At 50.2% G+C, this 57,671-nt stretch carries 52 protein-coding genes (1 of these 52 cut by a window edge); 29 read left to right on the top strand and 23 right to left on the bottom strand.

The window, feature by feature from the left end; translation table 11 throughout:
* The first annotated feature begins 280 nt into the window (after positions 1-280).
* Positions 281-436, top strand: a complete 156-nt coding sequence (locus Enr17x_RS18675) for a DUF3309 family protein (RefSeq protein WP_145311241.1) — start codon at positions 281-283, stop codon at positions 434-436.
* Positions 437-932: 496 nt separating this feature from the next.
* Here the strand turns inward: Enr17x_RS18675 and Enr17x_RS18670 are convergent, their stop codons facing one another.
* The 3 genes from Enr17x_RS18670 to Enr17x_RS18660 form a co-directional block, all read right to left on the bottom strand.
* On the bottom strand, positions 933-2,351 hold the full coding sequence (locus tag Enr17x_RS18670) for a sulfatase (protein ID WP_145311240.1): 1,419 nt from the start codon (positions 2,349-2,351) through the stop codon (positions 933-935).
* 26 nt (positions 2,352-2,377) lie between these two features.
* Positions 2,378-2,674 carry a hypothetical protein gene (locus Enr17x_RS18665; protein WP_145311239.1) on the bottom strand — a complete coding sequence of 99 codons (297 nt, stop codon included), beginning with the start codon at positions 2,672-2,674 and terminating at the stop codon, positions 2,378-2,380.
* A gap of 389 nt (positions 2,675-3,063) precedes the next feature.
* A complete protein-coding gene (locus tag Enr17x_RS18660; RefSeq protein WP_232100769.1) occupies positions 3,064-5,007 on the bottom strand; it encodes a PQQ-dependent sugar dehydrogenase in 1,944 nt (647 codons plus the stop codon).
* Positions 5,008-5,287: 280 nt separating this feature from the next.
* On the opposite strand from Enr17x_RS18660, the gene Enr17x_RS18655 reads away from it, so the two are divergent.
* The 3 genes from Enr17x_RS18655 to Enr17x_RS18645 all read left to right on the top strand — a co-directional run bounded on the left by Enr17x_RS18655 (position 5,288) and on the right by Enr17x_RS18645 (position 8,557).
* On the top strand, positions 5,288-5,776 hold the full coding sequence (locus Enr17x_RS18655; protein WP_145311238.1) for a hypothetical protein: 489 nt from the start codon (positions 5,288-5,290) through the stop codon (positions 5,774-5,776).
* 468 nt (positions 5,777-6,244) lie between these two features.
* Positions 6,245-6,628 carry a BlaI/MecI/CopY family transcriptional regulator gene (locus tag Enr17x_RS18650; RefSeq protein ID WP_145311237.1) on the top strand — a complete coding sequence of 128 codons (384 nt, stop codon included), beginning with the start codon at positions 6,245-6,247 and terminating at the stop codon, positions 6,626-6,628.
* Positions 6,629-6,631: 3 nt separating this feature from the next.
* Complete coding sequence (locus tag Enr17x_RS18645; RefSeq protein ID WP_145311236.1) at positions 6,632-8,557, top strand: M56 family metallopeptidase; 1,926 nt, start codon at positions 6,632-6,634, stop codon at positions 8,555-8,557.
* A 13-nt stretch (positions 8,558-8,570) separates the two neighbouring features.
* Here the strand turns inward: Enr17x_RS18645 and Enr17x_RS18640 are convergent, their stop codons facing one another.
* Together Enr17x_RS18640 and Enr17x_RS18635 are read right to left on the bottom strand one after the other, a co-directional pair.
* Positions 8,571-9,008, bottom strand: a complete 438-nt coding sequence (locus tag Enr17x_RS18640) for a hypothetical protein (RefSeq protein WP_145311235.1) — start codon at positions 9,006-9,008, stop codon at positions 8,571-8,573.
* Between the two features lie 90 nt (positions 9,009-9,098).
* Entirely contained in the window at positions 9,099-10,076 is a 978-nt protein-coding gene (locus Enr17x_RS18635; protein ID WP_145311234.1) for a DUF1559 family PulG-like putative transporter, read from the bottom strand.
* A gap of 520 nt (positions 10,077-10,596) precedes the next feature.
* Between Enr17x_RS18635 and Enr17x_RS18630 the strand changes: the two genes are divergently transcribed.
* Entirely contained in the window at positions 10,597-12,441 is a 1,845-nt protein-coding gene (locus tag Enr17x_RS18630) for a hypothetical protein (RefSeq protein WP_145311233.1), read from the top strand.
* A gap of 35 nt (positions 12,442-12,476) precedes the next feature.
* Here the strand turns inward: Enr17x_RS18630 and Enr17x_RS18625 are convergent, their stop codons facing one another.
* The gene (locus tag Enr17x_RS18625) at positions 12,477-12,728 is read right to left on the bottom strand and encodes a hypothetical protein (RefSeq protein ID WP_145311232.1); all 252 of its coding nucleotides are present in this window, start codon (positions 12,726-12,728) and stop codon (positions 12,477-12,479) included.
* Between the two features lie 146 nt (positions 12,729-12,874).
* On the opposite strand from Enr17x_RS18625, the gene Enr17x_RS18620 reads away from it, so the two are divergent.
* Positions 12,875-13,729 (top strand): hypothetical protein, encoded by an 855-nt coding sequence (locus Enr17x_RS18620; protein WP_145311231.1) that lies wholly within the window; start codon positions 12,875-12,877, stop codon positions 13,727-13,729.
* Between the two features lie 23 nt (positions 13,730-13,752).
* Here Enr17x_RS18620 and Enr17x_RS18615 read toward each other — a convergent pair whose 3' ends face one another.
* The 3 genes from Enr17x_RS18615 to Enr17x_RS18605 form a co-directional block, all read right to left on the bottom strand.
* A complete protein-coding gene (locus Enr17x_RS18615; protein WP_145311230.1) occupies positions 13,753-14,133 on the bottom strand; it encodes a hypothetical protein in 381 nt (126 codons plus the stop codon).
* A 30-nt stretch (positions 14,134-14,163) separates the two neighbouring features.
* Complete coding sequence (locus tag Enr17x_RS18610; protein WP_145311229.1) at positions 14,164-14,667, bottom strand: hypothetical protein; 504 nt, start codon at positions 14,665-14,667, stop codon at positions 14,164-14,166.
* A 126-nt stretch (positions 14,668-14,793) separates the two neighbouring features.
* The gene (locus Enr17x_RS18605) at positions 14,794-15,504 is read right to left on the bottom strand and encodes an HAD family hydrolase (RefSeq protein ID WP_198000667.1); all 711 of its coding nucleotides are present in this window, start codon (positions 15,502-15,504) and stop codon (positions 14,794-14,796) included.
* Positions 15,505-15,666: 162 nt separating this feature from the next.
* Here Enr17x_RS18605 and Enr17x_RS18600 point away from each other — a divergent pair, with 162 nt between their 5' ends.
* Both Enr17x_RS18600 and Enr17x_RS18595 read left to right on the top strand, forming a co-directional pair.
* Entirely contained in the window at positions 15,667-16,548 is an 882-nt protein-coding gene (locus Enr17x_RS18600; RefSeq protein WP_145311227.1) for a DUF1853 family protein, read from the top strand.
* Between the two features lie 66 nt (positions 16,549-16,614).
* The gene (locus Enr17x_RS18595; RefSeq protein ID WP_145311226.1) at positions 16,615-16,992 is read left to right on the top strand and encodes a hypothetical protein; all 378 of its coding nucleotides are present in this window, start codon (positions 16,615-16,617) and stop codon (positions 16,990-16,992) included.
* Positions 16,993-17,008: 16 nt separating this feature from the next.
* On the opposite strand, the gene Enr17x_RS18590 is transcribed toward Enr17x_RS18595, so the two are convergent.
* A complete protein-coding gene (locus Enr17x_RS18590) occupies positions 17,009-17,962 on the bottom strand; it encodes an IS110 family RNA-guided transposase (RefSeq protein WP_145306499.1) in 954 nt (317 codons plus the stop codon).
* 263 nt (positions 17,963-18,225) lie between these two features.
* Here Enr17x_RS18590 and Enr17x_RS18585 point away from each other — a divergent pair, with 263 nt between their 5' ends.
* Positions 18,226-18,924, top strand: a complete 699-nt coding sequence (locus Enr17x_RS18585) for a leucine-rich repeat domain-containing protein (protein WP_145311225.1) — start codon at positions 18,226-18,228, stop codon at positions 18,922-18,924.
* A gap of 19 nt (positions 18,925-18,943) precedes the next feature.
* Here the strand turns inward: Enr17x_RS18585 and Enr17x_RS18580 are convergent, their stop codons facing one another.
* Together Enr17x_RS18580 and Enr17x_RS18575 are read right to left on the bottom strand one after the other, a co-directional pair.
* Positions 18,944-21,898, bottom strand: a complete 2,955-nt coding sequence (locus Enr17x_RS18580) for a M56 family metallopeptidase (protein WP_145311224.1) — start codon at positions 21,896-21,898, stop codon at positions 18,944-18,946.
* A complete protein-coding gene (locus tag Enr17x_RS18575; protein ID WP_145311223.1) occupies positions 21,895-22,308 on the bottom strand; it encodes a BlaI/MecI/CopY family transcriptional regulator in 414 nt (137 codons plus the stop codon). Before Enr17x_RS18575 ends, Enr17x_RS18580 begins: the two co-directional genes overlap by 4 nt.
* A 192-nt stretch (positions 22,309-22,500) precedes the next feature.
* Between Enr17x_RS18575 and Enr17x_RS18570 the strand changes: the two genes are divergently transcribed.
* The 3 genes from Enr17x_RS18570 (at position 22,501) to Enr17x_RS18560 (ending at position 24,850) form a co-directional block, all read left to right on the top strand.
* Entirely contained in the window at positions 22,501-22,788 is a 288-nt protein-coding gene (locus Enr17x_RS18570) for a hypothetical protein (RefSeq protein WP_145311222.1), read from the top strand.
* Between the two features lie 492 nt (positions 22,789-23,280).
* Positions 23,281-24,294 carry a DUF1559 domain-containing protein gene (locus tag Enr17x_RS18565; RefSeq protein ID WP_145311221.1) on the top strand — a complete coding sequence of 338 codons (1,014 nt, stop codon included), beginning with the start codon at positions 23,281-23,283 and terminating at the stop codon, positions 24,292-24,294.
* 172 nt (positions 24,295-24,466) lie between these two features.
* A complete protein-coding gene (locus Enr17x_RS18560; RefSeq protein WP_232100768.1) occupies positions 24,467-24,850 on the top strand; it encodes an Ig-like domain-containing protein in 384 nt (127 codons plus the stop codon).
* 197 nt (positions 24,851-25,047) lie between these two features.
* On the opposite strand, the gene Enr17x_RS18555 is transcribed toward Enr17x_RS18560, so the two are convergent.
* Entirely contained in the window at positions 25,048-25,821 is a 774-nt protein-coding gene (locus Enr17x_RS18555; RefSeq protein ID WP_145311219.1) for a hypothetical protein, read from the bottom strand.
* A 351-nt stretch (positions 25,822-26,172) separates the two neighbouring features.
* Here Enr17x_RS18555 and Enr17x_RS18550 point away from each other — a divergent pair, with 351 nt between their 5' ends.
* Both Enr17x_RS18550 and Enr17x_RS18545 read left to right on the top strand, forming a co-directional pair.
* On the top strand, positions 26,173-26,877 hold the full coding sequence (locus tag Enr17x_RS18550; RefSeq protein WP_145311218.1) for a family 16 glycoside hydrolase: 705 nt from the start codon (positions 26,173-26,175) through the stop codon (positions 26,875-26,877).
* 27 nt (positions 26,878-26,904) lie between these two features.
* Positions 26,905-27,453 carry a putative signal transducing protein gene (locus Enr17x_RS18545; protein ID WP_145311217.1) on the top strand — a complete coding sequence of 183 codons (549 nt, stop codon included), beginning with the start codon at positions 26,905-26,907 and terminating at the stop codon, positions 27,451-27,453.
* A 56-nt stretch (positions 27,454-27,509) separates the two neighbouring features.
* Here Enr17x_RS18545 and Enr17x_RS18540 read toward each other — a convergent pair whose 3' ends face one another.
* Positions 27,510-28,190, bottom strand: a complete 681-nt coding sequence (locus Enr17x_RS18540; RefSeq protein WP_145311216.1) for a hypothetical protein — start codon at positions 28,188-28,190, stop codon at positions 27,510-27,512.
* 13 nt (positions 28,191-28,203) lie between these two features.
* On the opposite strand from Enr17x_RS18540, the gene Enr17x_RS18535 reads away from it, so the two are divergent.
* The 10 genes from Enr17x_RS18535 to Enr17x_RS18490 all read left to right on the top strand — a co-directional run bounded on the left by Enr17x_RS18535 (position 28,204) and on the right by Enr17x_RS18490 (position 37,954).
* Positions 28,204-28,551, top strand: coding sequence for a hypothetical protein (locus Enr17x_RS18535; RefSeq protein ID WP_145311215.1), 348 nt, complete (start codon positions 28,204-28,206; stop codon positions 28,549-28,551).
* 67 nt (positions 28,552-28,618) lie between these two features.
* The gene (locus tag Enr17x_RS18530; RefSeq protein WP_145311214.1) at positions 28,619-29,206 is read left to right on the top strand and encodes a DUF1990 family protein; all 588 of its coding nucleotides are present in this window, start codon (positions 28,619-28,621) and stop codon (positions 29,204-29,206) included.
* A 110-nt stretch (positions 29,207-29,316) separates the two neighbouring features.
* Positions 29,317-30,936, top strand: coding sequence for an FAD-dependent monooxygenase (locus tag Enr17x_RS18525; RefSeq protein WP_198000664.1), 1,620 nt, complete (start codon positions 29,317-29,319; stop codon positions 30,934-30,936).
* Between the two features lie 54 nt (positions 30,937-30,990).
* The gene (locus tag Enr17x_RS18520; protein ID WP_145311212.1) at positions 30,991-31,320 is read left to right on the top strand and encodes a hypothetical protein; all 330 of its coding nucleotides are present in this window, start codon (positions 30,991-30,993) and stop codon (positions 31,318-31,320) included.
* A 69-nt stretch (positions 31,321-31,389) separates the two neighbouring features.
* A complete protein-coding gene (locus Enr17x_RS18515) occupies positions 31,390-31,713 on the top strand; it encodes a hypothetical protein (RefSeq protein ID WP_145218607.1) in 324 nt (107 codons plus the stop codon).
* Between the two features lie 121 nt (positions 31,714-31,834).
* Positions 31,835-32,698, top strand: a complete 864-nt coding sequence (locus Enr17x_RS18510; RefSeq protein ID WP_145311211.1) for a metallophosphoesterase — start codon at positions 31,835-31,837, stop codon at positions 32,696-32,698.
* 56 nt (positions 32,699-32,754) lie between these two features.
* Positions 32,755-33,975 (top strand): sialidase family protein, encoded by a 1,221-nt coding sequence (locus Enr17x_RS18505; RefSeq protein ID WP_145311210.1) that lies wholly within the window; start codon positions 32,755-32,757, stop codon positions 33,973-33,975.
* A gap of 436 nt (positions 33,976-34,411) precedes the next feature.
* Positions 34,412-35,764, top strand: coding sequence for an NHL repeat-containing protein (locus Enr17x_RS18500; protein ID WP_145311209.1), 1,353 nt, complete (start codon positions 34,412-34,414; stop codon positions 35,762-35,764).
* 7 nt (positions 35,765-35,771) lie between these two features.
* Complete coding sequence (locus tag Enr17x_RS18495; protein WP_145311208.1) at positions 35,772-36,761, top strand: PhnD/SsuA/transferrin family substrate-binding protein; 990 nt, start codon at positions 35,772-35,774, stop codon at positions 36,759-36,761.
* 191 nt (positions 36,762-36,952) lie between these two features.
* Positions 36,953-37,954, top strand: a complete 1,002-nt coding sequence (locus Enr17x_RS18490; protein WP_198000663.1) for an outer membrane protein assembly factor BamB family protein — start codon at positions 36,953-36,955, stop codon at positions 37,952-37,954.
* A gap of 95 nt (positions 37,955-38,049) precedes the next feature.
* Here the strand turns inward: Enr17x_RS18490 and Enr17x_RS18485 are convergent, their stop codons facing one another.
* On the bottom strand, positions 38,050-38,526 hold the full coding sequence (locus Enr17x_RS18485; RefSeq protein ID WP_145311206.1) for a cytochrome c: 477 nt from the start codon (positions 38,524-38,526) through the stop codon (positions 38,050-38,052).
* Between the two features lie 645 nt (positions 38,527-39,171).
* Here Enr17x_RS18485 and Enr17x_RS18480 point away from each other — a divergent pair.
* Positions 39,172-39,693 carry an SMI1/KNR4 family protein gene (locus tag Enr17x_RS18480; protein WP_145311205.1) on the top strand — a complete coding sequence of 174 codons (522 nt, stop codon included), beginning with the start codon at positions 39,172-39,174 and terminating at the stop codon, positions 39,691-39,693.
* 13 nt (positions 39,694-39,706) lie between these two features.
* On the opposite strand, the gene Enr17x_RS18475 is transcribed toward Enr17x_RS18480, so the two are convergent.
* Positions 39,707-42,988 (bottom strand): DUF6797 domain-containing protein, encoded by a 3,282-nt coding sequence (locus Enr17x_RS18475; RefSeq protein ID WP_198000662.1) that lies wholly within the window; start codon positions 42,986-42,988, stop codon positions 39,707-39,709.
* Positions 42,989-43,398: 410 nt separating this feature from the next.
* Positions 43,399-44,070 (bottom strand): EF-hand domain-containing protein, encoded by a 672-nt coding sequence (locus Enr17x_RS30260; protein ID WP_198000661.1) that lies wholly within the window; start codon positions 44,068-44,070, stop codon positions 43,399-43,401.
* Positions 44,071-44,431: 361 nt separating this feature from the next.
* Here Enr17x_RS30260 and Enr17x_RS18465 point away from each other — a divergent pair, with 361 nt between their 5' ends.
* Positions 44,432-45,034, top strand: a complete 603-nt coding sequence (locus tag Enr17x_RS18465; protein WP_145311202.1) for a hypothetical protein — start codon at positions 44,432-44,434, stop codon at positions 45,032-45,034.
* A 38-nt stretch (positions 45,035-45,072) separates the two neighbouring features.
* Here the strand turns inward: Enr17x_RS18465 and Enr17x_RS18460 are convergent, their stop codons facing one another.
* Both Enr17x_RS18460 and Enr17x_RS18455 read right to left on the bottom strand, forming a co-directional pair.
* Positions 45,073-45,687, bottom strand: coding sequence for a hypothetical protein (locus Enr17x_RS18460; RefSeq protein WP_145311201.1), 615 nt, complete (start codon positions 45,685-45,687; stop codon positions 45,073-45,075).
* A gap of 8 nt (positions 45,688-45,695) precedes the next feature.
* Positions 45,696-47,021, bottom strand: a complete 1,326-nt coding sequence (locus Enr17x_RS18455) for an FG-GAP repeat domain-containing protein (RefSeq protein WP_145311200.1) — start codon at positions 47,019-47,021, stop codon at positions 45,696-45,698.
* A 313-nt stretch (positions 47,022-47,334) separates the two neighbouring features.
* On the opposite strand from Enr17x_RS18455, the gene Enr17x_RS18450 reads away from it, so the two are divergent.
* The 3 genes from Enr17x_RS18450 to Enr17x_RS18440 all read left to right on the top strand — a co-directional run bounded on the left by Enr17x_RS18450 (position 47,335) and on the right by Enr17x_RS18440 (position 51,520).
* Positions 47,335-48,267 (top strand): outer membrane protein assembly factor BamB family protein, encoded by a 933-nt coding sequence (locus Enr17x_RS18450; RefSeq protein ID WP_145311199.1) that lies wholly within the window; start codon positions 47,335-47,337, stop codon positions 48,265-48,267.
* Between the two features lie 188 nt (positions 48,268-48,455).
* Positions 48,456-48,839: a BlaI/MecI/CopY family transcriptional regulator gene (locus Enr17x_RS18445; RefSeq protein ID WP_145311198.1), complete on the top strand. Its 384-nt coding sequence runs from the start codon at positions 48,456-48,458 to the stop codon at positions 48,837-48,839.
* 5 nt (positions 48,840-48,844) lie between these two features.
* On the top strand, positions 48,845-51,520 hold the full coding sequence (locus tag Enr17x_RS18440; RefSeq protein ID WP_145311197.1) for a M56 family metallopeptidase: 2,676 nt from the start codon (positions 48,845-48,847) through the stop codon (positions 51,518-51,520).
* 38 nt (positions 51,521-51,558) lie between these two features.
* Here the strand turns inward: Enr17x_RS18440 and Enr17x_RS18435 are convergent, their stop codons facing one another.
* The 4 genes from Enr17x_RS18435 to Enr17x_RS18420 all read right to left on the bottom strand — a co-directional run.
* Positions 51,559-52,377 carry a class II glutamine amidotransferase gene (locus tag Enr17x_RS18435; protein WP_145311196.1) on the bottom strand — a complete coding sequence of 273 codons (819 nt, stop codon included), beginning with the start codon at positions 52,375-52,377 and terminating at the stop codon, positions 51,559-51,561.
* Positions 52,378-52,536: 159 nt separating this feature from the next.
* Entirely contained in the window at positions 52,537-53,745 is a 1,209-nt protein-coding gene (locus Enr17x_RS18430; RefSeq protein WP_145311195.1) for a DUF1501 domain-containing protein, read from the bottom strand.
* Between the two features lie 11 nt (positions 53,746-53,756).
* Positions 53,757-55,157 (bottom strand): DUF1800 domain-containing protein, encoded by a 1,401-nt coding sequence (locus Enr17x_RS18425; RefSeq protein WP_145311194.1) that lies wholly within the window; start codon positions 55,155-55,157, stop codon positions 53,757-53,759.
* Positions 55,157-57,671 carry the 3' portion of a M56 family metallopeptidase gene (locus tag Enr17x_RS18420; RefSeq protein WP_145311193.1) on the bottom strand. Its footprint extends 887 nt past the window's final position, so the window shows 2,515 of its 3,402 coding nt (coding positions 888-3,402); its start codon lies beyond the right edge, outside the window; the stop codon is at positions 55,157-55,159. Before Enr17x_RS18420 ends, Enr17x_RS18425 begins: the two co-directional genes overlap by 1 nt.

Below are 57,671 nucleotides of genomic sequence, written 5' to 3'. Positions count from 1 at the left end.
AAGACTGCTTGCCACCCACTCTGACGGCTGACCGCTCGAACGGACTTGGTTTCGGTGCGCACCGACATGTGTCTCATACAAAAATTGAGTTCGCAAAAAAGAAATAAAGCCATTTAAAACAGAGCGAATCCAGCCAGTCACTAAAATGCTCCCTCACGATGAGAGTCGCTGGCACGCAAACTGCATTCTCTTACCCAGATAAGAGACCAACGCTCATCGCTGTTTCGTTGCAGTGAAGTCAATACAGCGTCAAAGAAGAATACATCGAAGGAGTTTTGTTATGCTGGGTACCATTTTACTGATCATCCTGATTTTGTTTCTGCTCGGGGCGTTACCGAACTGGGGTCACAGTCGTAACTGGGGCTACGGACCGAGTGGCGGGATCGGCCTGATTTTAGTTATCGTCCTGATCCTGGTATTGCTGGGACACATTTAAGGCGTCCCGGCTTCAGCGATACTGATCCGTTGAAAATAGAACAGGCAGCCGGCTGCGATTCATGCAGTCCGCTGCCGATTTTTCTGAGTTATTTCGTTTTCGACGGGTTCTACTGATGGCTTGCCAACTGTCATTAGTGAGTCTACTCGATCATCAGAAAACACATGGTGTGCCTAAAGTGTCTCTCCGCTTTTCAACATCATTTGTGTGGTATTACTTGTGAGAGGATAATCTGGTTCCCTCAAATAACTAATCCCAGAACCAAACTCACCAGGCGGGCAGACACATGGATCTGCCCCTACGTCTCGATGGGTGATGTTACTCTGAAATCGGTCGCATGATCTGCGACATCCTGCTCCTACTGATATTCTTTTCGTGTGCTTTCGTGGTAGAAATATTCCAGTTCCGCCTGCACTGTTGGCAAGCCAACACGATCGTGACTTGAATCTAAGGTGCCCGATCCGTTGTGCTGCTCCAGACACCTCTTTCAATCCCATCACTGTTTCCCTGGTTTCCGGTCGCGGCCTTTGATTTTGTTTAGCTTCTGTGACAGAACACGGCTTTCGTCGGTTCGTGCTTCCACTACATTTGTGTTTTCGGCGGGGTCCATTTTGTGATCGTACAGCATCTTTGAAATCAGTTTTCCTTTGGGATAGGTGTATTCGGTATAACGAAGTGTATCGGTGCGGATGGTGTCGCCGTTGCGGAAACGGCTGACCGCGGCCTGCTTCCATTGAGTATCGGGATCGCGCATCAATCCGACAAAGCTCTGTCCCGCGAGGTGTTCAGGCTGGGGAATTCCGGTCAGATTACAGAGAGAGGGATAGAGGTCAATCGTCTCAATCAGCGCTGACCTGCGTCCGCCTCCTTTGATGCCTGGCGCCCGAACGATGAGTGGGATGTGCAGGGAACTTTCGTAGCAGCTGTGTTTGCACCAGAGGGTGTGATCTCCGAGGTTCCAGCCGTGATCGCCCCAGAGAACGACAATCGTATTCTCGCTCAGCTTCAGACGATCCAGTTCGGCGAGTAACTTACCAATCTGGGCGTCAGTATAACTGACGCAGGCATAGTAGCCGTGAATCAGATTGCGGGCGGTTTCTTCAGAGACAGGTCCTTTACGTGGTATGTCAGCGTAAGACCGCAATTCGCCGGAATTGTGGATCGATTCTTTCGGTGCGTTCTGGGGGACCTTGTAATTGTCGGGCAGTTGAATCTTGTCGTGATCATACAGGTCCCAGTATTTCTGTGGCGCAATAAAAGGGAGATGGGGCTTGAAAAAACCGACCGCTAGAAAGAAGGGCTCGTCCTGTTTTTTCAACTGCTGCAGGGTGCTGATTGCTTTTTCAGCGAGCACGCCGTCCGCGTAGGCGTTATCGGGCACGTCCGCCGATTCCCAGGCAGGACCCTTCCATTTTTTGCCCTGTTTTTTTCCCTCTTTTTGCTGTTGGGCATGTACTTTCTGATTTTCTGGGCGCTGGTACCAGGAAACGCCCTTCGGCCGCCACGCCGGTTCCGACCAGCCCTGCGCGCTATCCCTGGTATGATGAAAGATCTTTCCCAGTGAAACGGTTTCATAGCCGTTTTGTTTAAAATGCGTGTTCATGGTTGTGATGCCGGGCGCGTCTTTTTCGGCCCAGGTCAGAAAATTGACAAAGCGTTTACGAGCGGGACGAATACTGGTCATCAGACTGGCCCGAGACGCCCCACAGGTCGGCACCATACAGAACGCCCGCTCAAACAAAGTGCCGCTCTCCGCCAGCTTGTCGATGTGCGGCGAATGAATGTGCTGCTTGCCGTAACAGGCCAGTTCGGGTCGCAGATCGTCAACGGCAATGAACAACACATTGGGACGATTCGCGGCGAAACTTTGAGAAGTAAGACAGAATGCAAAAAGAAGCAGAGCGAGGCGGTACATTATTTTTAGTTCCTGAAAATTTATGCTTATCGACCAATGATATTCGTATGAATGAGTGCTTGCCAGATGCCATAGGACAGGGGGGGCAACGACAGTAGAATAAAGGCATAAAAGGTGATTCGATCCAGCTTGTCGACGGAAACACCAGAGAGCAGCCTCTTCGCCAACCTTAAAATGCCGTAGAGAGCGAACGTGATACCAAGAATCAAATAAGCATCCTTTCGGAACAGTGTCGCGAAGTAGATCAGAGTAATCGCAATAACGGTCAAGGCGATGGTGATGCCTCGAACGATGCGATTGTCAAAGCGATGGTTTTGAATCATGGCTGGTGTCCTGAAAACAATATCATTCGAATCCATTCTATTAGGTGGCCCACAGAAAAAGTAGGGGTAGACCCATGTGTCTACCCGCGGTATCGGCGTCATTTTGCAGCACTGTATGAGTGGGTTTAATGTTTCCTTTGAATACTTGAATTCATTTTGAATCTCATTAGGCGGGCGGATACATGGATTTGACCCTACCACAACAATTATTGAATGTGCTTTTCTGGAATTGAACCAACACTGTTGGGCAAGCCAAGAGTGCCACCCACTTCAAATCTTTTCGTGTCCTTCGTGGTAGTTTAATTCCGATTGGTTATCGGCTTTCTGTTTCCTGTTCTCTATTGTTGAAAACGGCGGTCAGGAAAGTTCCAAAAACCAATCCATAACGACTACTCTTTCTCGAACCGAAAAATGCCTTCGCCGCCTTTGACAGTTTGGACGGTGTAATACAGTTCGCCGTCTTCGTCGGTACCAAAGGACATCACGGGGATGCCGCCTGCGCTGATTTGCAGATTGCGAACGACCTTGCCGGACTCTTCGTCGTATTTGAGCGCCCAGATTTTGCCCGAGACGAAATCAGCGTAGACGTACATGCCTTCCAGTTCAGGCAGCCGTTTACCTCGATAGACAACACCGCCGGTAATGGAACGACCGACGCCATGATCATATTCCCAGATCGGATCGATGGGGGTTTCTTTCGCGGTCTCAGGGCGATTGCCAAAGTTGCGTGTGCCTTCACGAACGCTCCAGCCGTAGTTGCCGCCCTTTTTGATGATGTTAATTTCTTCCCAGAGATCCTGGCCGACTTCACCGGCGTACAAGGTGCCGGTTTTGGGATCGAAGCCCAGCCGCCAGACATTTCGCAGGCCGTAAGCATAGATTTCCGGCTGCGCTTTGGCTCGATTCACGAACGGGTTGTCCGCGGGAATCGCGTAGTTCTTGCCATTAGATGTATGATCGACATCAATGCGTAAGATGGAACCAAGCAGGGTTTCCAGGTTCTGCCCGTTGCCCAAAGGATCGTTGCCGGAACCACCGTCGCCGAGGCCGATATAGAGATAGCCGTCGGGACCGAATGCAATCGAACCGCCGTTATGGTTGCCATAAGGCTGATCGATGGCCATCACAACAGTCTCACTTTTGGGGTCTGCTTTGTTGGGATCGTCGGCCGAAACCTGAAAACGGGAGACGTGCGATTTTCGCGGGCTTCCTTCAGCAGAATAGTAAACGAAAAACTGGCCGTTCTCTTTAAAGTCGGGATGAAAGGCGAAACCTAACAGACCTTCTTCGTTGTTCTTTTTCCAGGGCGCTACTTGATCGCGGATATCGAGAAACAGTTTTGTTTTCTTTGGTGAATTCTTATCGATGATGTGAATCATGCCGCGCTGGGTGGCGACAAAGATACGTCCGCTGCCATCGTTGGCATGTGTGATGATCATCGGACGCAGGGGAACCACTTTCCCCGTGTTTTCATCGACGGCTTCCCAGCCTTCCCATTTCAAATCCGGGAATGCGGGCACGGCTTTGAGAGAGAGCTTGCCATCGCTGGGATCTTTGACCGAGTTGTCCGCGGGGATTTCTCTGATCTTAATGTTTCGGAAAGAGACCAGATCGTTATGGTCCTGCAGGCAGATGTGCCCTTTGGTCGCTTTTCCGAATTTTGGGAACTTGGAAAACTTGCTGGCAGCAACCCGTTTGTCCCAGTCGGCACTCCCTTTATTGAAACGATAATATTTCACGCCGTTCATGATGACTTCAGATCGATCGGGGCCGACTCTGAGAAACAGATGATTCCACTTACCTGCGGGACGCGTAGCATCGACGACAGCCGGGGTGACTTTCTTGCCGGCTTTCTCGGCTTCGATCATCCATTTGGGAGTCGCCGGTTTGTAAAGCTGGTAGAGCCAGCCTGCTTTCTGCGGGTCTTGGCCATCGACATTGTCCTGAATCTGGATTTCAGGTCCGGTGCGCCACGGAGTTTTTTCTTCCTCGGTGACGTGGAACATCAGGCCGCTGTTGCCTGCTTTGGAGATCCGATACTCGAGCGAGATTTCGAAGAACTCGAACTCATCGTCGGTAATGATATCACCGGCCCCTTTGGCGGAACGGGAAAGGACGCCGTCTTTGATCGTCCAGCCGTCACTGACGCTGTCTTTCTGATAATTCCGCCAACCGTCGGTTGTTTTACCGTCGAATAGCAGTCTCCAGCCGCTTTTCTTTTCCGCGGTTGAAAGTTTGTTTAACGAATCGTCGGATTTTTCCGCAGCCGCGACTGTCAGAGTCAGACACGCGGACAGCAACAGCGTCATCAGAGTTTGGGTGTTTCGAATCACAGGTGCGCTTCCTTTATGAATCAGCAATCAAGTTGAATGGTAAGAATGAGTTTCAGCGAACAAAAGAGAATTTTCTCAACCTACTGTTATCCAACATTTTCCAGCAGGAATCAACTATAAAGCGATCTGGAGTCTCCATAATTTGAATGACATCTGATCGACGATCCTGTAGACTCACGCTTTGAAGGATCGATTCGGAAGCTTGAGGAAGAAATGGTGGCCTCTCCCCCGTTTTCGATTTCTCTTTTAGCAGTTCACTCAAAATGAATGGAATCACAAAATGAAACGGTTTCTCAGCCCCTCGTTTTTCAGCTTCCTTGCCGTCTGTGGCGTGTTGACGGTTCTCTCTGCGGATACACCCTCTACGACTGAGAAAAACTACACTCAAGGAAATTCTTTTCACATGTATACCAGCGCATTAGCTGTGTCTGACTCGGGCGTTGTCACGATCCCTTCGCGCTATCGCTGGAGTGTCGAGACAGGAACACGAGGCATCGATCACAACGGCAGATATCTCCCCGATGGTCGCGTGCAATTGCGGCTGCATGATCCCGATCACAATTTCTCGGCCTTCATGGCACAGATGGACCTGGCAACCGCCGCTAAGCTGCATCACGAATTGGGAAACATCATTGTGAAGAAACTGCAGGATCCGAATTTTCAACATCGCCCCCAACTCTATCGCCCCGACCAGATTCCAACCAAACGCATTATCGGCATCGACGCCAAGGGTACTGCGATCCTTGAAAATGTGGAGAAAGGCAAATAACAGTCTGTTGAAGATCCGTTTCGTTTGCGTTCTACCACGAAAATCTCGAAAGAACACGAAATAATTTCTTCGGGAGGCTGGCACTGTTGGCTTGCCAACAGTGATTGAGAAAACGTTCCGATCTACAGAAAGTGTAGGGGAGCCCCAAGTGTCTCCCTTCGGTTATGACTAAATTGCATCGTGTCGCTTCAACGCTAGATTTGGTTCCATAGTAAGAGTAATTTCCGATTCGAACACCGCCAGGCGGGCGGACACATGGGTCCGCACCCTACTTTTCAGAATCGCAAACAACTAAAGAAAATTCGTTTTAGACTACCATGAAATTCGCGTAAGACACGTACATTCCGGTTCCATGTTTTTGCCTGACGCCTCTATTCGCTAAAAATTTAGCTTTTCATGTTGACACCTCTTTTTCGAAACGCTAATTTATTAGCGAATCAACATTCTTGATTTTCAGGGAACTAAGACATGTCACAGCACGCCGACCTTAGCAGGCGGGAACGTCAAATCATGGATTCGATTTATTCGCGCAGTGAAGCGACTGTGCTCGATATCCAAAGCGATCTGCCGAACGCGCCGACGCCGACGGCAATACGAACCATGCTCCGCATTCTGATGGAAAAAGAGATCGTACAGCGGCACAAACAGGGGCGTGAGTTTCTTTATTCCCCCACTTCCCCACGGCGGCCGGAAGGGACCAAAGCGTTGAAGCATGTGGTCCAGACATTTTTTGAAGGCTCGTTCAAACAGGCACTGGCGGCACAGCTTGCCAGTGGCGACGAAACGCTGACCGACGACGAATTGCGTGATATGGTCAAGCTCATCAAAGCAGCTCGAGAAAAGGGAAACTAAGTTATGCATACAGAATTCGAACTCGCTTCGTTCGACGGGCAATGGTATTTCCTGCTGGAGCTTACGATCAAGTCGACTCTGATTCTCGCTGTTGCGTTTGTCATGGTACGTCTCATGCGACGCGCCAGCGCAGCGTTCCGCTATTCCGTCTGGAGTGTCGCGATCGTGGCTCTACTTGCGTTGCCTGTCGTTAACTTGTGTGTCCCCAAATGGACGCTGGAAGCGGGCACGATAAATCAGGCGGCCAACAGTCATCATAGGAATCGACCATCCGCCGCCTTGCCGGTTTTGCAAACTCAGCACTCCCCTCAGAAAGACGTTCTCCAAAGCACTCTACCATCATCGTCGGCTTCCCAGACTTCTTTATCGAATACAGACAAAATCAGCGTCTCGCCGTCTGCTTTCCTCCCCAATGTGGTGATGACCTTGAATGTGTTCTGGCTGATGGGATGTGTGGCAATGTTGATTCGACTGTTGATCATGCGTGTGCGGCTCTGGTCGACGTCCCGGAACTATGAAGCGGTAGCCGAAGGTCAGTTGTTCGATTTGCTGCAGACGTGTCGCGACGACCTCGATTATTCCAGACCAGTGAGACTGTATGTCACGGATCAAAGAGTCATGCCGATGACCTGGGGAATTATCTGCCCGTCAATTCTGCTTCCCCGAGAAGCGGAGCACTGGCCGGAACAGGAAATCCGCTGTGCCATCCTGCATGAACTGGCTCATGTTTCTCGCCTCGATTGTCTGTCTCAACTGTTTGTGCAGCTGACGTGTGTGCTGTACTGGTTGAATCCACTCGTCTGGGTAGCAGCCCGATCGCTGCATCTCGAACGCGAACTCGCCTGCGATGATGTTGTGTTGCAGAATGGGGAACGTGCGTCAGATTATGCAGCACTACTGATGCAGGCGGTCTCACATTTTCATTCGAACAAGATGCTGGAATCAACGGCAGTCTCCATGGCAGGTCGCAACGGTTTCACCCGGCGTCTGCAGGCGATTCTCCAGGAAACACAGGATCGACGCCCTGTCCCTCGACGCACGATGCTGATCTTTGCCGTTTCGTTTCTCGGACTGACCGGATTGCTGGGAGTATTCCAGATCGGTCTCACCGAAACGGCTCACGCCCAGCAGTCGTCGCCAGAGCAGACGAAAGTGCAACAGCCAGAGCAGAAGCAATCCAAGCCAACACTAAATATTCAACAATCGCAAGCCGAACCGATTCCGCAGCAGCAGCCAAAAAAGAATGAGTTAAAACCAATCCAGGGGGGACCTTATCAATCTTTGCCTGTGAATGGAAAACGTTCCCGGCCCCTACCCGGTATGAACCGACCCGCTGTGCGATCTTTGAACATCGTATTCGCGCACGATCCGGGGATCGGAAACTACGACGGAATTGTGGGACGCCCGAACGATGTCTGGAATTCTGTGGACATCGGCACGACAGCGGTGGACTACACGCGGTTTAGTGATGCCAGCTCCAGCACAGCGCGATTGCGGATTTCACGGCATGACGGCGAATGGGGTATTAAAGGACAATCGGGAATCTTCCAAGGCTATATTTATCACAATTGTCGCTGTGTCGACTTACAAACAAAAGTCTTAGACCTTCCGGCTGGCAGTTACAAAATCTATGTCTTCGCACATGGGGATGCTCCCAATCAAAATGCAGAGATTGAACTGAAAGTTGGTAATCGCGTGGTCGGTAAAAAAGCGACGGCCAACGACGGCACCTGGAACTTTCGCACTCAACCCTACCGTGAAGGTTTGCAGTTTGTGAGCTTTAACTTCAAAATTAAAGCCGGTCAGATACTAACGCTGATCAGTCATCGTGCCGGCAGTGATTACTCGATGTTTAACGCGATTCAGATTGTGCCGCAAACAGATTCTGTGATGCGACAACCAAAGAAGTCGCCCCAAACAACTCGCTGAATCCGGAACAAAATTACTCTGTAAGGTCCAGTTTCAAGACATCTTCTTCAGGATTGCCTGCAACCACTACGGAAAGCTCTGTTGCGTCGTTATACTTGGCCGGGATCACTTGCTTGACTTGATCGATTTCTTCTCCCGTGTCAGCGTCTTTGACTTTTTTCCCCGTGGGCTTACGCCAATAGACGGCTACGCGGTAGGTTGCCTTATTGGGGCCTTTTTCTTCCGGAATGGAAAACGTGCCGTTTTCGATCGGGCCGCCGGCAGGATTGGAATTTCCATCTTCGGGAATCAGTGAAATCATCCCGCTGGAGACTGGTTCCCCTTTGAAGGAGACCGTTCCCGTGATTGGAAATCGTTTCTCGCCTGTATATTCTTTCTGACTTCCGCATCCGGAAAGACTTGTAATCAGGACCATCAGCAATGCCCGTACGGCGATGCTTGTTTGATTCATCTGTAAGAACCTCATAAATTATTATGTGTTGTAAAACAGATCAACCAACCCACTTGAGCTGGTTGACTGGAAATAGATCGGCGATGGCGCTTAGAACTCTCCCACAACGTAATCGTCATCGATGAAATACAAATTCTGATAGATAAACCCCGGCCCTGCCATGTTCAGATTCATTCCCAGACAGGTCGTTGTGGAACCGGCTGCCGGATTGTGGCTGATGTTTTCGCTGATGAAGCGGACCGCGCCATCAGCCATTAAGAAGTGAGCGCCCCCTTCGTGGTTACTGCTCACACCGTGCCGCGTACAACCGCTGTCGCCTGAAGCAGCATTGGAACTTGACGTTGATGCAGTAGGCGTATTGATCGGCCAGTTCACACGAAATTTATTGGCAGCATCCGTATTATTGCTGCGTCCCCAGATGATCGCGCCCCCATATCGTTTCCCGGCAGGGTCGCGTTTCAGTCGACGTTCGCCCAACAACAGTGTGTTGCTGGTACCATCGGTGATGTCGCGGATGCGGATCTTGCTGTTTCCAACACAAATCCGCTCATTCACAACATAGTTCGATGTGGAATAACTCTGGTGCATGGCATTGACGGCTTTTCCCGTATCGGAGGGACAGCGAAATGACGGGTAAGGGTCATTTAATGGCGTCGTATTTCCATAACTGTCTCCCGCATTCGGCATCCGGCAGCCATCTGGTTTGAGCGTGTTGTATAATGGTGCCTGATCAAGATTAGGCAGGATGAATACGCCCCAGCCCCAGGCACGATAATTGTTATCAGGCAACGCGACTCCATTCGACATGTTCGCGCAGCGGTCAGACCAGCCAGAACCACCGGGACGGTTAATGATCCCGGGCGGAAAGGTGTTATGAGAATCGTGGTAGTTATGGAACGCCAATCCAAACTGCTTCAAATTGTTTTTACACTGCGAACGGCGCGCGGCTTCACGTGCCTGCTGGACCGCGGGCAACAACAGCGCAATTAAGATCGCGATGATGGCTATCACGACCAGTAATTCAATCAAAGTGAACCCGTTGCGCCTGTCTTTTGATAAATTTTTCACCACAGAGTACTCCTTATTTTGAAATCGAATCGAACGTGGATGCCTCTTAAGAAAGGAAACAGGAGGCAGATAAAAGTCATGGGGATGATCAATCGGCCAGATTTTGGGCTCGGCCTCTGATTGAAAAGCATTTGTAAATAACAACACTTAGAACAATACATCAGTTTATTAATATACACTTGGATAAATATTTGTCTATACAATTTGGGCACAAAGTGAATATTTTTGAGATCCTTCGAGGCGTGGTTTTGAGATGCTACTCTGCTTTTTCAGGGGTAAACCAGACCTGAATATAGTCCGTTAAGACCGTGTTAGTTTGCTGGCTGTCTGAAATCTCTCTGCCTCAAAATCAAAACGAGTCCAAGCTCATTCTCCTGGAAATGACGCAGTTTCTACTGATGAACAAATTCAGAAGAAACTACTTAACTGGTCTACAAGGTGTTTACAATTGAACATTACCCGATACAATCTGGACTCATGACAAATCCCTGAGGCCTAACCATAGAGAAAGGATTTTCTAGTGTCTGGAACCTACATCAATACACCATTTGTGATCACGAATAATCAGAGCGACTACCCTGAGGATCAGATCTGGGTTTCGTTTTCGGGAGTCTTCACCAATACTGGTACTCCTCAGTACATTGGCGCCACGCAGATTACAAATTTCACCTCGAACTGGCAGTCGTTTAAACTTGCCGATTTATTAGCGCCCGTTCCTAATCTGCCTTATTTTGGAACGACGGCTCAATATACGTTCTCTCTCAATGGCTTTTCGGGGCGTGTCTATATCAATTATGGTCCTGCTGCATTGACGGAACCTCCCAACCCGGGCGCTCCGGGAACCAGCCCCTATCTCGTTTTTGAACCGACTGTCGATGGAGAAACGTTAGCGCCCCCCACTCCCACTGCCAGTAATATGGACTTGTCCTACGTCGATGGTGTTTCGGCCCCCGCAGCCACGATGGTCAGTAATGCCACCACCGGTCAACCACTGCAGGCCACTTCTGTCAACCCGGTGACTTCGTGCAGTAACATTCTATCCAATGTGGTCAACCAGGTTCCCAGCGGCGCTGTGGTCTCGAATGGTACGAAAAACGTGCGCGTCATGTCCTCTGCCGCCGCACCTTCCGCTTATCACGACTGGACCAGTCTGATGACCACGTTGCAAAAAAGTACGGCCACGAATCCGCTGAATGTCTGCAGTTACACCAGCCCGACGAATACAGGAATTCCTGTGAGCTATGCCTTGAGTGGTGCCCTGTTTGGTTATAGTGGCGGAAAGACATATTCTCCTCAGGCTCCTGATTTTGCCACAGCACAAGACTATACGACCCAGGCCACATTTAAGACTAACCTGAACCCGGATAACAATTCCGTTCTCACGAAAGTAGGGATTACCAACGGCACACCCGGCGTCGAGATCAGTGGTACTGGAACCGTGACAGGCGCATTCAGCATCTACATCAAGGAGACCGATCTCAACGCGGGAACGGGGATCTACGGCAACAATCCCCCTTATGTTGTCGCCTATAATGGAACGGAAAACGCCTATAACACGGACGGCATCGTTAACGACCTGGGGGGCAGAGTGGTTGGCGACTTGATGGCGGGGATGGTCTTCGGCTGGTCGGCCAGTTCTGTGAATATTGAAAAACATGCCCTGAAGACCGGGACGAAACTCTACAACACGCCGTTCAGTTCGGTAACCATCGGCGGCTTGAAGACCGGCGAACTGTTCTTTCTGCTGTCCCTCGCCGGTGCTCAGAAAAAACTGACGGACTGGCTCGGCTCCGAGCTCGATTCCAACTCAGACAATTATGATCCCTACCTGTATGCCATCGCTCAGAACAGCGATGCTTATGGCAGTGGATTTACCGATCGTCTGCAAGGCTATTCGAATCCCGATACCTATTGGTACACAGCAAATCCTCCAGCGATTCCCGGGGGAGGCGGCAATTATGAAACCGTGGGCTTCGTCGATCTGATTCTGGGACAACCAACGACGATCCCGATGGCGATTCTGTTGACTAATAACACGACTCAAGAATTGACGCTCACCAATAAACAGTTGATCGGTTCCAGTACGACGTCTTCGTTTGATCTGCCCCCGGAACTTGCTGGTGGCTCGACGGCAGGCGGCTATAGTGCCCCGGCGTCAAAAACACCATACCAGGCCATCTGGACTTATTCACCGGACGGCGGTAAAACCGAATTGACCTTCCAATGTGACCTCAGCGGCCCCAATGGCATCACCATCATCCCCTCCAAAACAGGTCCTGACGCCGACAAGTGGGAGCTCAGTGAAGAACCCACACTGGAAAGCGGCGTCTGGGTCGTTCGGTTTTACTATTCGGAAGCGTCATAAGACGCGTCTCAGGAATAAACGAGTTGGTACGACAACTAGATTTCCGCGAAGTTCACCAGAAACATTTTTTCGTTGCTTTTATGGTCCGGCATTTCTAACAGGGGTTCGGTGGCACTGTTGGTTTGCCAACAGTGATCGAGAAAACGCCCAATTAAGCAAAAATGCAGGGGGAGATCCATGTGTCTCCCCGTGGAAACGACGTGAAGAGAGAGGTACCACTTGAACGGTGAAACTGGTTCCATCGCCGGAGTGAATTCCACATCGAACACCACCAGGCGGGCGGCCACATGGGGCCGCACCCTATCTGGAAAACATCAGATCTGTTTAATAAGTATCGCTGAAATTCCGAAACAGGTTCAAGTTGAGTAATCCTTATAATCGATACATCAAAAGGGTGTACGTGCGCGTGCATGAAATCGATAGGGGGGATGCGATGCAAATTGATTCACTTGGTTCCAGCGGTCTGCTCACACAATCACAGCAAAAACGGCAGCAGGAACATGAGGTCCAGAATGTCTTCAGTGCCATGCTGGCTCAGGTCGGCCGCCAGGGATATGTTTCCGCCGAGGCACCAGAGCAGGTATTGGAAGGCGAGCAATCTCTCACCAAAGGACTGCAACGAACCTGGGACAGTTGGTTCACGGGAGAACTCAAAGGCCGTTATGCGCAAGCCTCCAGTCCCGAGGAATTGAAACAGTCGTTCGGCGAGATCATTGTCCGTGCTCACGAAGAAGGAGGCTATGTCGATCCGAAAGGTTTCCTGCAGAAACTGTCTCAAGAAGAACTGGCTGTGGTGCAAAAGGTACAAAGTCTGGCCAGCCCGATCCGTGTGTCAGCGTTGACCGAAGAAGGGGCCTTGAATCTGCTCCTGCCGCCCGCGACGCAGGTCGACTTGAATAACGATGGAATCACCCAAAGTGGAGTGGCGAATGGAATTCGCTTTCCCAGCAGCAACACACCGGCTGCCGTCGTGAAGGCCTGGGAAGAAACGACCGAGGGCATGAGCTTTGCCGAAAAAGCGATGGCCGAGTTTCAGATGATGCTGCCGCTGATCACCGCTAATCTGGAAGTGGATGAAAACGGGAAATTCGTACGTCAATATGAACCCGGCGATCCCGAATACCGAAATCCCATGGCTGAGGCCGGTTATTCCTACGTCGCCGCCACCAAAGATCGTTTGGACTCGCTGGAGTTCAGGAAGCATGAAATTCCCGCTGACAGATACGAGCGCCAGAAATCGTTCTGGGAAAAATTTCAACAGTCACTGATTCAAAATGGCGCGGAATAAACGCCGCACTTCTTTCTTCAGGTTCACGCTTGACTTTCTTCGTCCTCACTTTGTTCTGGGGAGTTCTGTGCATCGTAATATTTAAGCAGAAGTCGTTCGGAGCGGAATCTGGCTGAGAGGATCACTAAGTAACTAAAGGCAATACTGCCAAGTAAACCGACGACAAAGCCGATCAACATGTCGAGATTGCCCCAAAAGAGGGCCATCGATTCTACTTCCTGTTGATCCAACTTCAAGATCAGCCTGATCGAGAGCGACAGAACCCAGATCCAAGCGGCGACCAAACTGACCGACAAAAGAATTCTTCCATAACGCCATCGATCCCATTGTTCGATGTTTCGCCTGATACCGGTAATGAATTCTTCGTCAGACTTGTGTTTCCTGAAAAGCAGTTTCCATTCCATGACTGAAAACCTTTCTGTTTCGAGCTAAAATCACTCATCCAGATTCAGAGTCAGGCAAGGGGTGCCACCGAAGTGGAGAGAGACCTGTTTCTCAGGAACGTTCGGTACGCACCACTCGACAACCATTTCGGTGCCAGGCGGTTGCTCATAATCGTCGAAGATAATGTTTCCTTCCGCATCGACCCAGAACATGACGTCATTAAAAAATCCTTCGATGTAATCTTCATCTGCTTCCGATGTTTCTTTGCCTGGCGGGCTGAAACCAAAATCATCGAGATCAAGTTGCTCGCGTTGCAGGACCAGTATCCGCGAATATTTCTGATCATCGTCAGGAAAGGTCGTCTTGCGATCGATAACCGCGATCTGCACGTAAGCGCCCGGCTTCGCAAGGGCTGCTTTGATTTGATCCTGGTAAGCGGAAAGCTCCTTTTTAAGAGCCTGCTCTTCTTCAGTCATTTCCTTGGGAGTGTAGGGCTTTGAGCAACCGGAGAACAGCAATGACCCCAACAGGAATAAGACGAGTGTTTGTTTCATGGCTTCTGTGATCCTTAAGAATACCTGATTAATCAAAGTTCTTATCGTATCTTGATAAATGTCAAATGTTGAGAGTAAAAGTCAACTTTTTACAGATTGATTTTAACACTATTTTTTCAGGAAGTTCTACCAGTCAGAATGAAAGAAAAAATCTTCTGCCTGGATCCACTTCAAGGAGTCAACGGTTGTAATTGAGGGATCTGGAATTGGTTGTTTGCCAGAACGGTTGAGCCAGATCGCCTGCATTCCCAGACTGACTGCAGGGGCAATATCATATTCCAGACTATCTCCCATCATGACAGAGTGACTAAGGCGACCTTCCAGTACGTTCATAGCATGGGTAAACGCAATTTCGTCAGGCTTGGAGTAACCGGTTTCACCGGAAATGAAAATTTCGTCAAAAAAATCAGAGATGCCCAAAGATTCCAGTTTCGTGCGTTGTCCGTCTGCAGGTCCGTTGGTCAACAGGCCGATTTTGACGGGCTTTGTTTTCAGATGTTTGAGGAAATCCAGCGCGTCATTAAATAGAACGCATTTCCGGTTCATGAGGTCTGTGAACGTCGCTGCTTCTGTTGATAGAGAAAGTCTGCTGTCTCGGGGAATATCATTCTGGTCCAGAAGTTGTTCGTAGCGTTTCAGTCGAAATTCATCGATTGAGTAGTGTCCTGTCAGATGCTGCTGAAACAGATTATTGTTAATGATACCAAATTGCTTCTTAAGCTGATTTCGATTTGTTAAATGGTATAATGCAGCAAAGTGTTCTAAAGCAGCTTCCACGCCTTGTTCAGTCGAACAGAGTGTATGATCCAGGTCAATTAAAACGGTCTTCAATTTCATGATTCCCATTGATTAACGATGTATCGAATTGCCTCTCAAGAAACGAACTCTTTTCTCTTTGTCGCCATGATCATAGAATAAGACTCCTGCAATGTGCTAGAGAGGTAAGAAAAAAACGTTTGCTTTACTTTTGTTTGAGATGAAACTGAAAATGTTGCAACGATGAATCACCAGCCAGAGAACCAACCCAGCCAGAACGTTTTGCAATCGCAGGCACTGCGCGACTTAAAATGGGCGATCACCAGTCCGTCGTTAATCACACAGGCCAGCGAAGATGAGATTCTTCCTGAAGTTCCTGATTTCCAGGCGATCGACGTTCCGCACCTGGAGAATTATCTCGCCCCCTATTCCCGATTTCGGATTGGAACGTATTTTGAAGGACTGGTCCTGTATTGGCTGGAACATATCCGCCGGCTGAAAATCATCGCCCGACATCAGCAGATTTTTGAAGCGAATCAGACCATCGGCGAGATCGATATTCTGTTCGAAGACGAAGCCGGCGTTGTAAATCACTGGGAAATCGCGGTCAAATTCTATCTATATGATCCCGGTGACAACGCGACCGGCAGTCACTTCGTGGGGCCGAATGTGAAGGATACGTTCGAAAAGAAAATGCGGCGGCTGTTCGACTTTCAGCTTCCCTTGAGCAAGACACACTTCCCTGAAGTCAACCGGCGGCAGGCGTTTGTGAAAGGCATGATCTTTTATCACACCGATCACAATTCTCCCAAACAACTCCCGGAGAAACTCTCACCGACACATGAACGAGGCAGCTGGCTACACCTCTCCGAGCTCTCCCGGCTTAACGCGCAGCACGGCGAACTGTGGTTTCTAATCCGTGAAAAGCCGGACTGGTTATCCGCGTCCCTCTGCAGCAAATCCGATGACAGGCTGCTCAACTTCAACGAGTTGCAACAGCACATGGAATCGCATTTTCAGCACAAACAGCGTCCTATTCTGATCAGCGCACTCAACTGTCAGGAATCAAAATGTAGCGAAGTTGATCGGGTTTTTATTGCCTCCGAATCCTGGCCGCAGATTTAATCAGAAATAGATTGATCCCCTTCCTGATTGCCGGCGTTACCTGAAACAGTCTGGAATCGAGATACAATGTGCAGCTGGTTGGGGACTCAGATGAACTGGGAGTCAGAACAAGGGACGCTCTGTCGTTGCATTCGCTGTAAGCGGTGCTGGGGACTGGTTTTTCTTTCGGTGGCCTTGCTGTTGACGCCTGTACTGAAGCCGGGAGTACAGAGATGTTGGACCTTATATCATATCGCTGCATTAGATGGAACGATTGATTACATCGAACCTGATTTCAGTCTGGCGGTTTTACCGTCTGACTGGGAAGATTCCATCAGGAATTCACGTGATAATAATGAGATTAAGTCGTTTGATGAAGTCAAAAGTATCAGTCTGACGATTACACAGAACAGTGATCTGAGCTGGCTGGATGCCTTTCCGAATCTGGAACACCTTTCTTTGTAGCGACTGTCTTAAAAATTCAGGAATTTCTCACGTTTGCCTCCCATTGTTTTCCTTCTTTGACCATGGTGTTGAGAATGATGAGCAGTTTGCGCATGGCAGCCACGAGTGCGACCATTTTCGGTTTTCCGTTTTTGACGAGCCGTTTATAGAACGCACTGATGATCGGGTTGTGCCTCAAGGCCACTACGGTGGGCATGTATAATCCGTTCCGGATCCGGACTCGTCCGCCGCCAATCGTCCGTCTTCCCCTCATGGTTCCGCTGTCGCGGTTCGTGGGTGCGACACCGACTAACCGTGAGATCTGCTTTCGATTCAGGCTCCCCAGTTCCGGCAGATCTGAGATGAGCAGAGTTGCCGTGATACTGGCGATGCCTGGTACCGATTGCAGGATTTTCGAACGTTTACGGGACTCCTCGTCGGCGTCAATCAGTGCCTTCAGTTCCTTCTCGATCAGCCTGAGCTGTTCTTTGTGGAAAGCAATGGATTGTTCAATCATCTTGATGACGTCCTGGTCCACAATGGTCTCCAGACGGTTCTTTTCCTGGATGATCATCTTGCTGGTCTGTTCCCGGCGAGAAGTAAATTCACGCATTTTCTGCTGGGCCTCTGTTAAAGGTGGAGTGAGCCGTGGGTCCATCACCTCGGCATATTCCCTGATGATGCGCGCGTCAATCTCATCGGTTTTGGCCAGTTGATTCTTCGCTCGGGCAAAGTCCCGGATCAGTCGGGGATTGACGACAGAAACCGGAAACTTGTGCTGGTGCAGACAGGCAACCAGCCTGTTTTCCCAGCCGCCGGTTGCTTCCAGACAAACTCGAATTGGCTGAAGCTTCATGAGTGTGGCGATTAACTTTTTTCTCCCGGCTGGTGTGTTCTTGTAAACAACGGACTTGGAACGATCTGGGAAACTGACATCAAACTTGGCTTTTGAAATATCAATCCCAACGTCTTCTGTGTTAAGCTGATGCATGCTAAGGCCCTTCCTTGCAAATACGAGCTGGTGGTGGTGCACCGCTCTGGCGACTGTACGGGTTAAGGCATGAGAAGCGAGTGGCGATCCAGCTACAACTCGGTCTTTAAGACCAGGGGCCGACACGATCTGACACTCGCCACCAATGTTTCCCGCCTTTAAAGGCGGGAAACATTGGCTTTATCTGCCTATCAAAACAAAGAACTCTAGACAGTCAAGAGCAGATACAAGGGGCCGGTCTCAGTGATGAAGGCATAGCACACTTGAAGCGTTTTCGCAGACTGAAACGCCTTAGTTTATGGGAAACAAGTGTCAGTGATGCCGGTTTGATTTATCTGCTAGACCTCCCCCAACTGAAATCGATTGATCTCAATGACTCACGTGTGCATGGTCATGGGTTGAAACATCTGAATGGACTTTCGAATTTAACCTGGCTCAGTCTGGATGGATCTCCGGTTACGGATGCAAGGCTGGCTGGTCTGAAAGATCTTTCCAGACTGCGCGTATTGATTCTCGATCATACGCAAGTCAGTGATGCCGGGTTGGTTCATTTGAAAAAATTAAAGGAACTGCGGATTCTGAATCTGAGTCATACACATGTGACAGGCGTAGGTCTAGCACAATTGAAACATCTTCCTGAACTGTACTGGCTCAGATTAAATGCATCTCCTATCAGCGATGCAGGAATGACGCATCTGGAATCACTTTCAGTTTTATCGCGTCTCGATCTGTCAGGAACAAACGTCAGTAATGCAGGTTTAGTTCATCTTTGTGAACTCAAAAACTTAGAGCATCTGGAGTTGGAAAGAACACAGATCTCTGATGCGGGCCTGGTTCCTCTACACGGGCATCCTCACCTGAAAGACATTGATCTCGATCACACAAAAGTGACGATGGCTGGCATCAGTGAACTTGAGGCCACGTTACCAGCGAGTGTTGTTCTGATCGACGAGAATGAATGACAAGAGATTTAGCGAGCGCTTATTCCCCGTCCGGTTTCGGCAGGATTTCCAATAGCACCGCTTTGACTGATTCCAGTGGTGTCTCTCGGCTTGTGAAACCGGCGTCTCCCCAGATGGCGCTGGAACTTTGTGATCTGCTTCTGCCCGGCTTGACTGGAGGTGGGGCTACGACGAATTCGAGACGATGCTTCAAGTCAATCGTTGCATGGTAATACCAGCTCACCGTCATTTTGGATTTCGGAAACTGGTCTTTGAGCGGACGTTCGTGGAATTCAAAACTGTTGTTGTAAGAACCCATGCCCGAATAGAGGTTCCCGCGATGGCTTTCAAAATGAACGCGTAGCGGGTTGAAGGCGTCAGACGTATATTTACGGGCCTGTCCGTCGACGGGAAATTCGATCAGGGGCAACTCTTGATTCAGCGGGGCACTGCGGGCAGGTAGCTGAATCTGTTCAAAATAAATTGTCTTCGGCTCCACATAAGGCACCAGTTCGAAATGTGCGATTTCACTGAGAGGCAGCATGATTCGGATTGATGAATTACCTGTCTGTGAGGAAAACCAGCCGTCTTTATTCAGGTTCTGTCTGCGCCCCGTCTTTGAGACCACCCACAGAGAGAATTTCTGTTCTCTGTTTCCCGTGATCTGAAAGATGATCTCCGAGGTGTTCTCAAGCCCCTGGGCTTCTCCGTGAAATCCGCTGTTGGAACTCCAGCCGTTATGATTGCCTGCACCAAGATAGGTGATCGCAAAGGAACTGCCTGCATGTTGCACCGTTGATCCGATGGCGGCAGGAATCTGGTAGCGGAAATCATCGCTGTCGTAGTTCATTACTTTCAGGACCAGGTCCACCTTATCGGGTAACTTCTCCCACAATGAGAATAGATGAAATCGGCTTTGATCAGTCCACGTGAAGCCGGCGCCATACTGGAATGACTGCAGCGGAATTTTCGTCTGCGAGTCCAGTACATCCACCTGCGATAACGCAAAACGAGATGGGGCCGGGCCTGCGAGCTCAATCAACGCATGGTCCATAAACGTGCCGTTTGTGATCTTGAGCGAAGATCCTTTGACCGCAATCCCCATTCCCTTGCCGTCTTCCGTTCTCACTCTACCGTCGGCCTGACCGCGTGCGACACGTCCGATACTGTATGCATTGGAGTCTGAGATCAGTTGCAGCGTGTCGGTGCCTGTCGCGTTTTTGAGTCGCGGCGTCTGGGATGCCGTACGTGTGAAGTCCCGTGGGCGCGACCAGGGTTTCCAGACCATGACATCGGGTAAGATGCCATTTCGCGCGTTGGACTCGATCCAGCCCAGGTTTTGAAACTCGGCAAAATAATCGACAGGATAAGACTGTGAGCTTGTACGATACACGGTGTCATAGACGGGCAGATGAACCTGGCCTTGAGAATCTGTGATGAGCGCCACAAATTTCAATCTCAGACTTGGATCCAGTGAACCCTTTTGCACTCGATTGCATTCAATTTCCAATTGGTCAATTGCGACATCCTGAATGGGATCACCATTGCCCCGTTTGTAGGTTTGCGTGAGCACGACAGGGGCATTGGCCAGGGATTCATTCAAGAGTCGCGAGGCCTCTTCCAAATTTCCATTCATGCGATGCCACGTGCCCAGCAGATTTTGCGCGTAAAACAATTTCGGATGCGCTTCCAGAATTGCTTCCAGTTTGTCTCGGGTTTCTGGGAGTGAAAAATCTCGGATATCATTTCGGGTAAAGAAGTACGTCTGTGCCAGCTCCTTGCATTCCTTAATGGCGGTCTCTTCACCAGCATCAATCCGGAAGGGAAGATTCCGCCAGCCATAATCTCCTTCCAGTGTGGTTTCCGTGACAGGCTGTTGATCCGGTCGCAATCCGGGCAGCATGATCAGTGCAAATAGCAAGGTGAATATCAGAGCCGGATATCGCAGGCGGTCAGCCCGAAACAGCGTACTATTCATCAGTCGTCGAATTCGTCGAGCGGCCGGGTGTTCCTGGTGCACAAATCCGAGCACCAGCGGTTCTGTCAGTCGAGTTGATTGTCGGCTCGCGGCTTCAATCAGCGTTTCACAATACCGCTCCGGTTCGGCGAGCTGTTTTGCGAGCAGAAGATCATCACAACAGTCTTCCCGGGTTCGCCTGAGTGATTTTCGTAGCCACCACAGAGCCGGATGAAACCACCAGACGAGGCTCACCAGCGTTTCGAACCAGCCAATCAGCAAATCGCGGCGGCGGATATGTGCCAGCTCGTGGGCGATCACTATCGTCAGTTGATCGGGTTGTAACTCTTCGGCGATCGCACGCGGCATTACAATCACCGGGCGGAATGCACCAATGGCAAATGGGGCGTCCGTCTCGTCTGAAATGCGCAGGGCAGGGGGCGATTTCATTTGCAGCAGTTCAGATATCCGTGCGACTTCTGAAAACAAAAAACCATCTTGCTGGAGTGTACTCGCGCGTACAATTCGTCGCACACAGCGATAACGGTGAATCAGTAAACCAACGAAGACAGCCGTGCCGAGCAGATACAGAGGCAACAACAGACAGGACCAGCGGAATTCCGGTTCTGGCTTTGATACAACGGGAACAGACGCGCGGGATGACGCTGTTTGAGGCGTTGGTTTGGTTTTTGACTTAGAGGCAGGGTGGGATGGAACGCGGGAGCGACTGGTGTCTGATGCGATTTGGCTTGTTATGCCGGGGGCTTCATCAATCACAATGACCGGATCGGTAATGATAACAGTGTTTCGAATGACTGAGTACTTCGTGAACAGGCCCGTTTGCAGGTCCAGAAATGGTGGCATCGCGAATTTGACGAGCACCACCAGCAGAATCGCATAACGCAGCGGTGCGCTGATAAATCGCCGTGTCAGAAACAGAAATACGAAGGCAAAAAACGCGACAAACGCAGCCTGAATGCCGGCGCTCAGCACGAAACCACCCCATTGCTCTGCGGTATGCTGGAAGAAATGGATCATGATTTGTCTCCCTTCTTCTTTTGTTTCTGAGTACGCAGATCATCAAGCAGTTGCTGCAGCTGGGTAATCTCTTCTTCCGTCGGCTTACGCGTTTCAAAGAACGAGGACATAAAGGAGAGCGTATCGCCGCCAAAGACTCCCTGGAACAGGTCATTCATCAAATGACGATAGGCCCGCGTTGATTCGCGCGTCGCACGAAATACAAACGCCTTTCCCTGATCTGCCTTGCGTTTGGTGACCAGTTTCCGGGCCTCCAGTCGTTTGAGCAGTGTCATCACAGACGACGGCTCCATCTTCCGCACTGGCTGCAATGCCTCGCAGATTTCTTTGACCGTGGCCTCTTCCAGTTGATTCAGGCAGACCAGAACATCCCGTTCGGCATCTGGTATTTTTGCTTTTGAATGATTCATTTTTTTATTAAAAACGACAATTGTCTTTATGTCAATAGAAAAAAGACATTTGTCGTAATTTGTAAGGGGAGAATTTATCTGGCATCGCAAATCGCACTCATCTTTGAATTTAATTTGCGGCCGTCCCTCTTTTTCGTATCATAGACACATCAACCAAGAAAACAGGATGACGCGCTGAGGAGAAACAGCTAAATGAAGTTATCAAAAGAGAGGCTGATCACATTACTGGTGGTGATTGCCAACGGCATATTGGGAGCGACGATCGGCAACTTTTCTGAGAGTCGGCTCTGGGAAGCGACCTTCGCGGTTTTGATGTCGCTGCCCGGCATGGTCGTCATCTGGAATAAAGACGCTTTATCGGTAACCGGCTTAACCCGGGGCCTGCGCCGCGATTCGCCTCCGTCACTGCTGGACCTGATCGGCTGGTTTTTCCTGCTGGTCATGCCGGTTCTGTATGTGTATAAACTCAGTCAATTGTGACACGGAATTGCAGGTGCGATATCTTTGAATTGTTCCGTCTCTTTCTTGCCAATACATGAATTGATCCGGCTGACGCTGAAACGCGCGACTCATCTTTTGGAACGGAATCAGCAGGGCTTTTCTCAAACCGACCCACCGGCTGAAGATATTCAGGCCATTCGCAGTATCTATCGTACTTTGCGTACGTAAACTGTTGTCTCACAAGGAGTTCTGGATATGAGCTTCGTCGCAGATTCTGCCGTTTTTCAAAAAAGAAATATTTTACCGGTAAATCCAGGGGGAGGCGTACGACTGCATGTGTAGGACTATGTTCATTTGCTTCGTTAAAGACGAATTGGCTACATAGTTCTATGTATGACGTTGGTGATTAGACTTGTTTGATGTGCTGGAGATCGATTTGATTACTCAGCTGTGTCCAGGAATATGACAAAACAATCTTCGTCCCCATCTGTTTTGTAATCATTTATTTATTGTTTGATGAAAGACGAAATCATGAGTTCTATAAGACGCTCGCTACGACATCGGGGGTTTACCTTGATCGAACTGCTGGTTGTCATCGCCATTATTGCGATTCTGATTGCGCTGTTGCTGCCTGCGGTTCAACAGGCACGAGAAGCGGCACGGCGCAGTACCTGCAAAAACAATCTTAAGCAGATCGGCCTGGCTATGCATAATTATCATTCCACTTTCAAAACACTCCCCCCGGCTTATGTCCGTGATCCTAATGTGGGAGACGATGAAGGGCACTGGACCTGGTCAGCCTTTCTGGCTCCGTATATTGATCTCTCGACCGTTTACAATACTTTCAATGTCGGCAATACTCCTGCCAGCTATGCCTTTGGCGCGAATATTCAGGCAATGCAGCAGACGTATCCCGTCTTTCGCTGTCCCTCAGATACCGGAAAGGCCACTCATACCGAAGCCGGTTACACTATTGATTATTTCGACGCTGGTGGCGGGCGGACTTCTAACGTTGGAGTTTCGGTGACGAATTATGTCGTTTCCAATAACAACGCCTATCACCGGGCCAATCAGGCATCGAATTATAGCGATGGAACAACTGGCGCCACGGGAGCGTTCTGGGGAAACAGTCGCTGTCAGTTTCGCGATTTCAGCGACGGTTTGAGTAACTCGATTTTGGCGGGAGAGCGTGCCTATAACATTCCAGGAAATCCGATGTATGCGGGCATGCTCTTTGCTGTTCGCGACAATATCGGACAGGGGCCTACCTGTGCCAACTGCACTGGAAATACAGCTGCCAACCAGGGCTTGTTAAGCATTACCGGAACCACTCACTTCGGGATCAACCCGGTTTCATCTACTGATCAGGCCAATGGAGGCTACAGCAGCCGCCACGTTGGCGGAGCCCATTTCTTGATGGGTGACGGTGCCGTCCGTTTTATTAGTGAGAATATCGATACGAATGTTACCAATGGTGGTGTGGTCGATAGTACTCTCGAACGTCTCTCCTCAATTCAGGATGGCGACGTGATCGGCGAATTCTAAATCGGATTCCAGTACATCAACGCGACCGCGCGAGCAAGTAACGCTCTGCGGTCGTCGTTGTTTCTCTACTCTACTGACCCACTTGAGTCCGGGTGGATCACTCAAAGAAGAAGTTAGGTATCGTGTTATGAAAATCAGGATCGTTTCGAGATTCCTTATTACCGGCTGTCTCATGTTCGGTTTATGGGGCTGTGGTGGCGGAAGTGACACACCGCCGTTAGGCCAGGTTTCAGGAACCGTCACTTTAGATGGTCAACCACTGGAACAGGCTCAGGTTACTTTTCAACCTGAAAACGGACGCGCGTCTATCGGGGAAACCGATAGTGAAGGGAATTATGAATTATCATACACGGGAACAACCTCAGGTGCACTGCTGGGGGCACATCAGGTTGTAATCATCTCAGCCGTGGAAGCCTACTCCGATGAATCAGGTGAAGGCAAAGACCGGAAAGCACGTCCGGAACTGCTGCCCGCGAAATATAATTCCAAGACAACATTAAAAGCAGACGTCAAATCGGGGAGCAATCAGATCGATTTCCCACTTACGTCAAAGTAATCAGACAGGAAAACAATGATTCTCTTATTTGAATGACTTGTCTGTAAACTGAATTCAGGAATATAGAGAGGCCCTGCCGCCGGATCAGGTGACAGGGCCTCTTGGTTTTACAGCTGTCTGGTTGTGTTTGACCAGTTTTTGAATTTGAGATGACATCAAAGATCTGTCAGCGTTTTATTGGACGCCTCTTCGTTCCATTAAATGCGGTCTCGCAGCCATTTTTCATCAGACGATACACGACTGTCTGTTACTACATCTTTCAATCGAAATGTGCCAATTAACGTAACACCGACTCGTGATCGCGTTGTGCTGCCAAAACTCTTGGCTTTAGCGTAGAGATACAAAGTACAACCGCGTCCTCGAGGCAGATATTGAATACCGCCTACGTGAGTATCTCCCATCCGACTACCAATATTCCTGTTGGCTGAGTCTAAGGTGTACTCGTCACTTGGCGCTTCTACTCGACAGGTGCGTTCGGTTTTACCACGACTTCCACCAGGTGTCGTTACCGGACCCCGTGAAGCATGTTGATAATCTGATTTGGTGACCCGCACACCACGGTATTCCTTTTTGCGGTTTTTGCGAAATTCTTCCCAAACAGTTTTAATACGATTGTCTCGTTCTTTTAAAAGTTGGACTACCCGATCCGGATTTCTACGAACCGCTTCAGCAAACCAATCGTCAATATTTTTCAGTTCTCTTTTTAAGGGAGCTAAATAATCATTAATTGGTTTGACGCTTGCAGATTCGCCCGCCTGAAGTTGAGTTAACAGGTTGGAGAGTTCTTTTACCGAATTGGCATGTGAATCAATGAAAGATTTTTCATGGTCAGGTGAAATGAAGTTGGAAAACTCCTTGCTCACTTCTGGGGCAGATAATGCATTCTTTTCCTCTTCTGCAAAAATTGTCGCAGCAAAGCTTGAAAAGAATGCAAATAAAAACAGCATGGCATAAACTGGACGACAAAACATGGGGAATTCTCCTTTGGGGCAATAAAACGAAATAGGTGAAAAAGATGGTCAGTGTCGCATGAAGCTTCAGAGTGAAAATCGAATAAAAAGTTCCTGAGACCAGATTTTGAAAACAAAGCTCAAGAATTACCTTTACACTAAGTAAATCGAAAAAGAGGAATTCACATGATCAAAATTATGATGAAATCTGAAGAGCATCATTGGGAACTGGCCTGCAGCCGGGGGCTTTCAAAATGAGTTACTCTGTTTTCATAGGCAAAACCGTTATTTGTTTGACTCTAAATGTAGACTCAATTACATTGTTGAACGCTGACTCAAAATTCTCATAGTCCCAGATTCCTGAAAGTGCTCATGATGTTCTATCACCGATGTTTGCTTACTCTGGCCTGTTTTGTGTCCGCCCTTCCGGTTTTTGCTGGTGCCCCCGATGCGATTCCCGCCGATCAATACCAGAAACAGCTTTTCGAGGACGACTTTTCAAAGCCAAAACTGGGCAAGCAATGGAATCTCTACAAGAGTTCATCCGTCGTCAAAGAGGGCGTATTGCAGGGCGTGGAACTCAAAGACGGCGGGCATGCGGCCGTGCACCAGTTGCGGACGGAACCGTACAGCGATGTAGAGTTGACCGTCGATCTCAAGTTCGCCGGCTCGCCTTACACCAACTTGACGTTCAATCAGCACAAATTCAAAGGTTCCCATGCGGGACATCTCTGCCGCGTTGTGATCTCGCCCACAAAAATCACACTCCGCGACGGCAAGACCGGCGTCTTCAACAACGAGATCTTCAAGAAACGTCGAGCCAAGGAAAAACTGACTTCCGAAGAACAGGCGATTCTTAAACGAACGCAGGCCGTCTTTCCGGTCAAGCTCGAAAAAGACAAATGGTACACCGTCACCGTGCGGATCAAAGGTGATCTGATGCAGGCTTTTATCGACGGCAAAATCATCGGCTCGCTCCGTTCTCCCGGCATTGCCCACGCCACCAAAGACAAGATCGGCCTGGTCACGCCGAAGCAGTCGATTCATTATGACAATGTGAAGGTACGCGTGCCTTAAGTAATTCTCTTTCAGGAACCTCCCGCAATGTCGAATGACTTTGTTACGGTAGCAACGTTGAATACGCCGACGGAAGCCAGCCTGGTGCGTAATCAGTTGGAAGCGGAAGACATTCGCGTTTTTCTCTCGGACGAAGAAGCGGTCGGCATGGCCTGGTATCTGGGAACTGCGATCGGCGGCATCAAGGTACAGGTTGCGGAGGAAGACGCCGAGCGGGCCTTCGCCATTCTGGATGAACACGATCCGGTTCCCATTACCGAAGAAGACTGGAAAACCGTCGAAGGGTTCGAGAACGGCTGGGACGAGGAAGAGGACGAAGACGAGTCTCCGGAACAGGAAGCAGACGAGGATGTACCCGTAAGCAACCTGGATCAGGACCTGGATCGTGCGTATCGCGCCGCCTTTCTGGGCATTCTGTTTCTGCCGTTACAGGTTTATTCGATCGGAGTGCTGCTTACGATTGTCTTAGGCGACCACGAGCTCACACCAGCCCAACAGAAAAAAATCAACATCGGCTTCATTGTGGATTCCTTCCTGTTGGTTGTGATTCTTTATTTTTTAATGCCTCTGCGGTAGATGCAGTAATTTCTAACTGCTTCATGAATCAGCATTTTCTGAATGAATTCACCAATTCAATCAGGTTTGAACTCATCGTCCCATTCCGTGACCGCTTGTTCTGCTTCGACGAGCGCTTTCTTTTTTTCCTCTCGTTCTGATTTGATTAAGAAACAGAAAAACGGGGTACTCCAGATGAGCATTCCTGTCGGAGCAATGAATCCACGATACTCTCTGGGAGGATCTAATAAAATCAACAGGAATAAGATCATGGTTGCAGCACCGGTCCACCAAAGCAGATAAATGAGCTCTTTGTCTGCACTGGTCGATCTCACGAAGATTCCCTCTTTCGGAACAGTATAACGAAAGCCCCACATACAAAGAGGGAGCAGGGGCAAGAACAGATACCCCGGTTTTTGCAGGCCCCAGGCTGTGAAGATGCCGATCAATGTAGTGATACTGGTCATGATAATTGTCAATCGGTCCCAGTTCCTGCGGGTATGCAGCACATCATCCGGCTCCGCCTCGCGAGGCTTGTCTAGCTTTGGCTTCAATAGCGGCAGTGCAATCTTCAGGCAGAACAGGGGCCAGTTCTGCTGTTGGTCTTCTGGAAAATGGTTGCGAAAGTATTGAATCAGCCAGAGCCGTTCCGCTTTCGTATAGTAATAAAAATTAATCGTACCCCTTTCGAGAGCCGTTTGAACTTTGATTAGTCCATGAGAGTGAAGGCCCCAGTGAACAACATCTATGTCACACAAATTAATTTCTCTATTGAAAAAGACACCTTTCATCGTGATGTTTCCATTTTGCAGAGTTACTGAAACATATTTCCAAACCAGCATATACCAGAATGAAAATGCTGCCATGGGCAGCCAGCAGCATGCTGAAAAAGGGATCGAATATACTCTGCGGTCGACCGGCGCACTCAACCACATAAAGAAACCAAATCCGAAGAAAACGAAACTGAAAAAAATCAGATTGATGATCCCGCCCGTCAGAAAATCCTTTTCCGGGCGAAAAACCCTGCTGGCCAGTTCTGGTTCTATCTCTCCCGTGGTATCGGATATTCTGTTTTCCACAACGGCCCGTTCCCTTTTTTATCTAGGGTCTGCTTCTTAGGCTTTCAGTACAGGAAACGGCTCCTGGTACGTTCCGGATTAAAATACTTTCAGGATGATTCAAAAAAATGTTCCTTTTCAAACAGCCTGAGTCAGAGCAGATCGCTGACTTCATCGCGGCACAAGCCCGGCTGGAGTTTACGTATCCCGATGCGGGAGCAACCACATTGCCCACACCACCCGCTGGATATCAGATCGATCATAACCGGATTTGTCTGGGACAGGGAAAAGCATTATACGAACTGGCGAAGCAGGCCCTTGTTGACTGGCAGCATTATCGCTTCGACTGGCTGACGCTGCATCGCCCCGATGCCGCTCCTGAGGCGGGGCAGACGGTGGCGGCTCTGGCGCATGTTCTCGGGATCTGGGTGTTGAATGCCTGTCGGGTGGTGTATGTGGTGGAAGAGGCCGAGCCGCTGTGTCGCTTCGCGTTTGCGTATGGCACGCTGCCCGAACATGCCGAGTCGGGCGAAGAACGTTTCCAGGTCGAATGGCATGCAGACGATGATAGGGTCTGGTACGATCTCTATGCATTCTCGCGACCGGGACAGTTACTTTCTAAAATGGCGTATCCCTATGTTCGCATCAAACAGAAACAGTTTGCGCGGGAATCTCTACAAGCGATGCAGGCTGCCGTTCTCCCGAATGATGGTTAAAACTGTCAATTCCCGGTTGAGCTGATACACTGTTCTTCATATTACAAGAAGAAGGAAATTAAACCGACGATTCAAATTGCGGGCGATATCATCTGAACGGGAAATTTGTTGTGAGTCAAAGTCAAACCTTACCTAACGAGACCCCGGTTTTGATTGTGGGAGCCGGGCCGACCGGACTGACGCTGGCAGTTGAGCTAGCGCGACGTAACATCGAATGTCTGCTCGTCGACCGCAATCCCGAGCCGCTCCCCTTTGATCGGGCGACCGTTATTCACAGTCGTTCGCTGGAATGTTTCGAGACGATGGGCGTAATCGATGCCTTTCTCGAACGCGGTCTGGTCATGCGCGGTTTCAATATATTCGCAAATGGAGAGAAGGTGGCTCAGACCAGTTTTGACAGTCTGGAGTGCCGACATCCTTATGATTTGAATCTTTCCGAAAACAAAACGGAAGAAATACTCACCGAACGTCTGGAGCAACTCGGCGGTCGGGTTTCACGAGGCTGGTCACTGGAAGGGCTGGAACAGTCTGGCATTGGAGTGACCGCGTTTCTGAAATCCGCCGACGGAATCGAACAGGCGGTGACCGCGGATTGGCTCGTCGGTACAGACGGCATTCGCAGTCGGGTGCGCGAAGCGATCGGCGTTGAAGTTTCCGGTCATCACTACCCGGCTCGCTGGGGCGTGATCGATGGGCAGATTCTTAACTGGAAGCATGAGTCCGATCGGGCGGCAATTCAGATTGAAGCTCCCGCTTTGAATCCGGTGCCACTTCCCGGGGATCGCTGGCGGATTTATTTTCGCGCTGTTGAAGATGCGGATCCTTCTACACTGTTAGACTGCATTAATGCGGGACTCGATGCGATCTCTCCCGGTTCTGCGCTGCAGGAACCGGATGAGCCGATCCTCTATCATACGTTTCGTCAGTTGAGCGCCCATTATCGCTCGGGGCGTGTGTTGTTGGCGGGAGATGCAGCACATGCCTGCAGTCCCATCCAGGGACACGGCATGAATACCGGTATTCAGGATTCCTTTAATCTGGGCTGGAAGCTGGCGCACGTTCTTTCCGAGAAGGGGGGCTTTGGTCTGCTTGACAGTTATGAACAGGAACGCCGTCCGATCGCGGCGGCTGTGGGGGCATCAGGCGATGTAGTCGAAGAATTACGCACAATTCCCGACGACCCGGCTGCGGTCGCACGGGTCAAACGCGCCCTTTGCGCCATGCTGCTGACAGCCAGTGGCCAACAACAGGCCGCGCGGGATGAAACAGGAATCGACTTTCATTATCGAGAGAGCCCCCTGGTGAGCGGCTATCACGCCCACGGGGAAACAGCGCAACAATCGTGGATGGGGCCGCTGCCCGGCGATTGTCTGCCGGACGCAGGACCTTTGATGCCGTCGACAACAGAAGAGACTCTGACATTATTTCAATTGATGCAGACCACCGGGCATGTGCTGCTCTGGATGGCCGCTGATTCGACAGCGGTTCCAGATCGAATGGAAATCGAATCTTTGCTGCAGCCGGGCGATGTGTTTTACGTCATTTCAACGGACACGAAACAAGCTGCTCTCGCGTACTGGCTTTCTGATACCACGGGGCAAGTTCACGCACGGCTGGGAGTGATTGATCCCTGTCTGTTTCTGATTCGTCCCGACGGACATGTCGCTATGCGCTGCGAACCGCCCGAGTTATCGCAGGTTGCCGCATATTATGAGCGATTAAAATGTTAACAGGTATGAGTAACCATCAAGGACTAACAGCTTGATTCACAATAGGGGACACCGATGTCACTCACGAGAAAACAGCTCAAAACACTGAATAATATCCGAAGCTTTAAAGAGAATCCGCCTGATTATATTTTCGTATTAAAGAAGAACCTGGCCTTCGGTCTGATGGTCAGCGTACCGTTTGGACTTGCCGTTTACCTGATGTCTCTCCAGAACTGGATGTTGCCTGTTGCTTTTGTCGCAGGTATCATTTGCGGAATCTGGTACATTATATTTATCCATGTTTTGAGTGCGAAGCGGATGCGGTTTTGGGCATTTATGGTTCGGGTGATCGACTGGCAGAAATGTGATGACTTGCAGGGGCAGAAACCGGTTCAGTCGGAGTGATGCGAAAAGTTTCCATAAACCGCAAATGAGATAGATGTTTTTATCGTTTTTCTTTCTCAGGACAGACGGATGCCACTTTCTAAATTTGAGCAACGTTTCTTCAAGTCGGTACGTCATTACGAAACGCATCCCCCCACGTTTCAGAAATTATTTTTCGGATGTATTCCGATTGGTGTGTTACTGCCGATCGGATTAGCTATCATCGCTTTTTTGTCGTATCAGGACGGCCAACCATTGATAGCGATGTTATGCTTCGGTGTTTTCTGTGGGACATGGATGACACAACTCCGCGCTGTCATTGCTTCCCTGCGAGTGTGGAAAATTCTGATTCGCGTGATTGACTGGCAGAAATATGATCAATTATTAGAGCAAGAGTCTGCCGACAGCAATTGAAGTCGACCCGGATACAGGAAAGACGATGCTTTGTTTTTGCTGCAGAGGTGACTTTACTTCAGGGAACGGGTATTTTAAGACCTGTTTTCTTTTGTTAATTCATTCCTGAGGATCATCATCAATGCGATTCAAGACGTTACCGCTGGGCCTGCTGCAGATATTGTTCGTTATTTCAACGGCAGTCGGGCAAATCCAGCCCGAGCCCGATGAGCAGACGAATCCGGAAGTCACGTTTTATGTGATGGGCGACGTCCCCTATAAGCCGGTAGAAGACGCACAACTGCCAAAACAAATGAAAGCGATCCCCGACGATGCCGAGTTTGTGGTTCATCTCGGCGATATCAAAGGAGGCGCGGCACCCTGTGATGAAGCCGTCTATCGCAAGGTGTTTGGGATGCTGCGAAAGTCGAAGAAACCGGTGTTTATCATTCCGGGTGATAACGAATGGAACGACTGCCCCGATCCCGCTCAGGCGTGGAGACTCTGGGAACAGTACTTCATGCGGTTCGATCGTCATTGGCAGCATACGCTCCCGGTCATTCGACAATGGGAACGTGAAGAAAACTTTTCCTTTGTGAAAGGGGGCGTGCTGTTTGTAGGGCTCAACATCGTTGGTGGTCGCGTTCACGATGCGGCAGAATGGAAACAGCGCCATGCAGCAGATCTCGACTGGGTCCGCCGTAATCTGCATCGTTATGGTAAGGATGTCAGTAGTCTGGTACTCTTGGGGCATGCCAAGCCCGTTCCGAACCACAATGATTTTTTTGACCCCTTCAGCAAAGAGGCATTACGATTCGACAAACCGATTCTCTACATTCACGGAGATGGTCATGTCTGGATCTATGATCGCCCGTTTGCCGCCAAAAATATCTTACGCGTCCAAGTCGATCAAGGGGGTATCGCCCCGCCGTTGAAAGTAACCGTGACGGGTGACAAAACCAATCCGTTTCAGTTTGATCGTCGGAACGGAAAGCCAGCGAAATAACTGATAGATCGTCGTCAAACGATTTAATTTCAATAACTCAATTAAGCGATGCTCAAATGAAAACCGCGCTCAGTCTGTTTGTCTTCACCCTTAGCACTGTTTCGGTCCTTTTTTCGGCGGACCCCGTTTCAAAGAAACAGGCCGAGATTAAACGCATGGAACAGATCGCCGATCTGGCGTTAATTCCTCCCACGTTGAATATGTCGCCACTCCCTGAATACGATTACGATCGGCTCGATTATGGCATGACGATCGGCATTGAGCGGACGCCGGGCGGGCGTCTGTGGGCCTGCTGGGTCGCGGGCGGTGACAGCCCCAAGGCGTTCTTTGTGTTAGCAAGCAGTGATGATGACGGCGAACACTGGTCACATCCGCGGTTGGTTCTTGATTCACATTCGTCGGAACTTCCCTATGACCGAAGCATTCTGGTCGGTAATCTCTGGACCGATCTCACGGGGCGCCTGTGGCTGATTTTTGATCAATCGATGCATATGTTCGACGGACGAGCCGGGGTCTGGGCGACCATTTGTGAGAATCCGGATGCGGAGACGCCGATCTGGTCGAAGCCGCGTCGTATCTGGCATGGCGTGACCTTGAACAAACCGACGGTGCTCTCGAATGGCGAGTGGATGCTGCCGATCTCGCTGGATCAACGTACCGGTTTCGGACCGTTTAAAGGCTGCTTCAAAGAACTTGATCCTGTTCGTGGTGCGAATGTTTTTGTTTCGAAGGATCAGGGCGCAACATGGGAACGTCGCGGTGCGGCGCGTTTCCCGAATCCCGACTGGCATGAGCACATGATCGTCGAACGCAAAGACGGCTCGCTCTGGATGCTGGCCCGCACGGCAAAAGGCATCATGCAGACCACATCGGCGGATGGTGGGCGAACCTGGGCGAAACCGAGCGCGCCCGCGCAGATCAAACAACCCAACGCGCGGTTTCACATCCGGCGGCTTGCTTCGGGGCGGCTACTATTGATTAAACACGGTGATCGCATTGACGCCCATCACGGTCGCGTGCAGCTTAGCGCCTGGCTTTCGGAAGATGATGGTGAGACCTGGAAAGGGGGCTTGATCCTCGACGAACGGAAAGGAATTTCCTATCCCGATGGTTTTCAGGCGCCGGATGGCACGCTCTATATTTCTTATGACCGAAATCGATCAACCGATGGCGAGATCCTGCTGGCGCGGTTTACGGAGGAAGACGTCCTCGCGATGAAACTGGTTGGGCCGAAGTCAAAGCTGAAAATGCTGATCAGCCGCCCGCTGGCAAAATAGATTCCTCGGGCATTGCGTAGGGCCCCTATGTTTACAGGTGTGATTATTAAAAGATCGTCAGCGTTTCTCTATTTCTGATGAATTGAGAATTCCCACCAGAAATTTGAATATATCTGCGTGTGAGAGTGATCTAACTGACTGAGTGGAAATAGGAGATCTCAAATTTCTGAAAAATGGCGAATAATGTTTGACTCTCAATTTGAGTGTCATATTATACGCCTGTGTAGTTTAGTGGCACGGTAGATCATTCTGAGGGGCCTCGCACTTGGGATTTTTCCAATCTGGACAGTTCTTTGTCTCGAAATAATTAAGATGAAACCGTTGTAGGCGAATGAGTTCGTAGAGCAACGTTTTACGGCTAACACCAACGAGGCTGCTTCGAAGGGAACTTGGAGCTGACCTCTAAATCGAAATTTTTCCCAAAGGGAGAACAGCGATGCGCGATTCTCATGTGACACACTGGATGCGGCAGACAGTTTTTTTCGGGTGTTGTTTCAGTCTGGCAGCAATCAGCGCGGGTGAAGCGGCGGAACCCAAAACGAAGGTTTCTGATTCAAAGGAGAAACCGGTTCAAGTACGGATTCAGGTGCAGAATGGACAAGTCGTCCCGCTGATTTCTGGGGGGGCACCTCTTAAGAAAACAGAATCGGTCAAAGTACCAGAAGGGACCCATGAGCAGATTGCCGTGATTGAAGTCGGCAGCAAACGCATTCTCGGCATGCGGATCAATACGTTTTGTATGGATCAAGCCGGTAATCTCCTGGCCGCCTGTGGTTCCGGCCCCGGTCAAATTCGGGTTTTTAATCCAGACGGTCAATTGCTGGATACCTGGAATATTCGGATCGCTCCAGATGCCATCAATGTGGATCAGGACGGCACTATCTACGTCGCTGGTAGCGGAAAGTTGTTGAAGCTCGACAACAAAGGAAAGGTGTTGATGACCAAAGAAGCCCCGCATGCCAAGGCGGTCAAAGAGAACAACGTCAAACTGCGCGAACAGGTGGTGCAGCAGATGAAAGCCCGGTCCTCCACAGTAGTGAATATGGTTCCGCGGCTTGAAAAAATGATTCAGCAGATCAAGGATAAAAGCAAAACGCCAACAGAGCAGGACAAAAAACGCATTCTGTCCTATGAACGAATTCTGGAACAATACAAGAAAATGGAACAGGCGGCCAAGAAGGTGAAGGAACCGACCGATCAGGAGATCGATGCTCAGGTGGCCGCAATGTCAAAACGGAAACTGCGGGTTTCCTCCATTTCTGTGAATGAGAATGAGATTTTCATTGCCTGTTCCGCGATTAAAGGTTACGGCTATGAAGTCTGGCGAACGGATAAAAATTTTGACAATCCGACTGTGATTGTCAAAGGACTTCGCGGCTGCTGCGGTCAGATGGATGTGCAATGTAACGATGACGGAATCTTCGTTGCTGAAAACTCGCGGCACCGTGTGAACCATTATGATCGGAATGGAAAATTGATCAAGCATTGGGGAAAACGGGATCGCAACGGAGTCGAAGGGTTCGGTAGTTGCTGTAATCCGATGAATGTCGCAGTTGGTAGAGCCGGAGAAGTATATACGGCGGAATCAAACCTGGGGTACATTAAACGCTATTCGGCCGACGGTAAGTATCTTGACTTTGTCGGGAAAGTAAAACTTGTTCCAGGATGCAAGAACGTTTCGATCATGGTCTCTCCTGATGGGGACCGGGTTTATATGATGGATCTCACTCGCAATCACATCATCGTGATGGCGCGCAAACCAACGGCGACCGCAAGCACGTCAAAGTAAAAAACTGGTGGGACGCGATTCCGTTCTGCGTGTCGCAGTTCAGTTTCCAACGGAAATCACTCGCCTGGATGAGGAGAGAAAAGTGACGTTCAAACAGATTTCATTTCACCTGATGTCTTTTGTGTTGTGCCTGGCATGCAGTGGACCCACCGCGTTCGCAGGCGAAACGGCACCGGCAAAGCAGGGCAGTCCACAGTTGTTGACGTTGATTGTAATGGACCCGCTGGCAGCGCCGCTCTCCTGTCCCTGTGTGAAAGGTTACGCCCAGCGCGACTATGAGAAACTGGGTGCCTATCTGGAAAAGGAACTGGGCCGCAAGGTCGAGGTGAAGTTTTCGGAATCACTGGCGAAAGCCGTTCCGGAAAAAGCGAATAACCGTGCCTACCTGATTATTGGCAAGCAGTCTGTGGTACTCGCTGATGCAGGTGCTTTAAAACTGAAAGTACAGGGGGTTGCCCGTCTGTCCGATCTCAAGGGATCAACCACTCAGACCGGATTGATTGTGGTTCCAGCGAAGGACCCGGCTCAAACCGCGAAGGATTTACAAGGCTATCGCATTTTCTTCGGGCCCTCTGAATGCGATGAAAAGCATCAGGCCGCGATGAACATTTTGAAAAAGGCTCATGTATCGATTCCGAAAAAGTTGGAAATCAGCGAAGCCTGTAGTGATGGTGCCTGTAAAATTCTGGAGTTTGACAAAGACGTGCGTGCCGCCGCCGTGATTTCCAGTTATGCCAAGCCGCTTCTGCAAGGTTGTGGCACGATTAAAAAAGGCGACCTGCGTGTTGTGGCAGAAACAAAACCGGTTCCCTTTATCACGGCTTTTACTGGTGGGAAAATGAATGCCGCCGAACAAAAAGAAATCAGCACAGCATTGATGAATGTGGTGACACAGCCGGAACTCTGTCAGTCGTTAGAATCTCTGTTGGGATTTGTAACCCTCGAAAATCCAGTTGGTTCGTCTCAACCAAAAACAGCGGCCTTAAAAAAAAAGTAGCTGACCCGCAGAATGAACCATCGACGGCCGTCTGGCCCGGCTGGCTCGGACCAAAGCGGAATGGTACGGTTCCGAAACTGCCGGAATCTTTACCTGCGACCGCCAACCGGATCTGGGATTTTACCCTCGCGTTCCCGGGACTGGGGGGCATTGCCGCGACCGAGGACAAGGTTGTCTTTGGAGATCGCGGTTTGAATAACCAGACTGATCTCTTCCGATGTCTGTCCGCTCGTGAGGGAAAAGTGTTATGGGAGCTGGGATATCTGGCGCCGGGGGAACTCGATTATGGGAACTCTCCCCGTGCCACGCCGTTGATTTACGGCAAGCTGGTTTTTCTGTTCGGCGCGTTTGGCGACTTGCATTGCGTGGAGTTAGCGACAGGGAACGTCGTCTGGAAAAAGAACCTGTACCGGGAGTATGGCCTGTTCGAAAAGCCGACCTGGGGCAGCTGTTCGTCACCTATGATCGTGGAGAACCGGCTGATTGTGAACCCCGGTGCAAAGGAAGCCTCGCTGGTGGCCCTCGATCCACAGACCGGGAAAGCCTTATGGCAGACGCCTGGCAACGCAGCCGCCTATGGTTCGCTCATCGTGGGTAAATTTGGCGGGCGACACCAGATTGTCGGCCATGATGCGGTCTCGCTGGGAGGCTGGGACGTCAAGACCGGAGCGAGACTCTGGACCGTGGTTCCGGAATTTACGGGAGACTTTAATGTTCCCACGCCGTTGGCTCTGGACGGCAAGCTGCTGGTCACGACAGAAAATAACGGGACTCGTTTGTATGATTTTGATCAAAACGGAATCATCAAACCAAAGCCACTTGCGGTGAACGAAGATCTGAACCCTGATATGAGTACGCCGATCCGAATCGGCGACCAGATCTTTTGTGTCTGGAATGAGATGTACTGTCTTAACTGGAAAAACGGACTGAAAACCGCCTGGTACGGAGACGACAATGCGTTCGGAGATTACGCCGCACTGATCACCGATTCGAAACGGATTCTCGTGATCGGCAAGGGAGGGACGTTAGTGCTGATCGACGGCAAAGCAAAGCAGTTCAAAGTCAATTCCCGGCTGAATCTCTTTTCCAATCCGGGTACTGAGAATATTTTTTCCCACTGTGCCCTCGTAGGCAGCCGTCTCTACATCCGTGGAGAAAGTGAACTGATCTGTGTTGATCTGGCTAAGAAATAGTCTGGGAGAATCGACCTTCTTCATTGAATAAAACGCGTCTGAATATCCGGGGATGATTCAGACGCGTTTGTTTTTATCTCTACTATTTGGGAGCGTTATGGTTTCAGCTGATGCTTGCCATTATCAAATTGTTTGTGGCAGGCATTGCAGTTTTTCAGCATCGAGGCGAATTTCGCTTTGCTGGCTTGATAGTCTTTTGCCTTCGCTGCCTTGTAGAGCTGACCACCAAACTGGCGCACCTGAATGCTATGCTGATCCCAGTCTGCACGGTTGTTTTCAGGTTTGTGCAGCAACAGAAGATTTCCACCTTCTGCCAGAATCAGCGAGTCGGATTTGACGGCTTTCCAGATCTGATTATTATCCGGCTCGGTCGAGAGGGATTTCTTCAGACGTCTGTAAGTCGGCTGGAACACATATTCCATGAATTCGTGCATATCTGGTTCAACAGGAACCCCAGTTTGTGGCTTTTCGGTAGTAGCGGCTTGCGTTGGTGAGGTCTGAGACCAGGATAAAAATACGCCCATTCCCAGAAGCAGTCCCGCGGTCAGCAGATATCGAACATTCAGATTCATTTTGTTTATTCCTAAAAAATCAGTGAAAATAAAATTCAAGTGTGATGGGAGCGACAGCATCCATTCCAGGTGGAATTAAATTCAAATGATCTGTCCACCCACAGGAAATTAAAGAATCGATAGCGGCAGTACGCTATTTAAATCAGTAGCATATTCAAAAATAGATAGGTTTGCTGGCTGCATATCCCCTCGAAGAGTGAAGAGGTTTGGTCGGAAATTTTACCTGGTTTTTGAATGGGATTGAATACAAAGATCAGGCCAGTGTGATCTGTATCAGACGTAACAGGCTGGTTCGGTTGGATTTTGGGAGCGATCTCATTTTCTGTTACAGCAAACGGCCAGTCCGAGTGGCAATGCCAACCTTGTGGAAGTTGCGATGGGGGTGTATTCGAGTGGTACAATTGCAGATGTCTGGCTAACTGTTGCCCGCTCAAACCCTGATGCGTGTGCGTCCAGTGTGATGGCCACAAACTGATCGTGAGTATTAACAGCAGGGCAAATTGTCTGATATAATGATTTGTCATAAGCTGAATCAAGAATTTACAATACTCAAAGCATAGTGGGCAAAACCGGACCGCTTTCAGGAGTTAACATCAAGATTGTAATCGGTGCAGGAACAGCCAACAACAATAAGGGCTCTAACAGATGGCAAAAATGAAAGAGGTGATCGCGCAAATTGCTGAACTGACGATTGAGGATGAGGATGGCGAAGAGTGTGAGGTTGAGCTCGAAGAGCCCGCTTCAGCCGAGGAATTAAGCGACATTTCAGAAAATATTCCGCTCAATGCGGAACTGATCGACTTTTATTTGACAACAAATGGGATGCTGTTGTTCTCGGATGAAATCTATGATTTGGAATCTTTGGACTACGATAGCGAAAACGGAATCATCACAATTCATGAATGGGGGAATGGTGATTTCACTTGCATAGCGACGCAGCAGTCAAAGTACCCGGAAGGAACGGTTCTGTTCATGAACCATTCACCGGATGTCCTGGTTCCGATTGCCGATTCGCTGAGTGATTGGCTGCTGAAGGTTGTTGCCGAATACCAGAAGAAAGGAAGGTTACTACACCCTGCTGATTATTTTCGGTCTCCACAAGAGCAGGGGCTCTATAGTCATGTCATCAATGCGCTACGTGGGCGAGATTGTGAGTTGAATGGTTAGAGCTGGTTAGTCGTTATTCCTCTTTTGGTACCCCGTTGATGGTCCAGTAGATCTCTTCGTGAAACGGTTTTCTCTGCTGGTCTTTCAGATTCAATTTCAGATGCACTTGATTGACTGGTTTCAGATCAGGTACGGTCAGCTTGACACTCTTGCCGTCTGCGGAAAGGGTTGCTTGGGTGAAGTTTAACTTCTCTTTGCCCGGTTGATCGGTGGTGGGAGAATACATGTCCGAGCCGTAATTGGGGCGCCAATGGTAGTTCCAGTGTTCGGCGACGTAAGAAGTCAAGTCGGCGGCGGTTGTCGGATCGAGGGGGAAATTGAAGTCGATGCGTAATCCATCCGGTTCGACCTGGCAATCAGTCACCAGTGAAATCGGTTTGCCTGTATAACGCAGGCGTTGAATGCCTTGATCGACGAGTCCCGGTCGGCCGCCGCCGTTCCAGCCGTCCAGACCGACAGCATAAACCTGACCGTCAGCCGGGTTGACCCGCGCCCTGTGAATACCGGTGCTGAAATCAAAGGGTAATTTGATGATCGCAGACTGGCTGACGTTATCCCATTCCTGCAGCATCAGATAATACAACCAGCCTTTTCCGAAGCTGGTATGCAGCAATCGACCGGAAAGGGGGCCCCAGCGTGGATCGTCGATCCAGAGTTGTCCGCCCGAAGAATTGTCAAAGTCTTGCGGCATCCAGATCAGCGGTTGGTCAAACGATTTCGGTGGGACGACTTTGCGATGATCAATCCGACCGCCATCGGGGGCCCAGTTGTTTCCGCCAGAATGTGTCTGCACATAACCATAAAAGCCGCCCGGCTTGACCAGGCTGATTTTGGAAGCCGGAATCCAGTTGCCCTGATTGTCGCTGACCGTCATCCGGTTGTCGGGCAACATGCCCATGCCGTTGGGCGTGCGGAATCCCGTGCAATAGACGTCGCGTTGTTTTCCATCGGGTGAGACTTTAATCACCGCGCCCGGCAACGCATAGCTCGTATACTGGCCGCACTTCGCATAATAAAAGTTGCCTTCCGAATCGGTGTGCAGATCAAAGTTAAACGAATGGAAGAAGCGGGAGACATCGGTGTCTGCCGAAAAGCTTTCGTAGAAGTCGGCTTCGCCGTCCTGATTCAGATCATGCAGCCGCGTCAATCGATCTTTGCAGGTGACATAGATTGTGTTGTCCACCACCTTCACCCCAAACGGCTCATACAGGCCGCCGGCGAAGCGTTTCCATTTCAGATTATGCAAGCTCTCATCAATGCCAGAGACAATCCAGATATCGCCGCCGTGTGTTGAGACGACCATGCGACCATCGGGAAAAAAGTCGAGTGCCGAGGTGCGAAACCAGGTATTCCAGGGAGTCGAATCCGGGATGCTGATCGTGTCCAGCACATAGGCGCCCTGTTCCAGGCCCGGATAACCGACGGTTTTCAAAACAGCGGGCCAGTTAGCGGGACCACCCCCGGTCAAACTTTGAGGATCGACGGGAGCTACGGAATTGTCTTCTTTTAACAGTCCTCGCAGAGCTTGCAAATCGTTCGTCCCACTTCCAGCAAAACAAATAACCTCAACGAGCCGTGGTTTATCATCTTGGGGGATGGTTAAGATCAGTCGCTGTTGTGAGTCAACGTGCCAGTTCATTCCACTGATATCCCCGGTGACGGCGGATGCGGTAAAGGGACCGAGTTGAGTCCCCTGTGATCGACCGCTGATAGCAATTGCGTTCTTTGCAGCCCCCTGTTTCTGTAGAGGCTGCGTCTCGTTTCCCGTTAATACACCGAAAAAATTCGCTTCTCTCTTAATGGGAGTGGCCGTTCCCAGGACCAGTGTGTTTCCGGGAGCGACGCGTAAGGAGTGTCGAACTGCTGTTTTCCCTTTGACGACTTGCGGCAGTTCGAAAATCTCACGCCCGTCAATCTGGTACGAGAGCACCAGTTGCTTGCCGTGCAGATAGTGTCCGTGATAATCGAGCCACTTTTTCGGCAGCGGTCCCCGTGGAAGCAGATTCTCTTGCGGATAATCGAGGGTTCCATTGTGGCCCCACTGCCAGCCCGACAGATTATTCAGTAGTTTTCCCTGTGGCTGAGGCACCCCTTCACCGCGTCCGCGAATATGTTGTGTCTGGCTTAAATCGAGAAACCCGTCTTGCCAGAGTTCCGCTTGATTCAGTGTATGCAGGTCGTACGAGATGGTTGTTGCATCATCCAGTTTCACTGTCAGGGCACTGGTGGTGATTCGCCCCAACTGTGATGCCAGTGCCGGGCCGAAATCGCGTTCGATGTTGAGGTCAAAATCGCCTGACTTTGTTCCCTTGGGAAGACTGTTCCGGTATTCCTCGGTCACCGCGGTGTAGACCGGGTTGCTCGGTTTCATAAAAGCTTCTCGAATGTAATGTACGACCTGGTAACGTTCTTTCGGGCTCAGGTGCTGCATCGGCCCCATCAGGCCGTTCCCTTTGGAGAGTGTGAGAAACATCCGGTACGGGTCGGCACCGAATTTCAAAGGCTGGGAACCGAAGGCCCGGGCCGTGGGCAGGGACGGTTTGTTGCCATCCATGCCATGACAGTTCTTGCATAGGCCGTGAAAGATCCGTTTTCCTTGCTCAAAGTCTCGCTGATTCATCCGTCGCAGGATGCCCGCGTGGTCCAGATTTTGCGTATCGTCTTTGACGAGTAATTCTTCTGCCGAGGGTTTCAATTCTGCGGCACGCTGTTGACCGCCGCGGGCCACAGTGAATACATAACTGACCAGGTCATAGAAGTCTGCCTGGTTTTTCAGTGTCGCGACCAGACCGGCGGGCATCATGGATTTCTTGCCGACGGTTTTCTCGTCGATGTCTGATTTGGGAACGACGATTTCCTGTTGCAGGTTCGCTGCATCGCGCAAAACGAGCGAACCCTTGCGGTCTTGTGCAACCAGACCGGAAATCACCTTACCGTCATTAGTGAGGATCGTGACCGTCTCGAATCCCTGTTTGATTTTCTTCGACGGAAAGAGAATCGATTCGATCAGATATTCATCCGAGACTGTTTCCGGTGTTTGCGTCAGATCGGGTCCCAGCGGGGTCGCCTCGTTTCCACTGTCATGGCACTTGATACACGCCGCAACCGATTTGTAAAAAATCAGGGCGCCTCGTTTCGGGTTTCCCCGTTGATGGGATTCGCGTGCCAGTTGTTCCAGCGGGGCTTGTTTGAGTTGTTGTTCCAGTGAACTTGCCGGCGGTTGTGCTACGGCAGGTGGAATCAGTAAACCAATTAGACAGCAGACCACCAGATACGAGCGCAGCATCATTTTCATGGAAGTGACCTTCATCAGTGATATTTAGTGGGTTCTCTATATAAGAGAACAACTGTAGTATCACTATCTTAGAAGAGACACGGACAACATTCCAGAATAGAACCCGAGTCGGACCATGAAATATTGCAGTCAATCAGAAATGATCAGGCAACTAAAGAATGCGGTATCGACCTGAGCGGTTCCGCGCCAGACACCACTATTGAATTTGATCTGAATATCGAGACAGAATGACGATCGAATCCCTGTTCCGCGGTGATAAAGTGAAATGAAAAAGTGCCAGGAATCTTTGTTGACCAGTAAAGCGACTGTATAACACGAACTCGGAACTCGAAACTACAGTCGCCCCAAGGAGTACACCACCAAAGTCGTTAATCGATTCCTGGCACCTGAGCCTCTCAAAATGAGCGTTTTCAAAGAGCGGGTTTTTTAATTCGGGGAGGTTGTTCCGGATTCAATTTACTTTTGATGCGTTCCAGAATGACGGTCTGTTCTTCGGCGTCGATTGAACCATCCGTATTTGTATCCAGAGTTCGGAACAACCGTTGGAGTTGTCTGGGAACTTCGGTTCGACTGACTACATTATCCCGGTTTCGATCCAGTCTCTGGAAGATCTCGGCATTCAGACCGATCCCGTTTGCTCTGGGATTACCACTCAGGATTCTGGCACGATCGATGACGGCCATCTGTTCCAGCCGATTCAACACGCCATCATTGTTGATATCCGCATTGGATATCCGGCTTTGCAGTTGAGTGGGGACTTCATTCGATGCGATCATCCCATCCCGGTTTCGATCCATTTGCAATAACATCTGGGTGACTACTTCGGTGGTGTCTGTGGTTGTACCCTGGGCTCCCATTCCGCCACCGCGCATCTGCATACCTCCGCCTCCCTGCTGGCACTGTCCGCCGCCTCCTTGTCCCATCTGCTGACCTCCTCCGCGCGGGCCCCCTCCCTGCTGACCGCCACCGCCGCCACGTGGGCCTCCGCCGCCTCGACCGCCACCGCCGCCTCGCTGGGCATAGGCATCACTGGCAAAAATCATCAGCGCAAACAATGTGAGTAGAAAACCAATTTTTCGCATACGTAAAATCCCCTCTATCGGACTACAATTGTGAAATCTCAAAAATCCCGTTGGCCCGATCGGGTAATAGACTGACTGTGAATTCGATTCACAACCAGAGACACTTGGTTTCGAAGATGAAAATAAAGGAGATAGGAATCAAAACACATTCTAGAAACGCTGTATCCCCGGAAGAATAAAAGGAGATAGAATCAATATGCCGGGGGGGAGAACTGTCTCTATTCTATTAAACGAGACGCAAATCACGATTGCTACTACAATTTTTGGGAAAAACTGGGATTGAAAATATTTGATCAGCGCGAGATAACTGAATGAGACAAGAGTTCATAATAAAAGGCTGGTCATATAAAGGATCGGGAATGTGAAATTGATCAGCAAGAGAGAATGGCAACGGAATTATCAGCAGACCGTGATCGATCTGATTCACGAATGCTTCCCGCCGAATCAATATCTGGTCGAAATTGACGGAACGCAGTTGGTACGGGCTGAAGGTGTTGTATTCGACGAAATCCTGTGCGACTTTGCTGGTAAAACCTGGGACCAGCTGGATCACACGTTGATCACACATCATCAGGACGCACCATTGTTCATGTCGTATGAGGGGTTCCTGAAATTCCTGCCTGCATTTTTAATTGACTTGTTCCGTGAGGACACACAAGTACTGCATATTGTCTGGAACAGTCTGCTGGAATTTCGTTTCGAAGTACGTCCATCGCATTCGCAGATTGAATTAAACAACGATCAGCTTCTGTGTTGTATCCTGTCTTTTGTTCGATCCAGCAATTTTCCGCTGGATACGATGATCCCCCGTCGCACGGCTGAGGAATATTTTCATAACCCCAGCCCGGAAGCCGCCTTTAACATGCTGACACTGGGCCTGTCCCACGAACGCATTGCCAACATCCAGGCTTGGATCGAACAGATCAATGATTATTTCGTAATCGAACGCTGGGACCAGGGGTAAAACGGCTTTAAACCGATTTTCTGAAAACAGTAGTTTCCTTATTGATTTTCTTTCTCAACCTGCACTGTAACCTTGAGTTTAATCTCAGCGGGTTTCAGACAGCGAAATTCATCACAAGCCTGATAGCTGACGTGGCAGGTGATTTCCTGTTTGCCGGGTTCTGCGTCGCTGGTAACCTGAATGTGGCGATGGAAAACAGGTTTGCCCATATAAGCCGGATGTCCAACGGGGGCCAGAGAGCGATCAGGTGAGGGGGACTCCCATACTTTCGCCGCTTGAAAACCAGTTGGCAGATTCAGTGTTAATTGGGTCGCTGTATCTGCTGGTAGCGCATCGAAGGCGCGAATTTCCCATAGGGGAGCGATTTCAAACAGGACTGACAAGTCCAAGGTCTCGCCTGGTTTGACGTGACTCTTTGGAACGCGGAGAGTCACAGAAACCGGCTTTCCCTTGATGCGATGTGTTAACTCAGTTGGTTTTTGCTCGATTTCAGTGATTTCCGTCTGAGTGAGATCTTGGGGAGTACTGTTAACCGCATCGTGTTTTTGTTCAACGGACTTTTCACAACCGAACAGGGAAAGCCCGGCATAGACAATCAACCAAACTATCAGAGTTGACCGCTGTTTATCTGAAGCGGGTGCATTGATATTCAAGGCGCTGATTACTTTCTTAGAAACAGCCAGACATAGCCGTGTGATTTTGCCAGATCATAGCTGTGATTACCTTTATGGGCCGTACCGGCGAGCAGGGGCTGCATCTGGCTGACGTATTCTGCTTCGAATGCTTCCATTTTTTTTGCTTCCGGGCTGTCCTTCAATGCTTTGTAGGCTGTTGACCATTCTTCGTTTGCTTTATCGGTATAGATTCCATCGCCGGGATACCGTTTTCTGATATCATCCTGAAGTGCTTTCAGTTTTGTGCTATACGGCTCAGCGGCTTGTTTGAGTTTTGACAGCAGTGTTTTGACCTGCTGTTTTTCTTTGGAAGTTAGATTCTTTCGGAACTCAAACGCCGTGCAGAAGTCGCCTAGAAGGAGATCGAGCTTACCATCTTTGTTAAAGTCGACGACTTCAATTTGTGAACGGATACCGGGAACAATGTCCTGTTCACTCCAGCGTACCAGATCATAGCCACAACCATCATGTTTGGTGACGAGTATCTGGCTTTCTGTAAACTGAGGTGCGGTTTTGGAACCGACATTTCGAAACCAGACGACACTGCCATCATCACTTCCCGAGAGAATGTCCCACAGGCCGTCCTGGTCCCAGTCGGCGACCACCGGACAACAGTGCTTTTCGACTTTGAGTGGTTCCTTGCCGGCGTTGATCGTTTGGTTTTCGGTTGCAAAGACGAACTTTTTAGCATTTCCTTCATTCAATCGTAGTTTCAGATGTCCGTCAAAACAGCCGATCAATAAATCAAAATCGCCATCGGCGTCCCAGTCGACCGGAGTATAAAAACTGCCAAACGACTGACTCTTTCTTTTTTGATCGACTGCAAAACGAACCGGAATTCCAGCTTTGTCAACCAGTTCTACAGGGGCGGCAAACTTCTGATGACCTAAGCACCGGAAGTAGTAGCAGTAGCCAGGATCGTAAGAGCTGCTAATGAAATCTCTGAGACCATCTCCGTCGAGATCAACAAATCGAGGTTGTCCACCAACGCAGCAATAGATATTAACTTGCGCGTCTTTGCCAGCGGCTTGTATTTTTCCGATGCTAATGTAGACGGGGGCATCACTACGACCGACGTTTTTATAGAAATGAAAATTTCCTCTGAAATCTCCCAGAATGAGATCATCGAGTCGATCTCCGTCCAGATCTTCAATACAGGGACTACTATGCCCCCAGTGATCGCCGGTATCAATGACTTTTCCGTCGGCTTTCAAACGAACCGGTTTTTCAAACACGTCATCTGCCTGGACCGGGGCAGACAAGGTCTGCAAACAGGCCAACGCACACACTACTGACAAGCAACGAGAGATCATGCGAGATCCTTTCGTTTTGTGAAGTTTTAGACTGGTCCTTTCGGTCAGTAATCAGAGTGGCTGTACTTCTGGAATTGTCTGACTTATTTATTAGATACCCAATAAATAATTTAAATTCATTTAGACGGACACTATTTTGGGGCAACGATTCAATCTCCATTCCTGAAATCAGACACCACACTCTATTTGGGTTTCGGTTGCATGATTACGATGATATGATGTGTTAAATCATTAAGTCCCATCATTTTATTGAATTGGACTTCAAATAACGCATTTCTAATTGAGTTCTCATCAAACAGGAATCTATCAAACCATGAAACGCGCCTCGCAGTTCCTCATTATTTTGACGTGTCTTTTGATGGCTACTTCCGCCTCTGCTGAGCGGCTGGTACTGGTGGGGGCTTCCTATCAGAAAAATATCCTCGCGATCTGTGATGCGGACGGGAAGGTGCTCTGGTCATATCAAACGGCAGGTCCTGAGAAGGGACACGCGGGGCATCATGATGTGCAACTGCTGCCCAACGGTAACATTCTGTTTCATGATAGCTGGACCGGGCTCAAAGAGATTACGTTGGATAAAAAAATCGTCTGGACCTATGACAGTGCCACCATGAATGGGAACGCGGGCAAGCGGGTCGACGTGCATGCGTTCAAGCGGCTGCCCAACGGCAACACCGTGATTGTCGAAAGTGGCGTCGGGCGGATCATCGAAGTCGATCAGCAGGGCAAGCTCGTGCATCAATTCCCGCTGAAGAAGGGGGGCACACAGTCCACGCGACTGACGCGGATCACGCCACAAGGCACGTTTTTGGTCTGTTCGGAAAATCCCGGCGTGGTGACCGAATACAATCGAAACGGCGAAATCATCTGGGACTACTTGACGAATACTCGCGTGTATGGTGCCATTCGTCTCAAAAACGGCAACACGCTTATCGCTTCGGGCAGCGGCAACAGTGTTCTCGAAGTCACCCTGGACAAAAAAGTCGTCTGGGAAATCAAAGGCAAGGTTCCTGACACCGACGTTGAGCTCAAATGGACTACCTGCCTGCAGCAGTTGGAGAACGGCAACCTGGTCATCGGCAACTGTCACGCCGGGCCGAACAATCCACAGATACTGGAACTGGACGGCGACAGAAACGTCGTCTGGGAGTTCGACGAATTCGATCTCGTCGGTAACGGCCTGGCGTGCTGGGAAATTCTGAATGACGCACAAGCAAAACTGGTGCGAAAGAAACTCGCAGAGTAATCATCCTGATATTGGGGAAACTGCTTGTTATCAGGCAGGCTAAGCCATCACGGGGAATTCTGTGATCGCAGTAGTCATTAGGATGTGTTCAGATTATCTAATTAATTAGATAATATTCTTGACGGACAAAGTATCGTGTGATCTAATCGATCTATAAATCGAAAGAATTCGATTATGAGGAAGCAGAAATGGCACGACAGACAACCCGGTATCCCACTGAACTGGAATTGGAAATATTAAAACGGCTCTGGCAGCAAGGCCCGCTTTCGGGACATGCGATTCGTGATGCACTCAGTCCGGAGCGGGAAGTGACGTATCAATCCGTGATGACGATTCTGGGGATCATGGAAGAGAAGGGATATGTCAAGCGGAAGAAAACAGGGGGCAGCTATCTGTATCGTGCCAGTGTCACCGAAAAGGCGACTTCAAAGCGAATGTTGCACGATCTGGTCGCACGTGTCTTTCACGGGTCAGCAGCTGCGGCCATGCTGAATTTGCTGGAAACATCGGATCTATCTGACGAAGATCTTTCTCAACTGCGTGAGATTGTCAACCGCCGTAATCAGGAGTGATCGAAATGCTGGACTGGAATCAGGAATTCTGCGTGAACCTCGTGACGTGTTTCGTTCATTTACTATGGCAGGGGCTCATTATTGGAGCCGGATTCGCGGTCTTGATGGGAGTGCTTCGAAATCGCTCACCCCAGTCGCGGCACGCCTGGGGGCTGGTTTGTCTCCTGATTTTTGGTCTGTGTGTGCCTGTAACGTATTTGACAATCAGTGACCCTGTCTCATCTACATCAGAAGTTCTCACATCTACCGGTCAGACGAAGCCCGCGATACAGGCGCCTGCAAAAGAGACAATCCCACTGACGACGACGGAAATGCAGGAGGGATTTAATACGAGCGCAGCACAAGAACTGTCTTCGGCGGAAAAGACGCGTTTCCCTGTCTCCACACGATCCTGGGATTATCGTCGCATCGCACCTCTGTTGATTGCGGCTTACTTTGTGGGAGTATTATTTTTCGTTGCGCGACTGGGATTCGGTGTCTATCTCAGCCGTATCTACCGACAGCTTGCGACGCCGGTGACTCAACCGGAGCTCGTCGCTTCGATTGAAAAGGTCACTCGTCAAATTGGACTTGCACTGCAGCCTCCTGTCATGTGGTGTCAACAAGTCGGCGTTCCATCTGTGGTTGGCATCTTTCGGCCGACGGTCCTGTTACCGTTGGCCTGTCTGACTCGACTAAAACCGGAACAACTGGAACAGATTCTGTTTCACGAATTGACCCACATCCGGCGTTACGATCACCTGTTTAATCTGGCTCAGAATACATTAGAAGCAGTACTCTTCTTTCACCCGGTGGTCTGGTTTATTTCAAAACGGGTACGACTGGAACGTGAATTCTGCTGCGATGCCGCTGTCGTTGCAGCGGGCAGTCATGCTGACGAGTATGCAAAATTACTAATTGATGTCGCTGAAATTGCGAAAGCGGGGTCGACCAGAATGAATCCGATTGCTGTTTCAGCAACAGGTCGTGTGTCAATTCTAGGCATTCGGATTGAACGAATCCTGGGGCACAGACGAAGTCAGAAAGACCGCTTGTTCGAAACCGGCAGCCTGATTACGACGACAATGTTTCTGGGACTGTTCTGTCTCCTGGCATTCCAGGTTCCCTCGGTTGCCGATCCCATTGATGATCGTGCAACTCCTCTGGTTTTGCAGGAACAAGGAGCTGATACCAGTGAGCCAAAGTCAGCAGAGGCTGATGGACAACCAAAGCCGGCTGCCCCTAATGAAATTGTGGGGATCGTCATTGACGAACAGGGCAAACCGATTGAAGGAGTTCTGGTGGATGCCTGGACGTGGTGGAAAGGGACGGAAACGAAAACCAACAAGCAGGGGATCTTCAGATTAAAACCAAAATCAGACGGTGGACGCGCGGAAGTTCGTATCAGTAAACCTGGTTATTCGCCACATTATATCGTGCAACAGGCCTGTGGAGAGGACCTTCTGACTGTCACACTCAACAACAAAACCTATATCGAAGGTCAACTACTGGACCCCAGTGGGAAACCAGTTGCGAATGCCATGATCCAGGGGCTACAGGGACCGAAACGGGGGCCCGGAGTCATGATCAGCGAGGTGAAGACAGAGACGAAGACGGATGTCTCTGGTCGCTATCGAATGTATGTCTTTCCAGATACCTATGAGATGCGTGTTTCTGTTCCCGGGGTCGGCGTGGCGCGTGTCCCCAATATTGTGGTCGCCAGTGATCAGGCAAAAACGCTGGATCTTCAACTGAAACAGGGCGTTCGTTTTGAGGCCCGTGTGATCGATGCCGACACAGGCAAACCGGTAGAGCAGGTTGTACTCTGGTCCTGGCGTGATCTCTCTGTGGTTGGCAAGTCTGATGCGAATGGGAAAATCGTGATCGACGAGATGCTGCCCGGCGAATTCCGTTTTCAGGTTGGCTATGGAAAGTCTCAAAAAATCAACGGTGTCAATGGCTATTTTCATGGCATCTTAGGTCGCTGGTGGTCTCCCGATGCTGTAAAGGAGTGGCAACACAAGACGATTCAACAAGACGGCTGGCAGCGTAACTTTGATGCTTTAACTTTTAACCTCTCAACTGGAATGGCCCCCGTTTCGATTGTAGTGGAGAAAGGGGTTGAATTCTCTGGAAAAGTATTTGATCCTGATGGCAATCCCGTTGCCGGAGCCACCGTTGCTCCAGCAAAAAGCGGTAGTGGGAACTCGTTAACCGGCGATACGCGTTACAGTGTCCAGACAAAAGAGGATGGTAGCTATCGCGTCGTCATGCCTGCCGGCAACCGCTTCGAATACAATCTGATGGTCCACGATGGCAAATATCAGCAATGGCGCAACTGGGCAAATGGAGTGAGCCAGCCCGTTCATTCCAGTCCTGACCAGAAATTCGAAGACTTTAACCTGACGTTGACTCGCCCTTGTACCATCAAAGGACGCGTTGTATCAGCCAGTGGTCGAAACGTAAAAGGGCTTCGCGTTGGTTCTCAGGCAGCAGATTTACTGGTCAATCGCTATTACGATCCCACTACAAAGACCAAAGAAGATGGGACCTTCGAATTGAAGTTCGTTCGCCCCGGAGAGAATTATATCCGAGTGGACCCATTCCATTTCATCGCGACTTCCGGTCTGCCAGGAACATGGGAGAAGCTTGACTTGAAATCAGGCGAAGTCTATGAAGACGTTGAACTGGTTATCGAATAAAGCTGCTTGTCACTGCTTTGGGCTATGACGACTTTGGCTCAGGTTCCTGGTACAAAGGCGGTGACGCTCACCGCACCTTGTTCCACGGTCAGCAGAGACGATTCGGGAACTTCCTGCCAGTTTTCGGTTAAGTCGTCCAATGGTTCGGAGACGACAATCGTTGCATCGGCTGGTAGACTCCCATAGCTACCATCAAGATCGTGCAGGGCATGCAAATGACTGCTGTGATACAACGTTCGGGACTCGTTGTTGCTGGAATAACGTACCGCCCAGAGGCTCTGTCCGTCGGTTACACAGGCACTAAAAAAGAGGGGCGCTTTGATGCCGGCGGACTGGCGGGCACGTTCGACATGACCGATCATCCGGGCCAGGGCTTGGGGAGCGTCATCGCGCAAACCAAAAGTGAGGGCCAGGAAAAACAGAATTTCTGAATCGGTTGAACCCTGAATAAAGGGAAACAAATCGGGATCGACGTCGAACAATAGTTCTCGTCTGAGGGAACGAAATTCGGGAACCGAACCGTTGTGTTGAAACAGCCAGTTTTCAAACGCGAAAGGATGACAGTTGGTATTCTGCACCGCGGTTCCCGTGGAAGCACGCACATGTGCCAGGAACAGCCCCGATTGAATGTGTTCCGACAGATGCCGGAAGTTTTCATCATTCCAGGCGGGATGCGTATCACGATAAACGCCCGGCGTCGGATCTTCACCGTACCAGCCCACACCAAATCCGTCTCCATTCAGACTCTCAATGTTGTGCGTTGCATGGCGGCTCTGGTCAATCAGAGAATGGCTGGGACGCGTTAACAGGGCACTCAGTTTGAGTGGAGAACCGGAATAGGCAAGCCAGCGGCACATGGGAAACGCTTTCCGTTAAGCTTAATGAGGCGTGTTTATGCGATTGAAAACATCAACAGGCCGCCATTTTAGCAATCTTAGATTCCGAGCGGAACAGCGTTCGCCGCCGTTATGATGTGCAGGGCTGAAATATTATTTCGCGTGATTGGTTTTGACAGATTACGATTGCAATAAATCCATCGCGGCAAAATTCCCCTGCAGACATGTTTGTGGATTGATCTCGAGCCATTTGGAAAGAACGGTCGCATAAACACGGCGGAAGTCGGTTGTCATTTTAAGATCACCGTCAACCAAATCGGCCAGATCCGGAGTGGAGCCGTGCAGCCCGGCTTTGACCGACGGGCCTGCTAGAAATACGGGTCCGGCGGTGCCGTGATCGGTTCCCTGGGAATCGTTTTCTGCTACTCGGCGTCCGAATTCACTGAAGACCAGTACCAGCACGCGATCGTCCAGTTGAGAGTCACGCAGATCGTTGAGGAACGCGCTCAGGGCACCGCTGAATTCAGAGAGGCGTCGATAATGGTCGAATTCCTGATTGATGTGCGTGTCGTAGCCGGCTTGAACTGTGTAGTAAACGCGGGGTTCAAGTTCGGCACGAATCAGCCGGGCGATGCCTTTCAGCCGATTTGCCAGACCACTTTGTGGATAACGCGTTTCGGTTGTACCGGCGTTTTTCAGTTTGGTAATGCGAGCGGCCGTCGCTCGTGCATCCACTGTGCGTCGCCGCACAAACTGAAGTAGATCGTCTGTTGTGCTTTCATCTGGTTTCGTTTCGGAGTTGGGCGTATGAGAGTCGAGTTGCAGTTCTGCGAGGCTTCGAATCGTCGCTTGTGTTGCCTGCCGTCCGCGCAGCGCCTGCGGTGGATCAACGTTGCCCAGGCAGATGGCGTCGGCGAATGTGCGCACCTGTTTTGATTTCTGATCGAGGGCACGTCCCAGCCAGCCATAGCCGCCGTGCGCATTCGGGTTCATTAGAGCTGACTGCCAGATTCCCATGCTCTCAAAGTGAGAGCGATTGGGGTTTGGATATCCGACCCCCTGAACGATCGCCAGTCGTCCGTCTTCCACAAGTTGAGCAGTGCCGGTCATCGCCGGATGCAAGCCGATTTTCGAATTCAGTTTCAGAACCTTTGCTTCCGTAATTTGTAATGTTTTGCGATGTTTCTGGTAGTTCTCATCATTAAAGGGGACGACCGTATTCAGTCCGTCATTACCTCCGTTGAGTTCAATCACGACCAGAATCCGTCCGTGACTCTTCTTCTCAGCCGCTTGCAGCGACCGTGTTAGAAAGCAGGGGACCGATGAAGCGAGCGAGAGGATTGACGTTGACAGGAGTGAAGTGTCTAGAAACTGGCGACGCGTCAACATGGGAAACTCCTTCAGTTAAGTTGTGCCTCAGGTGATGTGAGAACGGCGGCGACGGTTTGTTGTAGTACAACCTCGCGAGAATGGGACTTATTCGAAACGCTTTTGACGATGCCTTCGACCCAGCCGGGCGAGGGGTCACCGCCAAACAGCAGATCGGCGAGGAATGCCACGAAGTCTTCCGGATTGGAGGACTGCTCTTGTTTTGCGGCTAATCGGGACCAGTCTGGTGGTAGATGATTTGAGGAAAACTGGCCGCGAGAAAGTCCCGTGGCAAAGTTAGCCCGACTGATGAGCGCACTGGTTCGTAACCAGTCTCTGCCACCATTCCAGCCTCCCACATTGGGGGGATAAAACAGATCTTGTCCCAGTTGGCGCATCCAGTCGGCCAGAATCATCGTTTGAGGTGGCGGATCGGAGAGTTCCAGTGCCCGCGTGGCGCCGATGATAAACTCGGCCGGCCCCGCAACACGCTGACGAATATTCTGATCTGTAAAGAAGAGCTCACTGCGGAGAATGGTTTCCGTTCCCCAGTCGATATCCAGATCGTGTGACTGCAGACCTTCGGCCAGGGTGCTGATGTCTGACTTCTGAGCGACCCCTTCACCGAGGAACAGTTGGCACAACCGCCATGCGAGTCGTTCTGCCGTGCCGCGTTGGTTGATCAGTATTTCAACGAGTTCGTCGCCGTTCCAGACTCCGTGCTGATTGAGAATTGTCTTTTGGCCCGCGTCGTGTTGGGAGGCTCGAAAAGAGAACCGGTCATCGATCACCGTCCAGCCCGTCAGTGCCCGGGCTGCTTCTTTGACATCGGTTTCGTTAAAGTGTCCGATACCCAAAGTAAACAGTTCCATCAATTCGCGTGCCAGATTTTCGTTGGGGTGTCCCTTGTGATTGGAAGGTGCATCCAGCCAGAGCAGCATGGCCGGGTCGTGCAGGACGGCGGTGAGTAGTTTACCAAACGGCGCCCGTGCCAGACTGCGGAACAGATCGTTTTGCCGATGCATCAGCGAAAGATCTTCGAGTTTCTGGTTACTGGTGGCAAAGTGATTGTGCCAGAGCAGCGTCTGTTTTTCCGTTAACGGATCCGTCGTGAACAGCATGCGAAACAGCCACCATGCTTTCAGACGGTCGGGCTGATTTGAGCGAACTGCTGCCTCCGCAATGGTAGCGGACATGCGTTCGAAATCCTCAGAATAGGACTTTTCGCACGTTGTTCCATTCATCACACGATCAATGCTTGCCTGTGGACCCTCCTGCAGATCGCGCTGGAGTTCGTCCCACGTGGCCGCAAAGCCGGCGCGGCGATGCAGATGGACCACATGCCGCAGATTCCAGGGCGTTTTTTTTGTGGGGCGATACTCACGCCAGCAGGTTGAGCTATCAGGCTTCTCTGCCTGGAGAGCGAGTTCCATTACTCGGCTCCTTTTTGTTTAAACTGGATGTCGCCGAGATCGCGAACTTCTCCCGGCTTGAGTGGGGGGCTGATCTCAAAATCACCCAGATAGTAGCCGTTACCATTCTTGCGGGTTTCCGAGGCACTGATTCGGTGTTTTTTTCCAGGCAACAGACCGATGATCGTAAACCGCCCCTCTTCATCCGTGTCAAACCCCAGCATATTCCCTGTTTGTTTTCTAATATTGGGAGGCAGAGATACTATTTCTGGATTGTCTAACATTGATTCATAGACGTTCCCGATTTGGGCTCTGGCTTTGGGTACGCCAGATACGTCTACGAAGCGGCCGGTGATTTCAGCCCAGGGTTCCAGTCTGATTACCAAGTTGGTCGGATTCTTCCCTTGAATAAAGAGATAGCCGACCTGCTTACTGCCTTCATGAAATACCTGCACCCGGCGTGGCTTCTCGTTACGATAACCTCTGATTTCCAACTCGTCTCGATTGAATGACTGCCAAGTGTGGAATGCGTCCATTAATCCCACATATTGTCCACCCTGAACCGGTTTGCCGTTCTGATCAACAACCTTTACTTTCAGAGAACGTCCGACTTCAAAGGGGAAATCGAGCTGAATGGATTTCGCATCTTCGGCGGGGTTCACTTCGGCTAAGACGTGGAAGTTCATTGCCGCTAACATGTAAGGCACTGTCGGAAATGCATAAGTATGGTTGTATCTGCCTTTAATCTTTTCTGCTCCACTACCGCGTTGATACTTCATGTGATCATCGGCCATCATCGTTACGATACCTCGGCCGGGAAGAACAGGGATGCGATAGGTTCCGTCAGGTTGAAGTAGATAACGTCTTGAGTGGTGGCCTAAGGGGATTTTGATCGATTTTCTGAAGGGGTTATCACTGAATGCGAAGTATTCAACGCGTCCACCTTCAATCGGTTCGTCAGTATCTTTGTCGTACGCGCGACCTTCCACCCAGATTCCCCGCGTGAGTTCAATATTCTTCTGCAGTGGAGTGCCACCTGCCTCGGTCTCTGCGACAAACTTTGAAATGAGATAGGGCTGATCGAGCGGGGAGAGACAGATGACTTCATTTTTCCCGATCGGTAAACCTTCCAGTCGATACCGTCCTTCTTTGTCGGAAATCGTATGCACAATGCCCTCGGTCCAGCCCGACATACGATGCCCGGCCAGATGATAACTTTGCAGTGTGACACCAGGCATTGGTTTCTGGGTCTTCGAATCTCGGACGATCCCTTCGACCGGCTGCGAAGGACCGGCAACAAACGTAAATGAGTTGGGGTGATAGGTGATTTTTCTCAGAGATGGATTGCGTTTTTCCATCGGGACTTCGATCATCTCTCCCTTTCTGGTTCGGGCGTAAACGTTGCTGGTTTCGATCTCCGGTCCGGAAATCAACAGCTTGACGATGCGGTCCCGGCCGAGCCCTTTGAAGATGAATTCCCCGTTTTTGTCAGTCATCGTTGTGGGCATGTAGTCCAGTGTTGGGCCGCCGACATCGCTACCTAATCTCATACCGAGATATTGCTGTAACCGATAATAGTCGGTCCCTGTTGTTTGCGCCGCCTGTTCCCAGCCATCAAGCCTCTCGTCGACACCCCCGATTAGTTTGGCGACCTGCAGCTTCGCACCGGCAACGGGCTGTCCGTCAATATTGACGATCCGTCCTGTTAGCGGAAGGTCGTCTGCGACAAGTTGAAATGTGGATTTGCCGCCGAGGATTCGTTTTCGAAGTTGCTCAAGCATTGTCGCGGGCGCGTGGGAATTCGAATTCCGTTCTAACAAAGCTTTGCGCAGTTTGCCGGATGTTTCACAATCATAGGCGGCTTTCATAGCGGGACCGAAACCATCCGCCAGAGCGACAAACGTGCCTCCTTTCTGGAGCACTTTATAGAGCTGATCCGAGGGGGCGATGGTAAAGCTAAACGTTCCCTGCTCATTTGTTGTGGCGAGGATTCGTTTATTAGGCATGTCCCAGTTTGTGTAGTTAATCGTTGCCTGCTTGACCGGTATCCCGTTCGGATCAACAACGCGTCCCTGGAACTGGAGTTCTGATTTTGTTGACACCTCGGTTTTCTGCTTTGTGTCAGCGTTGGGAACTGTCTTGGTTGCTGTATTCACGGGGCTGGTTTGCGGAACAAATTCCAGCGTAGCAGCAACGGTGCGGCCTTGATCTGGTTGTATTGCTTCTTTCTTGGTTTCATTTTTAACGATTGATGTAGAACGGGCATTCACAATTAGAGCCGCACTGGCTGTGGCGGTGATTCCCAGTACTGCAATCAAGGCAACCCATCTTGCAGGCAACCGAAGTGTCAGGGAGCGGGAAGAATCCATAATTCGCATAATGCGACGGCTGAGTGAGGATCGCAGCGAGACCATCGCCAGACCTGCTTCCGTAGCGAGTGGGAGAGCGGGGAGTTGTTCGGCAAAATCAACGAGTGTGTTCGCATAACTTTTTCGTCCGGAGCCGTATTGGATGACGTAGTCATCGCAGAGATCA

Origin of the sequence: Gimesia fumaroli, from assembly GCF_007754425.1 — a bacterium.
Classification (GTDB): domain Bacteria; phylum Planctomycetota; class Planctomycetia; order Planctomycetales; family Planctomycetaceae; genus Gimesia; species Gimesia fumaroli.
The sequence above is the reverse complement of the archived record's forward strand: the minus strand, read 5'-3'. Positions and strand labels throughout refer to the sequence as shown.

Excerpts from the sequence above, each read along its gene's own strand:
- Enr17x_RS18675 (WP_145311241.1), top strand. The coding sequence starts at position 281 with ATGCTGGGTACCATTTTACTGATCATCCTGATTTTGTTTCTGCTCGGG.
- Enr17x_RS18670 (WP_145311240.1), bottom strand. The coding sequence starts at position 2,351 with ATGTACCGCCTCGCTCTGCTTCTTTTTGCATTCTGTCTTACTTCTCAA.
- Enr17x_RS18665 (WP_145311239.1), bottom strand. The coding sequence starts at position 2,674 with ATGATTCAAAACCATCGCTTTGACAATCGCATCGTTCGAGGCATCACC.
- Enr17x_RS18655 (WP_145311238.1), top strand. The coding sequence starts at position 5,288 with ATGAAACGGTTTCTCAGCCCCTCGTTTTTCAGCTTCCTTGCCGTCTGT.
- Enr17x_RS18650 (WP_145311237.1), top strand. The coding sequence starts at position 6,245 with ATGTCACAGCACGCCGACCTTAGCAGGCGGGAACGTCAAATCATGGAT.
- Enr17x_RS18645 (WP_145311236.1), top strand. The coding sequence starts at position 6,632 with ATGCATACAGAATTCGAACTCGCTTCGTTCGACGGGCAATGGTATTTC.
- Enr17x_RS18640 (WP_145311235.1), bottom strand. The coding sequence starts at position 9,008 with ATGAATCAAACAAGCATCGCCGTACGGGCATTGCTGATGGTCCTGATT.
- Enr17x_RS18620 (WP_145311231.1), top strand. The coding sequence starts at position 12,875 with ATGCAAATTGATTCACTTGGTTCCAGCGGTCTGCTCACACAATCACAG.
- Enr17x_RS18615 (WP_145311230.1), bottom strand. The coding sequence starts at position 14,133 with ATGGAATGGAAACTGCTTTTCAGGAAACACAAGTCTGACGAAGAATTC.
- Enr17x_RS18610 (WP_145311229.1), bottom strand. The coding sequence starts at position 14,667 with ATGAAACAAACACTCGTCTTATTCCTGTTGGGGTCATTGCTGTTCTCC.
- Enr17x_RS18605 (WP_198000667.1), bottom strand. The coding sequence starts at position 15,504 with ATGAAATTGAAGACCGTTTTAATTGACCTGGATCATACACTCTGTTCG.
- Enr17x_RS18600 (WP_145311227.1), top strand. The coding sequence starts at position 15,667 with ATGAATCACCAGCCAGAGAACCAACCCAGCCAGAACGTTTTGCAATCG.
- Enr17x_RS18595 (WP_145311226.1), top strand. The coding sequence starts at position 16,615 with ATGTGCAGCTGGTTGGGGACTCAGATGAACTGGGAGTCAGAACAAGGG.
- Enr17x_RS18590 (WP_145306499.1), bottom strand. The coding sequence starts at position 17,962 with ATGCATCAGCTTAACACAGAAGACGTTGGGATTGATATTTCAAAAGCC.
- Enr17x_RS18580 (WP_145311224.1), bottom strand. The coding sequence starts at position 21,898 with ATGATCCATTTCTTCCAGCATACCGCAGAGCAATGGGGTGGTTTCGTG.
- Enr17x_RS18575 (WP_145311223.1), bottom strand. The coding sequence starts at position 22,308 with ATGAATCATTCAAAAGCAAAAATACCAGATGCCGAACGGGATGTTCTG.
- Enr17x_RS18570 (WP_145311222.1), top strand. The coding sequence starts at position 22,501 with ATGAAGTTATCAAAAGAGAGGCTGATCACATTACTGGTGGTGATTGCC.
- Enr17x_RS18565 (WP_145311221.1), top strand. The coding sequence starts at position 23,281 with ATGAGTTCTATAAGACGCTCGCTACGACATCGGGGGTTTACCTTGATC.
- Enr17x_RS18560 (WP_232100768.1), top strand. The coding sequence starts at position 24,467 with ATGTTCGGTTTATGGGGCTGTGGTGGCGGAAGTGACACACCGCCGTTA.
- Enr17x_RS18555 (WP_145311219.1), bottom strand. The coding sequence starts at position 25,821 with ATGTTTTGTCGTCCAGTTTATGCCATGCTGTTTTTATTTGCATTCTTT.
- Enr17x_RS18550 (WP_145311218.1), top strand. The coding sequence starts at position 26,173 with ATGATGTTCTATCACCGATGTTTGCTTACTCTGGCCTGTTTTGTGTCC.
- Enr17x_RS18545 (WP_145311217.1), top strand. The coding sequence starts at position 26,905 with ATGTCGAATGACTTTGTTACGGTAGCAACGTTGAATACGCCGACGGAA.
- Enr17x_RS18530 (WP_145311214.1), top strand. The coding sequence starts at position 28,619 with ATGTTCCTTTTCAAACAGCCTGAGTCAGAGCAGATCGCTGACTTCATC.
- Enr17x_RS18520 (WP_145311212.1), top strand. The coding sequence starts at position 30,991 with ATGTCACTCACGAGAAAACAGCTCAAAACACTGAATAATATCCGAAGC.
- Enr17x_RS18515 (WP_145218607.1), top strand. The coding sequence starts at position 31,390 with ATGCCACTTTCTAAATTTGAGCAACGTTTCTTCAAGTCGGTACGTCAT.
- Enr17x_RS18510 (WP_145311211.1), top strand. The coding sequence starts at position 31,835 with ATGCGATTCAAGACGTTACCGCTGGGCCTGCTGCAGATATTGTTCGTT.
- Enr17x_RS18505 (WP_145311210.1), top strand. The coding sequence starts at position 32,755 with ATGAAAACCGCGCTCAGTCTGTTTGTCTTCACCCTTAGCACTGTTTCG.
- Enr17x_RS18500 (WP_145311209.1), top strand. The coding sequence starts at position 34,412 with ATGCGCGATTCTCATGTGACACACTGGATGCGGCAGACAGTTTTTTTC.
- Enr17x_RS18485 (WP_145311206.1), bottom strand. The coding sequence starts at position 38,526 with ATGAATCTGAATGTTCGATATCTGCTGACCGCGGGACTGCTTCTGGGA.
- Enr17x_RS18480 (WP_145311205.1), top strand. The coding sequence starts at position 39,172 with ATGGCAAAAATGAAAGAGGTGATCGCGCAAATTGCTGAACTGACGATT.
- Enr17x_RS18475 (WP_198000662.1), bottom strand. The coding sequence starts at position 42,988 with ATGAAAATGATGCTGCGCTCGTATCTGGTGGTCTGCTGTCTAATTGGT.
- Enr17x_RS30260 (WP_198000661.1), bottom strand. The coding sequence starts at position 44,070 with ATGCGAAAAATTGGTTTTCTACTCACATTGTTTGCGCTGATGATTTTT.
- Enr17x_RS18455 (WP_145311200.1), bottom strand. The coding sequence starts at position 47,021 with ATGATCTCTCGTTGCTTGTCAGTAGTGTGTGCGTTGGCCTGTTTGCAG.
- Enr17x_RS18450 (WP_145311199.1), top strand. The coding sequence starts at position 47,335 with ATGAAACGCGCCTCGCAGTTCCTCATTATTTTGACGTGTCTTTTGATG.
- Enr17x_RS18445 (WP_145311198.1), top strand. The coding sequence starts at position 48,456 with ATGGCACGACAGACAACCCGGTATCCCACTGAACTGGAATTGGAAATA.
- Enr17x_RS18440 (WP_145311197.1), top strand. The coding sequence starts at position 48,845 with ATGCTGGACTGGAATCAGGAATTCTGCGTGAACCTCGTGACGTGTTTC.
- Enr17x_RS18435 (WP_145311196.1), bottom strand. The coding sequence starts at position 52,377 with ATGTGCCGCTGGCTTGCCTATTCCGGTTCTCCACTCAAACTGAGTGCC.
- Enr17x_RS18430 (WP_145311195.1), bottom strand. The coding sequence starts at position 53,745 with ATGTTGACGCGTCGCCAGTTTCTAGACACTTCACTCCTGTCAACGTCA.
- Enr17x_RS18425 (WP_145311194.1), bottom strand. The coding sequence starts at position 55,157 with ATGGAACTCGCTCTCCAGGCAGAGAAGCCTGATAGCTCAACCTGCTGG.